The organism is Streptomyces tropicalis (assembly GCF_029269835.1).
GTDB lineage: Bacteria > Actinomycetota > Actinomycetes > Streptomycetales > Streptomycetaceae > Streptomyces > Streptomyces tropicalis.
In genome coordinates this window covers 342,354-390,235 of record NZ_JARJBB010000006.1, presented here as the reverse complement: position 1 = coordinate 390,235, position 47,882 = coordinate 342,354, and the positions used below count along the sequence as shown (strand labels likewise).

Here is a 47,882-nt window from a genome sequence, read left to right as displayed (position 1 = left end):
CTAGTGCTGTGACCGGAAAGGTTCACCGGCTCGCGACGCCCGGCACGGCACCTCGCTGCGTTGTCGCATCACCCGAGTACATCCAGTACGCGGGCGACGCTCCGCCTTGCGATGCTCCCCCACAGCCTGAACGGCGTGGGAGGTGCCCCCAGCACCGGACGCCGCGAGCATCCCGGCAAACCTTTCCGGCCACAGCACTAGGGCGGGTCCGCGAGGTCGCGACGCGGGCGGGACTTCGCGGACCCGCACGCCCAGGGCTGCTCGTCCGGATCGTGCGGGGGCGCGGGGCGGGGCCGCACGGCCGCGGACCCGGTTCGCGGCCGGCGGCGGGGGCGCGCGCGGTATGCGCGGCCGCCGTCCCGCGCAACGGGCGCGCCGGATCGACTGCGCGCGCCGCCGCGGTGCCGGACACGGCGGTGCATGGCCGGCGGGTCCCCGCGCAGGACCGCGCCGAGCACGGCAGGACGGCGGAGCAGCCCTCGCCCAGCGCCCGTTCCTCACCCATGTGGGTGAACACGTTCCGGCCGACCGCCCGGTACCCGTCACGTCCGCGCCACCCCGCCGTGCCCGCAACACCCCTGCCTGCTGGCATCCTTGGGACGGGAACCCGGCATGGGACGGCGGCGCGCGGGCCACCCGCACCGTCCTCCCCGTTCTGTACGTTTCCTCGTGACCGCCCCACCCCGACCCAGGAGCCCGGCCACGTGAGCCCCGTGAGCAGCCACGCACCGCCCGGCCCGTCGCCGCTGCACACCGTGCAGGTGCTCGGCGGGGGCAACGCCGGCAGCAGCGCGCACGTGCGGTCCCTGGCCGCGGGACTGGTCGCCCGGGGCGTGCGCGTCACCGTGTGCGCCCCCGACGAGACCGACCTCGCCTACGACTTCACCGGCATCGGCGCCGGCCACGTGCCGGTGCCCCGCAGCAGCGACCCCGCGTCCGTGGCCGCCCTGCGCGCCGCCTGCTCCGGCGCCGACCTGGTGCACGCGCACGGGCTGCACGCCTCCCTCCGGGCGGCCCTCGCGCTCAGCGGACGCAGCACCCCGCTCGTCGTCACCTGGCACGACCAGCCGCACGCCGAGGGGGCGCGGGCGCGTCTGCTGCGCCTGCTGGAGCGGCGGGTCGTCAGGGCCGCCACCGTCGTCCTCGGCACCACCTCGCACCTCGTGGACCGGGCCCGCCGCAGGGGCGCGCGCGACGCACGGCTCGCCGCGGTGTCGGTGCCCCGCCCGCGCGGCACGGACGGGCACCGGGACCCCGAGTCGTCCCGGTCCAAGGTGCGGGCCGAACTCGGTTCCACCGGGCGGCCGTTGCTCCTCGCCGTCGGCTCGCTGGACCGGCTGCGCGAGCACGGCCTGCTGCTCGACGCGGCGCACGCCTGGCGCCGCTTGGACCCCCAGCCGCTGGTCGCCGTGGCGGGGGAGGGGCCGCCGCGGGCGGCCCTCCAGCGGCGGATCGAGGACGAGGACCTGCCGGTCCGGCTCCTCGGGCGGCGCGGCGACGTGGGCCGGCTGCTCGCCGCCGCCGACCTCGCCCTGCTGCCCGGCACCGGTGAGGCCCGCTCCGTCCTCGCCCAGGAGGCGCTGCACGCGCGGGTGCCGCTGGTCGCCGCGCGCACCGGCGCCCTCGCCGAACTCGTCGGCGGGGCGGCCGAACTGGTCCCGCAGGGGGACCCGGCGGCGTTCGCCGCGGCCGTCGTGCGGCTGCTCGGCGACGCCGGGCGGCGGGAGGAACTGCGGGACGCCGGCACCCGGCAGGCCGCCACCTGGCCGACCGAGGACGAGACCGTCGCCCAGGTGCTCAGCGTGTACGACGAGCTGACGCGGCCCCAGCCCCTGGCCTGACCCCGGCGCACCCGGTCAGGGTGTGTCGCCCCGGCCCACCCGCGGCTCGGGCCACGCACCGCTCGCCTGCGGCACGTGCCGCCGGGCCCGCAGGGCCAGGCTCAACGCCAGGACCGTCTGCGGGTCGTCGAGGTCCGAGCCCAGCAACTCACCGATCCGCGCCAGGCGGTTGTAGAGGGTCTGCCGGTTCAGATGCAGTTCGCGGGCCGTCTCCGCCTTGCGTCCCGCGTGCGCCAGATACGTCTGGAGGGTGGGCAGCAGCGGCGGCCGGGAGCGGAGGTCGTGGTCGCGGACCGGTCCGATCGCGCGGTCCACGAAGGCGGCCAGGTCCGGGTGGTCCCGCAGCCGCCACAGCAGCAGGTCGATGTCGAGGCGCCGGGCGTCGTACCAGGGCCGGTCCGGCAGCCCCAGCGCGGCCGTCGCGGTCTCCGCCGCGTGCCGCAGGCCCGCCGAGGCGGCCGCCCAGCCGCCCGCCACCCCCACGACCACCACCGGCGGCTGCGCGCCCGGCCGCTGCATCCCGGCCCGCTCCGCCCCGGCCCGCAGTGCCGCCGCGACCCGGTCCGCGACGGCGGCCCGTTCCGACTCCGCGCGCAGGCCGGCCAGCAGCAGGACCCGGCCCTCCACCGGCCGGACGCCCAGCAGCACCGGCACCCCCACCGAGGCCAGCTCCTCGCCGACCGCGCGGGCCAGCACCGCCCAGCCCCCGCCGGGGGCGAGGGCGTCGCCGAGCCGCATGACCAGCGGCAGCAGCGGCCCGGCGCCGGGCTTGAAGCCGAGGACCCGGGCCTGCGCCGGGGCGTCCCCGGCACCGATCCGGCCCTCGGCGAGGTCGGTGAGGAAGTCGCCGCGCCCGCGGGCCGCCAGCTCCTCCTCCTGCCGGGCCTGCATCAGCACCACGGCCAGGATGCCCGCGGCGCGCTCGGCGGCCATCCGGTGCACCGGGCCGAGCGCCGAGCGGACCGGCGGCATCACGAGCCGGGCCCGCACCGAACCCGCCCCCGGCCCGCCGCCGGGCACGTCCACCAGGACCGAGCCCGCCGGGGGCGGCCCGCCCTTGTGCTGGCCGCGCAGCCCCTCCCAGACCTGGAGCGGGTCGGCGCCCTCGGGTCCCGAGCCGGCGGCGTAGAGCAGCCGCCCGTCCGGGGTCTCGAGGAAGACCGGGTTGCCGCCGAAGTCGGCCAGGATGCCGAGGACCTGCGGCACCCCGCCGCCGCCCAGCAGCGCCCCGGTGCAGCGCCGGTGCACCTCCTCGGCGCGCTGGAGCAGCGCGTAGTGGCCGTTGACGATCTCGGTGTGGATCTCCTCGGTGACCGTCACGAACGGCACCTCGCGGTGCAGCTGCACCAGCGGAAGCCCGGCGCCGCGGGCCGTCTCCAGCAGGGCGGCGGGCAGGCGGGAGAAGCGCGGGCCCAGCTCCACGACGAGGGCGGCGATGCCCCTCTCGGCGAGCGTGCGGACGAACGCGCGCTGGTCGGCGGGGCGGGTGCCCAGGCCGTAGCCCGTCGTCAGGAGCAGTTCGCCGCCCTTGAGGAGGGACGCGATGTTGGGGACCTCGCCGGCGTGGACCCAGCGCACGGTCCGGTCCAGCCGGTCCGCTCCGGACATGATCTCGGGCAGTCCGCTGCGGAGTGAGGGGAGCTCCAGGGCCCGCTGCACCGTGATGCCGGCGCCCTGGGTGTCGATTCTGCTGTCCGTGCGGCTGTCCATGCTGCGGACGCTACCCGGGGCGGCGTCGCGGGGACAGCTCCGTGTACCCGGCACCGACCCCGCAGGGGCGGGGGTCCAAAGCCGCCCTCCGGCCCCGTCCGTCCCGGCCCGGGGGCCGCTGCGGCGTCAGCCTCCGTAGGCCCCGCTGGCCGTCAGCCGCAGGGCGGTGTCGATCAGCGGGACGTGGCTGAAGGCCTGCGGGAAGTTGCCGACCTGGCGCTGGAGCCGGGGGTCCCACTCCTCGGCGAGCAGCCCGAGGTCGTTGCGCAGCGCGAGCAGCTTCTCGAAGAGCTTGCGGGCCTCCTCGACGCGGCCGATCATCGCCAGGTCGTCGGCCATCCAGAACGAGCACGCCAGGAAGGCGCCCTCGTCCCCGGGAAGCCCGTCGACGCCCGCGTGCTCGCCGTCGGTGGGGTAGCGCAGGATGAAGCCGTCCGAGGTGGACAGCTCGCGCTGGATCGCCTCGATCGTGCCGATCACCCGCTTGTCGTCCGGCGGCAGGAACCCCATCTGCGGGATCAGCAGCAGCGACGCGTCCAGCTCCCGGGAGCCGTAGGACTGCGTGAAGGTGTTGCGCTCCTTGTCGTAGCCCTTCTCGCAGACGTCCCGGTGGATGTCGTCGCGCAGGTCCTTCCACCGCTCCAGGGGACCGTCGGCGTCCCCGGACTCGATCAGCTTGATCGTGCGGTCCACGGCGACCCAGGCCATGACCTTGGAGTGCACGAAGTGGCGGCGGGGCCCGCGGACCTCCCAGATGCCCTCGTCCGGCTCCTGCCAGTGCTTCTCCAGGTAGCGGATCAGCTTGAGCTGGAGCAGGGCCGCGTAGTCGTTGCGGGCGAGGCCGGTCATGTGGGCCAGGTGCAGCGCCTCGGTGACCTCGCCGTAGACGTCGAGCTGGAGCTGGTGGGCGGCGCCGTTGCCGACCCGGACCGGGGCGGAGTTCTCGTAGCCGGGCAGCCAGTCCAGCTCCGCCTCGCCGAGCTCGCGCTCACCGGCGATGCCGTACATGATCTGCAGGTTCTCCGGGTCGCCCGCGACGGCCCGCAGCAGCCACTCGCGCCAGGCGCGGGCCTCCTCGCGGTAGCCGGTGCGCAGCAGCGAGGACAGGGTGATCGCCGCGTCCCGCAGCCAGGTGTAGCGGTAGTCCCAGTTGCGCACGCCGCCGATGTCCTCCGGCAGGGAGGTGGTGGGCGCGGCGACGATCCCGCCGGTCGGGGCGTACGTCAGGGCCTTCAGCGTGATGAGGGAGCGGACCACGGCCTCCCGGTAGGGGCCGTGGTACGTGCAGTGCCCGACCCAATCGCGCCAGAAGTCCTCGGTGGCCTCCAGCGACTGCTCCGGCTCGGGCAGCGGCGGGGCGTCCTTGTGCGAGGGCTGCCACGAGATGGTGAACGCGATCCGGTCACCGGGAGCGACCGTGAAGTCCGCGTACGTGGTCAGCGACCTGCCGTAGGTCTCCGCCTCGGTGTCGAACCACACCGAGTCCGGGCCCGCGACCGCGACCGAGCGCCGGTCGTAGCGGTGGACCCACGGCACGACCCGGCCGTAGGAGAAGCGCATGCGCAGCGCCGAGCGCATCGGCACCCGGCCGGTGACGCCCTCCACGATGCGGATCAGCTGCGGGGCGCCGTCGCGCGGGGGCATGAAATCGGTCACGCGGACCGTGCCGCGCGGGGTGTCCCACTCCGACTCCAGGATCAGCGAGTCGCCGCGGTAGGTGCGCCGGGCCGCGGTGGGCGGTTCCGCGCCGGCCGCGTGCGCCGGGCCGAGCCGCCAGAAGCCGTGTTCCTCGGTGCCCAGCAGACCGGCGAAGATGGCGTGCGAGTCGAAGCGCGGCAGGCACAGCCAGTCGACCGTGCCGTCCCGGCAGACCAGCGCGGCGGTCTGCATGTCTCCGATGAGTGCGTAGTCTTCGATGCGCCCGGCCACGTGCAACTCCAGTCGAACGGCCACGTCACCCCGCGTGGGGGCGGTCGCTAGTGCGGTCAAGGGGTTGTTGTACTGCGTCGTCGAGCGGTGCTGCGACGCGGTCCCTCCGTCGGTGGGACGAAGTGACAACTGTTGCTCAACGAACTGACGAGCTCTCGTTGTTCCGGTGCCGTCGGGCGGGGGTGGTGCCGTGGGGCCGGCCGGGCTCGGCAGCGAGTGTCCGAGCAGGATACGACGCACGTAGATGATGTGCGTGCCGCTCCGGGCAACGCATCTGCGCCGAACGGGTGAGCCACGGGTGAGAAACCTGTGACGGGTCCGTACCCGTGTCGGGATGTGCGCGGAGAGTGGCCGGAAGTCGCCGCTCTCCGGCGCTGATACCCTGGTAGCCCGTGGACCGGTGGGCCCGAACCCCCCGAACCGCAGCGACGGCGTCCGAGCCGGACACCCCGGGATCTCCGGGCCGGCCCGCCGCACCGCAGACCGAACCGCGACCACGGGAGCCCCCTCTTGGCCATGACGCCCAAATCCACGACGACCAAGCACATCTTCGTCACCGGGGGTGTCGCCTCCTCGCTCGGCAAGGGTCTCACCGCCTCCAGCCTGGGCATGCTGCTGAAGGCACGTGGCCTGCGGGTCGTGATGCAGAAGCTCGACCCCTACCTGAACGTCGACCCGGGCACGATGAACCCCTTCCAGCACGGTGAGGTGTTCGTCACGAACGACGGCGCCGAGACCGACCTGGACATCGGCCACTACGAGCGCTTCCTCGACCGCGACCTCGACGGCTCCGCCAACGTGACCACCGGCCAGGTGTACTCCACGGTGATCGCCAAGGAGCGCCGCGGCGAGTACCTGGGCGACACGGTGCAGGTCATCCCGCACATCACCAACGAGATCAAGCACCGCATCCGCCGCATGGCCACCGACGAGGTGGACGTCGTCATCACCGAGGTCGGCGGCACCGTCGGCGACATCGAGTCGCTGCCGTTCCTGGAGACCGTCCGCCAGGTCCGGCACGAGGTCGGCCGGGACAACGTCTTCGTCGTCCACATCTCGCTGCTGCCCTACATCGGCCCCTCCGGCGAGCTGAAGACCAAGCCGACCCAGCACTCCGTGGCCGCGCTGCGCAACATCGGCATCCAGCCGGACGCGATCGTCCTGCGCTGCGACCGTGAGGTGCCCACGGCGATCAAGCGCAAGATCTCGCTGATGTGCGACGTCGACGAGGCCGCCGTCGTGGCCTGCCCGGACGCCCGCTCCATCTACGACATCCCGAAGGTCGTGCACACCGAGGGCCTGGACGCCTACGTCGTGCGCAAGCTCGACCTGCCGTTCCGCGACGTCGACTGGACGACCTGGGACGACCTGCTGGACCGCGTCCACAACCCCGACCACGAGATCACCCTCGCGCTGGTCGGCAAGTACATCGACCTGCCCGACGCCTACCTCTCGGTCACCGAGGCGCTGCGCGCCGGCGGCTTCGCCAACAAGGCCCGCGTCAAGATCAAGTGGGTCACCTCGGACGACTGCAAGACCCCGGCCGGCGCCAAGGCGCAGCTCGGTGACGTCGACGGCATCTGCATCCCGGGCGGCTTCGGCGACCGCGGGGTGCTCGGCAAGGTCGGGGCCATCCGCTTCGCCCGCGAGAACCGGATCCCGCTGCTGGGCCTCTGCCTCGGCCTCCAGTGCATCGTGATCGAGGCCGCGCGCAACCTCGCCGACATCTCCGACGCCAACTCCACCGAGTTCGACCCGGCCACCGGCCACCCGGTGATCTCCACCATGGCCGAGCAGCTCGACATCGTCGCCGGCGAGGGCGACATGGGCGGCACCATGCGCCTCGGCATGTACCCGGCCAAGCTGGCCGAGGGCTCGATCGTGCGCGAGGTGTACGACGGCAAGGAGTACGTGGAGGAGCGCCACCGCCACCGCTACGAGGTCAACAACGCCTACCGCGCCGAGCTGGAGAAGAAGGCGGGCATCCTCTTCTCCGGCACCTCCCCGGACGGCAAGCTCGTCGAGTACGTCGAGTACCCGCGCGACGTCCACCCCTACCTGGTCGCCACGCAGGCGCACCCCGAGCTGCGCTCGCGCCCGACCCGCCCGCACCCGCTCTTCGCCGGGCTGGTGAAGGCGGCCGTGCAGCGCCAGGTCGAGGCGCTGACGAACACCGACTGACACACCGGTTGTACGGTTGCCGGGGTTGCGGATCTTCAGCGAACCGCACCCCGGTTCCCGTGGCGCCGGTCGGCGCTCACACGTGTGGAAGGACAGGGCATGACGACGATCAAGGACACTCCCGAGGAGTGGGAGATCCGGGCGACGGCGACCCCGTTCACCGGCAACAAGACCTCCGTCCGCACCGACGACGTGGTCATGCCCGACGGCTCGGTGGTCCGCCGCGACTACCAGGTCCACCCCGGTTCCGTCGCCGTCCTCGCCCTCGACGACGCCGACCGCGTCCTGCTCATCCGCCAGTACCGCCACCCGGTGCGGCAGAAGCTGTGGGAGATCCCGGCCGGGCTGCTCGACGTGCCCGGCGAGAACCCCCTGCACGCGGCCCAGCGCGAGCTGTACGAGGAGGCGCACGTCAAGGCCGAGGACTGGCGGGTCCTCACCGACGTGTACACCACCCCCGGCGGCTGCTCCGAGGCGGTGCGGATCTTCCTCGCCCGCGGGCTGTCCGAGGCGGACGGCGAGCGCTTCGAGGTCGAGCACGAGGAGATGGACCTGGAGTACGCCCGGGTGCCCGTCGACGAACTCGTCCGCGGGGTGCTCGCGGGCGAGCTGCACAACAACTGCCTCGTCGTGGGCGTCCTCGCGCTCGTCGCGGCGCGGCAGGGTGCCGGCCCGGAGGCGCTGCGCCCGGCCGGGGCGCCGTGGCCCGCGCGGCCCTTCGACGCCTGAACCCCACTGCGCCGTCCCCGGATCCGCGCCGCGGACCCGCTCGTTCCGCCCTCCGCGCCCCGCGGAGGGCGGAAGTGTGACGATCGCCTGATCCGATCGGGGGACGTCTTCGCCGTGCTCCGCCGGAGACGTCGCAGAGCGTGAACTAGGCTCTGGAAACGCCCGTACCGGAAGACCCGGCGGGCTTGCGCGTGCGGTGGGACGGGAGTGTGGCCCGTGGCGGATCAGGCGATGGACGCAGGCGGTGCGAGCCCGACCGGGAAGGACCGTCCCGTCACTCCCACGGGGCGTCAATTCCTGGGCCGCACAAGGGAGTTGAAGGAACTGCGCGCCGACATCCAGCGCGCCGGCCTGGACACCATCTCCGGCCGCAAGGCCCCCCGTGCCCGGGTGCTCCTCGTCGCCGGGCGGCCCGGATCCGGACGTACCGCACTCGCCGAGGAACTGGTGCGCCAGGTCGCGGACCGTTACCCCGACGGGGTGCTCCGGGCCCGGCTCACCGAACCGGACGGCACCCCCGTCCCCGTCGAGCGCGCCGCCCGCGACCTGCTCACCGTTCTCGGCCTGCCCACCCCGCCCGGCGCCGCCGAGGACGACCTCGCCGCCGCCTTCCGGGCCGCGCTGGCCGATCGCCGCACCCTCCTCCTGCTCGACGACGCGGCCGGTGCCGAGCAGGTCGACGCGCTGCTGCCGGACAACGCCGACTGCCTGCTGGTCGCGGTCGCCCGCGGCCCGCTCACCGGGATCGCCGACGTCCGCCCCTGCACCCTCGGCGGACTCGACACCAAGGCGTCGGTGGACCTGCTGACCCAGTGCATCGACGCGGTCCGCGTCACCGTCGACCCGCGCGCCGCCGAAAGCCTGGTCGAGCGGCTCCAGGGGCATCCCGCCGCGCTGACCCTGGCGGGCGGCTGGCTCGCCGCGCACCCCCAGGCGGCCGTGGCGGACCTGGCCAAGCAGCTCCACGCCGACCCCGACGAGGGCACCCCGCTGGAACGGGTCCTGCTGCTCGTGCACGCGGCCCTGCCCGCCACCGCCGCCCGCACGCTGCGCCTGCTCGCGCTCGCCCCGGCGGGCGACGTCGACCCGCACACCGCCTCCGCGCTCGCCGGCTGTTCCGTCGAGAGCGCCCGGGGCGTCCTCGACGACCTGGCCGGTCTGGGCCTGCTGCACGCGGTGTCCGCCGCGCCGCCGCACTACGAGGTGCCCGCCTGCCTGCACCCGCTGCTGCGGGCCCTGGCGCGGGCCCAGGACCGCCCCGCCGAGCTGCAGCTGGCCCGCGCCCGGATGCTGGAGCGCAGCGTGCGGCTGCTCCAGTCCTGCCGCGCGATCACCGAGACCGACAGCCCCGAGACCCGGGAGAAGCTGAAGGCCCTGCCCCCGGCGCTGCGCTTCGCCACCCCGCGGGACGCCGAGGACTGGCTGCGCGCCCGCCGCGGCGCCCTGCTCGCCTCCGCCCGGCTGGCCGTCGCCGACGGGGAGCTGGACACCCTGGCCCGCCGGCTGATGTCCCAGCTGGTGCGGGCGATGGTCGCCCACTTCGGCACCCGGGCCGCGGCCGGCGACCTGTACGGCATCCACGGCCTGGTCCTCGACGTGGCCGAGCGCCGAGGGCTCCCCCGGGAGAGGGCCGCCGCACTCCTGAACCTGGCCGACCTCGACGCCCGCACCGGCCGCACCGCCGAGGCGCTGGTCCGCTACCGGGCCGCCCTGGACGCCGGACGCCAGGCGGACGACCCCTACGCGACCGGCCGCGCGATGGAATCCGTAGGCAGCGCCCACCAGGAGCTGGGGGACCACGACCGGGCCGCCGACTGGTTCGGCCGGGCCCTGGCGCAGCGGCTGGCCCGCGGCGAGCACGCGGAGGCGGCCCGGCTGTACGGCCGCATCGCCACCGCGCACACCTACGCCGGCCGGTACGGCGACGCCCTGCGCCACTGGCGGGCCGCGGTCGCCGCCCACCGCAGGACCGGCGATGTCGGCGCCCACGCGCGGGCGTTGAGCGAACTGGCCCGGGTCCAGGAGTACGCGGGGCGGCCCGCGGAGTCGCTGCGGACCTGCCAGGAGGCGGTCGAGTGGGCCCGCCGCGCGGACGACGTCCGGTTGCAGGCCGCGCTCCAGCTCCGGCTCGCCGACACCCTCGACCGGCTGGGCGACCCGACGGCCGCGCGCCTGCACCGCGGGGCCGCCGAGCGCATGCTGGGAGAGCGGGACCGGGACGCCGATGACGGCGGCAGGGACGCCCATGCATCGGAACCGGACACCGGCGCCTGCGAAATCCGCGGTGCTTTCGCTGAAGATTGATGCAATGAAAGGCTAGACAGCGCGAACGCCTTCATTAGACTGGCTCTGCCGCTCGGTCTTCTGCGGTGTCCCCGGGTATGCGCGTGCATGCCGGGTTACGTCTTGTATTGCCCCACATTCCCAGAGTCAAGGACCGTGATCGACGTGAAGGTCGGTATCCCCCGCGAGGTCAAGAACAACGAGTTCCGGGTGGCCATCACCCCCGCCGGCGTGCACGAGCTGGTGCGCGGCGGCCACCAGGTCGTCGTCGAGCGGAACGCCGGTATCGGCTCCTCGATCCCCGACGAGGAGTACGTGGCCGCCGGTGCCCAGATCCTCGAGACGGCCGACGAGGTCTGGGCCTCCGCCGACCTGCTGCTGAAGGTCAAGGAGCCCATCGCGCAGGAGTACCACCGCCTGCGCAAGGACCAGATCCTCTTCACCTACCTGCACCTGGCCGCCTCCAAGGAGTGCACGGACGCCCTCCTGGAGTCCGGCACCACCGCGATCGCCTACGAGACGGTCGAGCTGCCCAGCCGCGCGCTCCCGCTGCTCGCCCCGATGTCCGAGGTGGCCGGCCGCCTCGCCCCGCAGGTCGGCGCCTACCACCTGATGGCCGCCAACGGCGGCCGCGGCGTCCTCCCCGGCGGCGTCCCCGGCGTCCCGGCGGGCAAGGCCGTCATCATCGGCGGCGGCGTCTCCGGCTGGAACGCCGCGCAGATCGCCATCGGCCTCGGCTTCCACGTGACCCTGCTCGACAGGGACATCAACAAGCTCAAGGAAGCGGACAAGATCTTCGGCACGAAGATCCAGACCGTGGTCTCCAACGCCTTCGAGCTGGAGAAGGCCTGCCTCGAGGCCGACCTCGTGGTCGGCGCCGTCCTCATCCCGGGCGCCAAGGCCCCGAAGCTGGTCACCAACGAGCTGGTGTCCCGCATGAAGGCCGGAAGTGTCCTTGTCGACATCGCGATCGACCAGGGCGGCTGCTTCGAGGACTCCCACCCGACCACGCACGCCGAGCCGACCTTCCGCGTCCACGAGTCGGTCTTCTACTGCGTCGCCAACATGCCGGGCGCGGTGCCCAACACCTCGACCTACGCGCTGACCAACGCCACGCTGCCGTACATCATCGAGCTCGCGAACCGCGGCTGGGTGGAGGCGCTGCGCCGCGACGCCGCGCTGGCCAAGGGCCTCAACACCCATGACGGCAAGGTCGTCTACCGCGAGGTCGCCGAGGCCCACGGCCTGGAGCACGTCGAGCTGGAGACCCTCCTCGGCTGATCCGCCGAGGACCCGCCGGTGACCGGCGGCCCCAAGTCCCCGGTGCGCAAAAGGCGATACGTCAACACGTTCGTCAACATCGCACACCCGGCCGGACCTTGCCCGACAAGGTCCGGCCGGGTGTGTGTATGGTCACTTCGCCGTACTCGGCCAACTCGCGGCGATCGCAACCATTCGACCGATTCACGCACCGGTGAAACCTGCGGTGCGACGGCTGTACGCCCTTGACAGAGGGTTGTTTCATTGCCGACACATCCGGCCGGGTCCGGCGGATTGTGTTGCTGCGGACCGCCGACACGCCATAGAGTCGCCAACCGTCGGCATGGTGCCACGCTGACCTGTCTAGAAGTTTCCTGGTCACCAAGGAGGTAAGACGACTTGTGAATGAGTCGACATTTTCTCCCGGGGGTGGTCAGCCAGGAACGCCTGCGACGGGCCAGAGCCCCTCGGGGCCCGAGGCTGTCGGCTCCGTCGCTGTGCGCACCTTCGCAGCCCACCGGAGTCACCGCCGGAACCCAGGGGTGACTCAGCCAGCACACCAGAGCATGGATGGCCATCACGTGAACGCCATGGCCGGCGACGGAAGTGGCGCGCCCCACAACCACTTCGCCGACTACGACGAACTGCCCGAGGGGCACTTCTACGACCCCGACGCCGAGTACGAGCCCGACCCCGAGTACGCGGCCACGCTCGCGCCCGACGCTGCCCGCCAGCGCCGCGAGCGCGTCGGCCCGACCGGACGCCCGCTGCCGTACTTCCCGATCCCCGGGCCGCTGACCGACCACGGCCCCGCGAAGATCATCGCGATGTGCAACCAGAAGGGCGGCGTCGGCAAGACGACGTCGACCATCAACCTGGGTGCCGCGCTCGCGGAGTACGGACGCCGCGTGCTGCTCGTGGACTTCGACCCGCAGGGCGCGCTGTCGGTCGGACTCGGCGTCAACCCGATGGAGCTCGACCTCACCGTCTACAACCTGCTGATGGAGCGGGGCATGTCGGCGGACGAGGTCCTGCTGAAGACCGCGGTCCCCAACATGGACCTGCTGCCCAGCAACATCGACCTGTCGGCCGCCGAGGTCCAGCTGGTCTCCGAGGTCGCGCGCGAGTCCACCCTCCAGCGGGCCCTCAAGCCGCTGATGGACGACTACGACTACATCGTGATCGACTGCCAGCCCTCGCTCGGCCTGCTGACGGTCAACGCGCTCACCGCCGCGCACAAGGTGATCGTGCCGCTGGAGTGCGAGTTCTTCGCGCTGCGCGGTGTGGCCCTGCTGACCGAGACCATCGAGAAGGTCCAGGAGCGGCTGAACCCGGAGCTGGAGCTCGACGGGATCCTCGCCACGATGTACGACTCGCGCACCGTGCACAGCCGTGAGGTGCTCGCGCGCGTCGTCGAGGCGTTCGACGACCACGTCTACCACACGGTCATCGGACGCACCGTCCGCTTCCCGGAGACCACAGTCGCCGGTGAGCCGATCACCACGTACGCCTCCAACTCCGTCGGTGCCGCCGCCTACCGCCAGCTCGCCAGGGAGGTGCTCGCCCGGTGTCACGCCGAGTGAGTCTGCCGGGGGCCGACGAACTGTTCCGAACGACAGGGGGTACGGCGCTCCAGCCGTCCACTCCGCGACGCCAGGCAGGCGGCGAGGCGCGGGTTCCCGCTCCGGCGGGTGAGAGCGACCCGGCGGCCGCCGCGGAGGACGCGCCGCACGCCGTGCCCGCCCAGGGCGGCGACGGCTCGGGCGCCGAGCACGCGGCCGCGGACGCCGCGGCCGACGCGGGGGAGTCCCGCAGCCGGGGCGGCACGGGCGGCCCGGCGCGCGCGGGGACGCAGGAAGGTTCTGCCTCCGGCGAGGCGTCCCGCAAGCGCGGGCGGGCCGCGGCCCGCCGCCCCAGCGGGCGCGAGCGGCACGACGAGAAGATCACGGTCTACGTGTCCGCCGAGGAGCTCATGGACCTCGAGCACGCCCGGCTGGTGCTGCGCGGCGAGCACGGTCTGGCCGTCGACCGCGGGCGGATCGTCCGCGAGGCCGTCGCGGTGGTCCTCGCCGACCTGGAGACCCGCGGAGACGCCAGCATCCTCGTACGACGACTGCGCGGGCGGTAGCGATAGCCTGCGGGGGCCATGACCCCGAACGACCCTCCCGCCTCCGGCCCCCCGGCCGGTCGCCGGCGCGCGCTGGGACGCGGGCCGGGCACGAGCGCGGCGACGGCCCCGCCGGCCGGCCCGGCCCCGCCCTCCGCCGGACCCGGCGGCCGGCGGCCCGCCCCGGCCGTCCCGTCCCACCCCGCGTCCCCGGAGGCGACCGCCCCGGCCCCGGCCGCCGCTGATCCGGCCCCGTCCTCCGCGTCCGCACCGGAGACCGAGCCGCGCCCCGGTGTCTCGACCCGCCCCCCGCACCGCCCCGCACCGGGCCCGGTCCCCGCGCCGGCGTCCCCGGCCACGGAGCCGCCCGCGGACGGACCCGGAGAGCCCGGGGAGCCGGACACCGCGGCGGACCCCGGTGAGCCCGCGAGAACCGGAGCCGCGGCCGGGCCGGCGGAGCGCGGAGGGCCGGGGGAGCGCCGAGAGCCGGGGGATTCCCACGGCCACGACGGGAACGACGGCCGCGGCGCCACCGAGGGCGGCGGCGACGAGGGCTCCGGCGACGAGAGCCCCGGCGGCGGCGACGACGGAGTCTTCAAGGTCCGGCTGGCGAACTTCGAGGGACCCTTCGACCTCCTCCTGCAGCTGATCTCCAAGCACCGGCTCGACGTCACCGAGGTCGCGCTGTCCAAGGTGACCGACGAGTTCATGGCGCACATCCGCGCCATGGGCCCGGACTGGGACCTGGACGAGACGACCGAGTTCCTGGTCGTGGCCGCGACCCTGCTCGATCTCAAGGCCGCCCGGCTGCTGCCCGCCGCCGAGGTCGAGGACGAGGCCGACCTGGCGCTGCTCGAGGCGCGGGACCTGCTGTTCGCGCGGCTGCTGCAGTACCGCGCCTACAAGCAGATCGCCGAGATCTTCAACGGCCGCCTCGACGAGGAGGCCCGGCGGTACCCCCGGACCGTCGGCCTGGAACCCCACCACGCGGAGCTGCTGCCCGAGGTCGTCATCAGCATCGGGCCGGAGGGCTTCGCCCGCCTCGCGGTCAAGGCGATGCAGCCGAAACCCAGGCCGCAGGTGTACGTGGACCACATCCACGCACCCCTGGTCAGCGTGCAGGAGCAGGCCGGGATCGTGGTCGCCCGGCTCCGTGAGCTCGGCGAGGCGAGCTTCCGGGTCCTGGTGGAGGACACCGGGGACACGCTCACCGTCGTCGCCCGCTTCCTGGCGCTGCTGGAGCTGTACCGGGAGAAGGCCGTGGCACTGGACCAGGAGACCGCGCTCGGCGAGCTGACCGTCCGCTGGACCGGCGGGGAGGGCGACGCGGCACCGCGGGTCACCGACGAGTTCGACCGCCCGCCGGAGCCGGCCGAGGAGGCCGGGAAGGCGGCGGGACCGGGAGGGGACGCGGAGAGCGAGGAGGAGAAGGCGTGAGCGAGGAGACCACCGAGACACCGGAGGGCCTGCGCACCGTCGCCGGCCTCGGCCTCAAGCCGGCCCTGGAGGCCGTCCTCATGGTCGTGGACCAGCCCGCGACCGAGGAGCACCTGGCGAAGATACTCCAGCGGCCCCCGCGTCAGGTCGCGGACGCCCTCCGGGAGCTGGCCGACGAGTACACCGTGCAGGGCCGCGGCTTCGAGCTGCGGCTGATCGCGGGCGGCTGGCGCTTCTACAGCCGGGCGGAGTACGCGGCCGCTGTGGAGGGGTTCGTCCTGGACGGCCAGCAGGCCCGCCTCACCCAGGCCGCGCTGGAGACCCTCGCGGTGGTCGCCTACCGGCAGCCGGTCAGCCGCAGCCGGGTCTCCGCGGTCCGCGGAGTGAACTGCGACGGGGTCATGCGCACCCTGCTCCAGCGCGGTCTGGTCGAGGAGGCGGGCACGGAACCCGAAACAGGTGCGATCCTGTACACGACGACGAACTACTTCCTGGAGCGGATGGGCCTGCGCGGTCTGGACGAGCTCCCGGAGCTCGCGCCCTTCCTCCCGGAGGCGGAGGCGATCGAGGCCGAGACCCAGGAAGGGGTGCCGTCGTTCGACCCGGACGCACCCGACGATGCGCCGGGCGCCCCGGTCCGGGGCACCTACGACGCAGACGACCAGACGGAACTTTGATGCGAAGCAGCGGCAGGAACGGCGGAAACGGCGGGCGCGGCAACCACCGCGGTGCCGGCAACAGCAGGGACGACAAGCAGGGCCAGGGCCGCCCCCGCAAGCCCCGCCCCGAGGAGCGCCGCTACGACGTGGGCCCCGGCGCCACCCAGGACGGCCCGAAGTCCGGACGCGGCGGCTCCGCCCGCGGTGGTGCGAAGGGCGGCCCGAAGCAGCCCCGGCAGGGGGCCGGCGGCGGCCGGACCGCCCCGGCGCGCTCCCGCGAGTACGAGGCGCGGGCCGAGGAACGCAACCGCGAGCGGTACGCCGGCAAGAAGGACGTCAAGCTGCCCAAGACCTTCCCAGGCGCCGAGCAGGAGGGCGAGCGGCTCCAGAAGGTGCTCGCCCGCGCCGGCTACGGCTCCCGGCGCGCCTGCGAGGAGCTGATCGAGCAGGCCAGGGTCGAGATCAACGGCGAGATCGTGCTGGAGCAGGGCCGCCGTGTCGACCCGGAGAAGGACGAGGTCAAGGTCGACGGCCTGACCGTGGCCACGCAGTCGTACCAGTTCTTCTCGCTGAACAAGCCGGCCGGCGTCGTCTCCACCATGGAGGACCCCGAGGGCCGCCAGTGCCTCGGCGACTACGTCACCAACCGCGAGACGCGGCTCTTCCACGTGGGCCGGCTGGACACCGAGACCGAGGGTGTCATCCTGCTCACCAACCACGGCGAGCTGGCGCACCGGCTGACCCACCCCAAGTACGGGGTGAAGAAGACCTACCTGGCACACATCGTCGGCCCGATCCCGCGCGACCTCGGCAAGCAGCTGAAGGACGGCATCCAGCTGGAGGACGGGTACGCCCGCGCCGACCACTTCCGGGTCGTCGAGCAGACCGGCAAGAACTACCTCGTCGAGGTCACGCTGCACGAGGGCCGCAAGCACATCGTGCGCCGCATGCTCGCCGAGGCCGGCTTCCCGGTCGACAAGCTGGTCCGCACCGCCTTCGGCCCCATCACCCTGGGCGACCAGAAGTCCGGCTGGCTGCGCCGCCTGTCCAACACCGAGGTCGGCATGCTGATGGGGGAGGTCGACCTCTAGAGCACGCCCGGCAGCTCGTCGGTCCCGCCGGTCGTGCACCGGCGGGACCTGTTCGAACCGGCCGCGCTCTGGGACGCTGGGGGCATGATCGACTCCCTCGGCCTCGACCTCGCGCCCGTCGTCGCGCAGCAGCCGGACCCGGTGCTGTTCGCCACCGTCTCAGGAGCCCATCTGTACGGCTTCCCGTCCCGCGACTCGGACGTCGACCTGCGGGGCGTGCACCTGCTGCCGGCCGCCGACCTGGTGGGGCTGCGCGAGCCGGAGGAGACCCGGTCGCGGATGTGGGACCGGGACGGTGTCGAGCTGGACCTCGTGACGCACGACCTGCGGAAGTTCGTCCGGCTGATGCTGCGCCGCAACGGCTACGTGCTGGAGCAGCTGCTGTCGCCCCTCGTCGTGCAGAGCGGGGACGCCCACCGGGAGCTCGTCTCGCTCGCCCCCGGCGTGCTGACCCGCCACCACGCCCACCACTACCGGGGGTTCGCGACCACGCAGTGGCGGCTGTTCGAGCGCAGCGGCGAACTCAAGCCGCTGCTCTACACCTTCCGCGTGCTGCTCACCGGTGTGCACCTGATGCGCAGCGGCGAGGTGCAGGCCCATCTGCCGTCCCTTCTCGGTGAGGCCGGTGCCCCCGGCTACCTGCCGGAACTCGTCGCCGCGAAGGCCGGGCAGGAGCACGGCCGGGCCGACGTCGACCATGACCGGGTGCGGGCCGACGTGGAGCGGCTGCACACCACGCTCGACGAGGCGCAGGCCGCCTCAGCGCTGCCCGACGCCCCGGCCGCCTACGACGCCCTGCACGCCTTCGTCGTCCGGATCCGCCTGGAGGGCCGAGGCGCGGCGGACCCGGTACAGGAAGTCCGCGACGCGCCGCCGGTCCGGGGACCCCGGCAGGGGTGAGCGCTCCGCGGCCGCCTCCGCCTGCGCCGCCAGCGCGGTCATCCGGGCCTCCACCTCGGGCCAGGGGACCTCGCCGCGCCGCACGGCGAGCAGGCGGTCGCGCTCGTCGCCGACGTCGACCGTCAGGCAACCCGTGCGCAGCAGGTCGCGGGCGCTGCCCAGCAGGCGCAGCAGGTGCATCGCGTGCTTCCACCGCGGGGCGCCGTGCGTCCGTACGTCGGCGTCCAGCTTGCGGCGCTGCCCGAGGGCGTAGCGGGTGAAGGTGCCGTGCACCTCGCGGGAGAGGAAAGCGTCGCGCAGCGCGAGCAGTTCGCGGCCGGTGGCGTCCGCGTGCTCCACCAGCGGCGAGTGCAGGCACTCCAGCACGTTCGGGTTGCCGCGCAGCGCCAGCTCGCAGAAGCGCTCCAGCTCCCAGGCGAACTGCTCCGGGAGCGGGCCCTCCACGTGCGTCGGCGGTTTCCCGAACCGCCAGAACAGGGCGGTGGGGGCGACGAACACACCCCGCCGGTCGGTGTCGCTGTCCTCCGTCGCCAGACCGAAGGCGCGCGACCCCATGACGCACGCGTAGATCGTGTGGTGGCGCGCCAGGTCCTCGGGCTCCATGCCCGGGAGCGTACGCGGCGGATCAGGCCAGGTGGATCGAATTTCCCTGCACCGTGATCCGCTTCGCGGGCAGCGGCCGCTCGGCCGGGCCGTGCGCCACGGAACCGTCGGCGACGTGGAAGCGGCTGCCGTGGCACGGGCAGTCGATGGTGCCGTCCGCGACCCGGTTCACCAGGCAGCCCTCATGGGTGCAGATCGCGGAGAAGGCCCTGAACTCGCCCTTCTTCGGCTGGGTGACCACCACCTTCCGCGCCGCGAAGACCGTGCCGCCGCCCTCCGGGATGTCGGCGGTCCGCGCCAGCTCCGGCCCGGCGGCGGTGCCCGCGGACGCGGACGTCTGCGCGGCGGACGGCTGCGCCGCGGACTTGCCGGGCGACTCCGGCGAGGGGGAGGACTCGGTGGAGCTGCGGTGGTCGGTGCTGCCGCAGCCCGCCGTGACGAGCGCCGCGGCGCCCGTCGCGAGAACCGTGCGCCGCGTCGAGCGGTCGGTCATGTCGTCACTCCGTAGGTCCGGAAGGCGGCCGGCCGGCCCGGGAGCCGGCCCGGCAGGGCACCAGCATCTTGGCACCGAATCCGGTCAGATCGAAGCAGAAGGGTGTGGAGTGTCACGAAAGGTGTATCCCGTGTCGGTGTCTCAGCGGGCGGGCACGGCGTCCGCGGCACCCCACCCTGGCTAGGCTGGTGATCGAAGAGCCCATACGCCGAGCAAGGAGCAACGCCGTGGCGGTACGAGCGGTCCGGGGGGCCGTCCAACTGGAACGGGACGAGGCCGGCCACATGGACGAGCAGGTCGGCGCACTGCTGAGCGCCGTCCTGGAGCGGAACGGGCTGTCCGCGGACGACCTGATCAGCATCTGGTTCACGGCCACCCCCGATCTGCACAGCGACTTCCCGGCGGCCGCCGCCCGCAAGCTCGGCATCGTCGACGTACCGCTGATCTGCGCCCAGGAGCTGGACGTCGAGGGCGCCATGCCCCGCGTCGTCCGCCTCCTCGCGCACGTCGAGACCGACCGGCCGCGCTCCGCCGTCGCCCACGTCTACCTCGGTGCCGCGGCCGCCCTGCGCAAGGACATCGCCCAGTGAGAACCGCACTCGTCATCGGAACCGGCCTGATCGGCACGTCCGCCGCCCTCGCCCTCAGCGCCCGCGGCGTCACCGTGCACCTCGCCGACCGGGACCCGCAGCAGGCCCGTACGGCGGCCGCGCTGGGGGCCGGCACGGACGAGGCGCCGGACGGCCCCGTCGACCTCGCGATCGTGGCCGCCCCGCCGGCCCATGTGGCCGGGGTGCTCGCCGACGCCATGCGCCGCGGGGCCGCCCGCGGCTACCTGGACGTCGCCAGTGTCAAGGGCGGCCCGCGCCGCGAGCTCCAGGCCCTCGGCCTGGACCTGACCGCCTACCTCGGCACCCACCCCATGTCGGGCCGGGAGCGGTCCGGTCCGCTGGCGGCGACCGCCGACCTCTTCGAGGGCCGCCCCTGGGTGCTCACGCCGACCCGGGACACCGACACCGAGGTCCTCAACCTCGCGCTGGAGCTGGTCTCGCACTGCCGGGCCGTGCCCGTCGTGATGGACGCCGACGCCCACGACCGCGCCGTGGCCCTGGTCTCCCACATGCCCCACCTGGTCTCCAGCCTGGTCGCGGCCCGCCTGGAGCACGCCGAGGACGCGGCCGTGCGGCTGTGCGGCCAGGGCATCCGCGACGTGACCCGGATCGCCGCCTCCGACCCGCGGATGTGGATGGACATCCTGTCCGCGAACCCGGGGCCGGTCGCCGACCTGCTCACCGACGTCTCCGCCGACCTCGGCGAGACCGTCCGCGCCCTGCGCTCCCTGCAGTCCGCCGACGAGGCGAAGCGCCGCGAGGGCACCGCCGGCATCGAGGACGTGCTGCGCCGCGGCAACGCCGGGCAGGTCCGGGTGCCCGGCAAGCACGGGTCCGCGCCGCGGGTCTACGACGTGGTCGCCGTCCTCATCGACGACCAGCCCGGCCAGCTGGCCCGGATCTTCGCGGACGCGGGCATGGCCGGGGTCAACATCGAGGACGTCCGCATCGAGCACGCCACCGGGCAGCAGGCCGGTCTGGTGCAGCTCATGGTGGAGCCCAGGGCGGCCCCCGTCCTCACCGCCGCCCTGCGGGAGCGGGGCTGGGCCATCCGCCAGTGAGCGGCCGGGCCGGGGGCCGGGCGGCGACCGGGGGCCGGACGCCTGTGAAAGGGCGCCCCCGGAGCCAGTAACCTTGTCCGGGGCGCCCTCGCGCCCGCCCACCCGCCCACCACCCTTCACCAGGAAGGTGCCCCGCTGTGGAAAACGGCGCCGCCCGGACCGCCCAGCCCGTGATTGTCGCCATCGACGGCCCCTCCGGCACGGGCAAGTCGAGCACGTCGAAGGCCGTCGCCGCGCAGCTCGGCCTGAGCTACCTGGACACCGGCGCCCAGTACCGGGCGATCACCTGGTGGATGGTGACCAACGGGATCGACATAGACGACCCGACGGCCGTCGCGGCCGTCGCGGGCAAGCCGGAGATCGTCTCCGGCACCGACCCGGCCCACCCGACGATCACCGTCGACGGTGTGGACGTGGCCGGACCGATCCGCACCCAGGAGGTCACCTCCCAGGTCAGCGCGGTCAGCGCGGTGCCCGAGGTGCGGACCCGTATCACCGAGCTGCAGCGCTCCCTGGCCACCTCCGCCGAGGACGGCATCGTGGTTGAGGGCCGTGACATCGGCACCACCGTGCTGCCGGACGCCGACCTGAAGATCTTCCTCACCGCCTCCCCGGAGGCGCGTGCCGCCCGGCGCAGCGGCGAGCTGAAGGGGGCCGACGTCCGGGCCACCCGCGAGGCCCTGATCAAGCGCGACGCCGCCGACTCCAGCCGCAGGACCTCCCCCCTCGCCAAGGCCGGCGACGCGGTCGAGGTGGACACCACCGACCTCACGCTCAGCCAGGTCATCGAGTGCGTCGTCACCCTCGTCGAGGAGAAGCGGGACGCCCGGTGAACCTTCCGTCGGAGCGGGGTGCCGACGTCGGCCGGCGGATCGGCGTCGGACTCATGTACGGACTGTGGCGGCCGCGCGTGCTGGGCGCCTGGCGGGTCCCCGCGACCGGTCCGGCGATCCTCGCGGTCAACCACTCCCACAACATCGACGGCCCGATGGTGATGGGCGTGGCCCCGCGGCCGGTGCACTTCCTGATCAAGAAGGAGGCGTTCGTCGGCCCGCTCGACCCCTTCCTGACCGGCATCGGCCAGCTGAAGGTGGACCGCAGCACCGCCGACCGCACCGCCATCACCCGCGCGCTCGGTGTCCTGGACCAGGGCGGCGTCCTCGGCATCTTCCCGGAGGGCACCCGGGGCGACGGCGACTTCGCCTCGCTGCGCGCAGGGCTCGCGTACTTCGCGGTCCGCAGCGGCGCCCCGATCGTGCCGGTGGCCGTGCTGGGAAGCTCCGAGCGGGGCGGACGGCTGGTCAAGGCGCTGCCGCCGCTGCGCTCGCGCGTCGACGTCGTCTTCGGCGACCCCTTCGAGGCGGGCGACGGCAGCGGCCGGCGCACCCGCAGTGCGCTGGACGGAGCCACCGAGCTCGTCCGGAAGCAGCTCGCCGCCCACCTGGAAAACGCCAGGCGCCTCACCGGGCGCCGGGCGACACTCGAGTAGTGGACCGTCCCCGACCGGGGCGCTCCACCGACCACCACGAATGAACAACGAGGTACGGACTTCATGAACGACGACATCCAGCCCGACGGCTCGGCCGCGCACGAGTACGAGCACGGGGCGCTCGGCGACGCCGAGTACGCGGAGTTCATGGAGCTCGCCGCGGACGAGGGCTTCGACCTCCACGACGTCGAGGGCGCCATCGAGGAGGCCGGACACGGCCCGCTGCCCGTGCTCGCCGTCGTCGGCCGCCCCAATGTCGGCAAGTCGACCCTGGTGAACCGGATCATCGGCCGGCGCGAGGCGGTCGTCGAGGACAAGCCCGGCGTCACCCGCGACCGCGTGACCTACGAGGCCGAGTGGGCCGGCCGCCGCTTCAAGGTCGTCGACACCGGCGGCTGGGAGCAGGACGTCCTCGGCATCGACGCCTCCGTGGCCGCGCAGGCCGAGTACGCCATCGAGGCGGCCGACGCGGTCGTCTTCGTCGTCGACGCCAAGGTCGGCGCGACCGACACCGACGAGGCCGTCGTCCGGCTGCTGCGCAAGGCCGGCAAGCCGGTCGTGCTGGCCGCCAACAAGGTCGACGGCCCGAGCGGCGAGGCCGACGCCTCCTACCTGTGGTCTCTCGGCCTCGGCGAGCCGCACCCGGTCTCCGCGCTGCACGGCCGCGGCACCGGCGACATGCTGGACCGCGTCCTGGAGGCCCTGCCCGAGGCGCCCGCGCAGACCTTCGGCGCCGCGGTCGGCGGCCCCCGCCGCATCGCCCTGATCGGCCGCCCGAACGTCGGCAAGTCCTCGCTGCTGAACAAGGTGGCAGGCGAGGAGCGCGTGGTCGTCAACGAGCTGGCGGGCACCACCCGCGACCCGGTCGACGAGCTGATCGACCTGGGCGGCACCACCTGGAAGTTCGTCGACACCGCCGGCATCCGCAAGCGGGTCCACCTCCAGCAGGGCGCCGACTACTACGCCTCGCTGCGCACCGCCGCCGCCGTCGAGAAGGCCGAGGTGGCCGTCGTCCTCATCGACGCCTCCGAGAACATCTCGGTGCAGGACCAGCGCATCATCACCATGGCCGTCGACGCGGGCCGCGCGCTCGTCATCGCCTACAACAAGTGGGACACCCTCGACGAGGAGCGCCGCTACTACCTGGAGCGGGAGATCGAGACCGAGCTCGCGCAGATCGCCTGGGCGCCCCGGGTCAACGTCTCGGCGCGCACCGGCCGGCACATGGAGAAGCTGGTCCCGGCGATCGAGACGGCGCTCGACGGCTGGGAGACGCGTGTCCCCACCGGCCGCCTGAACGCCTTCCTCGGCGAGCTGGTGGCCGCCCACCCGCACCCGATCCGGGGCGGCAAGCAGCCGCGCATCCTGTTCGGCACCCAGGCCGGCACCAAGCCGCCGCGGTTCGTGCTCTTCGCCTCCGGCTTCATCGAGGCGGGCTACCGCCGCTTCGTCGAGCGCCGGCTGCGCGAGGAGTTCGGCTTCGAGGGCACGCCGATCCACATCTCGGTGCGGGTGCGCGAGAAGCGCGGCGCGAACAAGAAGAAGTAGCGCGGCCCCAGTCGCGGCAGAGGCCGGGAGGGCGTCCCCCGCCGGGGGACGCCCTCCCGGCCTCGTGGTTCACCGGCCGCCCTGCCGACCGGGCGGCAGCGCGGCCGGCACGACCTGCGTCCCGGAGTCCTGCCGCCCGAGCGTGCCGACCCGCTGCCACTGCGCCTGCTGCTGGCCGGTGCCGTGCCGCGTGCTGTACGCCCCGGCGCCGTAGGCGCTGTAGCCGTGCGCGCCGTACGCGACCGAGCCGTGCCCCTGGCCGTACGGGAGGTTCCCGAACCCGATGAAGACCAGGTCCTCCTCGCCGCTGCGGTCGCCCGGCAGGGTCCGGTAGGACTTCACGTACTCGGCGTAGAGCGCGTCGTAGATCGGCGTGGCCGAGTAGCTGCTGATGGGGTCCGGTGCGGTCCGCGCGGACGGGATCGGATGGTACGGCTGGCGGCGGGGAACGTCGTATGCGTGCACGTAGGGCCAAACGACCCCGCGTGCAAAGGGATGCGGGGTCGAAGCACCCCAAAAGGGGCGCGGGGCTGCACATGGTGCAGCCCCGGCGCGCGGGTGCTCAGGTCCCCGCGAGCGGCAGCGCCGCCGCCACCAGCCGGCCGGAGGCCGCCGCCCTGTCCAGGGCGTCCCGGAGCAGGTCCTCGCGGGGCTGCCGCCCGATCGACCCGACCGGCGCGGCGAACACCAGCACCTGCTGGTGCTTGTTGGCCGCGGCCCGCCAGCCGTCCGTGACCTGGAGCGGCTGGTGCGCCTGCCACCAGGCCACCGCCTGGCCGCCGTTGCTCCCGGCCTGGAGCACCGCGTGCAGCTGCCCCATCGCCAGCAGCACGGACCAGCCGTGCAGCACGGGCGGCACGGCGGCGATCTCGGGCACCGGCTGGAACCCCTGCTCGACCAGCATCGGGAGGAACGCGTCACCGGGCCCCGTGGTGCCCGGGCGCGCGATGGGCCCGGTCGGCTCGACGACGAGGGCCGGGTGCAACTCCCCGGTGATCAGCACGAGTCCGCTGGTGACCCCGAGGACGGCCTGCTCCGGCACCGACGCCGGGGGCTGCGCCTCGGCGGTCCGCGAGCCGGCGTTGATGGAGCGCACGGCGCCCTGCAGCTGCTCCTCGGTGACCTGGACGACCTGCGAGGGCAGGCAGCCGGCGTGGGCGAAGGCGAGGACGGCGGTCTCGTCGCCGATGAACAGGACGGTGCTGGTGTGCTCCTGCGCGGAGTCGCCCGGGGTGCGGCAGGACGTGCAGTCGTAACTGCCCGGGGCGTTCTCTCCGGCGAGCAGCCGGTCGGCTTCTTCGTCGCCGATCTCGGCGCGAACGGCGTCACTGACGTCGAGCATGCGCGGCACGGGTGGCTCCCTCGGAATGCGGTGCGTGTCGGGACCGGGTGGCTCCCGGCCCGTGAACCGGGTGGGCCCTCGGCTCATGAAGATGACAACGGGCGATCTGTGGCGGGGGTCACGCCCTTCGGCGAACGGAATCGAACCATCCGACGCGCACGGTCACGAGGGGTGCGGAATCCGGCACTCATCGTCAACTCCATGCCAGGTCAAGGCCCTTGATGGGGTGAAGTGCCTCACAGGGCATGCCTGGCCTTGGTTGACATATCGGGAAATCAGCTAATGAAGTGGGTGTCCGAAAATCGACGATACCCGAGGTAACGGGCAACTGGCCTGGAAGGACACGGAGTTGGTTGATACCGGCTCCCCCTGCTCCCTACATTCCTTCGCCGTGTGCAACGAGCACCGCTCGGGTACGTCCGCCGGCCGCACCAACTGCAGCAGTACAGCCTCCTGTTCCGGCGGACGGGGCGGAGCGCGGCGACCGCGTCATCGCGGCACGGCGCGCCACCGCCCTGGGGGGACCCCGGGTTGTTCGAGAGGGACCTACATGTCCGATTGTGCCGATACCACGCACAGCACCGCCCGACGGAACCGGACGGCCGCCGCGCTGGCCGGGGCGGCCCTGCTCGCCCCGCTCGGGCTGCTGGCCGCGACCGGCGACGCCCACGCGGCGGACGGCGGGGTGTGGGACCGCATCGCCCAGTGCGAGAGCGGCGGAAACTGGCACATCAACACCGGCAACGGCTACTACGGCGGACTCCAGTTCGCCGCCTCGACCTGGCGCGCGTACGGCGGCTCGGCCTACGCGCCCACCGCAGACCGGGCCTCCCGGTCGGCGCAGATCGCCGTCGCCGCCAAGGTCCAGCAGGCGCAGGGCTGGCAGGCCTGGCCGGTCTGCTCGGCCCGGGCCGGAGCCTCCGGCGGCGCCCCGCAGCCGGCGGCGGACGGCACCGGGCCGTCCCACGAGCCGCGCCGGACCCCCACCGCGCACACCGCCGCCGAGGCGGCCGGACGCAGCGGCCGGGAGGCCACCCCGGCCCGCGGGCCGGCGTCCACGCCCGGCGGCACCGCGGGGCGCACAGGCCGCGACGCCTCCGGCACGTACACCGTCCGTGAGGGGGACACGCTGAGTTCCATCGCCGCCCGGCACGGGACCGGCTGGCACCGGCTCTACGCCGCCAACCGGGCCGTCGTCGGCGCCGACCCGAACCTGATCGTCCCCGGGCAGCGCCTGGTCCTCCGATCCGCCCCGTGACGACCCGGGCCCGGGGCCCCGTCCGGTCCACGGACCGGACGGGGCCCGTCCACCGTGACGCCCGCGGCCGCCCGCACGCCCTTGCGGACGGCCGCTGTCCGCAAGGCCTGGCAGACTCGCCCCATGCTGGAGACCTCGGCACGACTGCTGCGTCTGCTCTCCCTGCTCCAGGCCCACCGCGAGTGGTCCGGGGCCGAACTGGCCCGCCGGCTCGGGGTCACCCCGCGCACCGTGCGCCGCGACGTGGACCGGCTGCGCGACCTCGGCTACCCGGTCAACGCCAGCCCCGGCACCGGCGGCGGCTACCAACTGGGCGCGGGCGCCGAACTGCCCCCGCTGCTGCTGGACGACGACGAGGCGGTGGCGGTGGCCGTCGGACTGCGCACCGCCGCCGGACAGGGCATCGAGGGCATCGGCGAGACCTCGGTACGGGCCCTGGCCAAGCTGGAGCAGGTGCTGCCCGGCCGGCTGCGGCGCCGGGTCGCCGCCCTCAACGCCGTCACCGTGCCGATGCTGCGTGGCCCGGGGCCCTCCGCCGTCGACCCGGCCGTCCTGACCGAACTGGCCCAGCTGTGCCGGGACTCCGAGATCCTTCGCTTCGCCTACCGCGGCCACGACGGCGCCGGGAGCCGCCGCACCGTCGAACCGCACCGGCTGGTGTGCACCGAGCGCCGCTGGTACCTCGTCGCCTGGGACCGGGAGCGCGAGGACTGGCGGACGTTCCGCGTCGACCGCATCACCCCCAGGCCGCCGCACGGCCCACGGTTCGCCCCGCGCACCCCGCCCGCCGACGACCTCGCCGCCTACGTCTCCCGCGGCGTCTCCACCCGCGTGTACGCCCAGCACGCCGTGGTCCGGCTGCTGGTGCCGCTGGAGCGGGCCGCCGAGCGGATCTCGCCCACGGCCGGGACACTGCGGGCCGACGGGCCGGACGCCTGCGTCCTGAGCACCGGCGCCACCGGTCTGGACGCGATGGTCGTGCACGTGATGATGACCGGATTCCCCTTCGAGGTGCTGGATCCGCCGGAGCTGGTCGACGCGATCCGCAGTGCGCGGGACCGGCTCGGCGACGCGGTGGCCCGGTCGGCGGCCGGGGGCACGGCGCAGTGAGAGGGGCCCCGGCGTACTGTGCCGCGGCGGTGCAATTCCTGTGAGCCGACCGCCGCCGGGATCGGGTGGGGGCGGCGGGCGGGAGTGGCCGGGGGAAGGAGGCGGGGAAGGGGGAGCGGGCCCGGAGTAATGCGGTCCCCACCGGTTCCGGATCGGTTCTTCCCGCCCCTTTCGCCGACTCTTTTTCCGAAGGCGCTCCCGGACCGAGGTAATTGCGTTCGAATGGACGCGGAAGGGGCGCGGACCGCCCCCGCGCACGACGGAGTTCGGGCCGCCGTCGCGCAGGCGTGCTGTGACAGAAGTGTGACAGGCGGGCCCGGAGCGGCCGGCCGCACGGCGGGCGGGAGTTCGGTGCCATGGCCTAGCGTGGCGGCATGGCACCGATACCCACTCCGCCAGCGGAGCCCCAGGACAGTCCGGACGGATACGTCGGTCTCGAGGCCGAGGAGGCCGAGCGGCTCGCCCGCGAGCGCGGCTGGTCCGCCGTGCGGTCGCTGCCGCCCGGCACGGTCATCACCATGGAGTACCGCGTGGGGCGGCTCAACTTCGAGGTGGCGGACGGCCGTGTGAGGCGCGCCTGGAAGGGCTGACCGGATCCCCGCGGCCGCCGAACCCGGCCGCCACGGCGAAGGCCCCGGTTCCCGACGCGCGATGCGTCGGGAACCGGGGCCTTCGCCGCGTGCGGGTCCGGGTGCGTACCGGGCCGCGGTGCGGGGCAGCCGCGGTCAGCCGCCCGCCAGGGGGCGCGCCGCCGGAGCGGTGCCGCGCGGCACCCGGTCGGCGTGCGGCGGCCGGCGGCTGCCCGCCGGGGTGACCGGGGTCCGCTCCGAGCGGGCCGTGTGCGGGCCGGGCGCGAGGTGGGCCGGCGGACGGGAGACCCGGCCGGCGCCGACCGTCTCGCGGGCCGACTCGTCGGCGACGGGGGAGCGGGGCTTGAGAACCGTCGGGGCGCCGACGGGAGCGGCCGGTGCGGGCACCCGGATTGGGCGGCCGAGGCGCTCGCGCAGCCGGTCGCGCCGGTCCAGCAGCCACAGTTCGGCCCGGGCGATCAGCGGCTCGAACCACGGCAGCGCCAGCATGATCAGCAGTCCCGCGGCCCAGCCGAGGAGCACGTCGCTCAGCCAGTGCGTCCCCAGGTACACGGTGGTGAGCCCGACGCCGAGCGACGTCACGGCGGACAGCGCCGACAGCCAGCGGCGGGCGCGCGGGGTGGAGGCCAGGTAGGCCAGGATCCCCCAGGTCACCACCGCGTTGGCGGTGTGCCCGCTGGGAAATATGTCGCCGCCCAGGCCCATCTCGTTCGAGCCGATGACGGTGGCGTAGTGCGGTCCGAGACGTCCCATGCCGAGCTTCGCGGCGCCGACCGTGATGTTCAGCAGGAGCAGGGACGCGGCGAGCGTGAGCAGCGGGCGCAGGGTGTGCTGCCGCCAGGAGCGCCAGCCCAGCCACGCGGCGACCATCACGGCGGTGGGGCCGCGCTGGCCCAGCACCACGTAGTAGTCGAGGAACGCGTGGATCTGCGGCCACTGCTGGTACGGCCGGAAGAACATGACCTGCCAGTCCAGCCGGATCAGCCACGAGGTGGTCACCACGGCCCAGACGATGGACAGGTAGAACGCCAGGGTCGCCGAGAAGAGCACGACCCGGTGCCGGCTCATCCGCGGCACGTCGATGTGCGCCGGCCGTTGCGACTCACGGTCCAGCCTGGCGAACACCCGGTCCAGGCGGGTGAGGTCTCGTTCGGTACGCACCTAATCGACGTTACAGCGACTGTGCTCAGCTCCCTGACGAATCAAGGGCTTTGTGATGACGATGTGATGTGGGATTACTCTCAACCGGGCTTTATTCGTGCGGATTCCGCATTGCGGCGCGGTCTGCGGCCTGCAATTCCTCTGATCATTCCGGCGGCGCTTATATGGTGCTTATAAATGCGTTAACCGAACGCTCGGGTCGAATTTCCCCGCACGACCGTCCGGCAGGCCGCTCCGGTCAGGGGGGCCCGGAGCCGTTCAGCCAGAAGGCCCCGTAGACCGCCGAGACCGCCGCGGCGCCGCCCACGACCAGTGCCGCCCGGGAGGTGCGCAGCCGCGCGAGGGCCGCGGCGAGAGGGAAGAGCAGCGGGAACGCGGGCAGCAGCAGGCGCGGCTTGGAGCCGAAGTAGCTCGACGCGCACAGCGCGAGCGCGGTGACCACACCCGAGTACACCAGTACCGGCAGCGGCTGGCGCTGCCGCGCGCCGGTGACGTACAGCCAGATCACCGCGGCGACCCCGAGGACGAGGCCGAGCCCGGCGAGGGCCGACGGGAAGGAGGCGAACCTGGCGGCGACGAACCGGGCGAACGCGTACCCGCCGTCGAAGCCGTTGCGCCAGCCGGCCTGGACGTCGAGGTAGCCGAGCGGGCCGCGGCCGGTGCGGTGGCCGACCCACAGGACGTACCCGGCGGCGCCGAGAGGGGCCAGCAGCATGCCGAGGGCGCGCCGGAGGTTCTGCGCGCCGTCCCCCGTGCCCGCGCTCCGGTTTCGCACGAAGGAGGTGACGGCCGCCACCCAGACCGCGGCCACGACGGCGGCCCCCACCGGCCGGGTCAGCCCGGACAGCAGCGCCAGCGCGCCCGCGGTCACCCACCGCCCGGTCAGCACCGCGTACAGGGACCAGGCGGCCAGCGCGGTGAACAGGGACTCGCTGTACGCCATCGACTGCACGACGGCGACCGGCAGCACCCCCCACAGCAGCACCGCGCAGATCCCCGCCCGGCGGCCGAGCACGAGTTCCGCGACCACGAAGACGCCCCAGGCCGCGGCGAGCGAGGCGAGCAGGCCGACCGTGAGGCCCGCGTCCGCGTACGACAGCGGGGTCACCGCGGCGACCAGCCGCTCCAGCCAGGGCAGCAGCGGGAAGAAGGCCAGGTCGGAGTGGACGTCCCCGTTCGGCAGCCGCACCACGTGGCCGTAGCCGAGGCCCGCGATCCGGGCGTACCAGAGCGCGTCCCAGCGGGCGGTCAGCAGGGTGTGGGCGCTCCGGCCGCGCGCGGCGCTCCAGACGGCCAGCACCAGCAGGCCCAGGAGGCGGGCGGCCGCGTACCCGAGCAGCGCCGGGGCGGCCCGGCGCAGGGCCCCGGGCCGGGGCGGCGCCACGTGCGTCTCGAGATCGGTCACGGGCTCGATTATCGGCCGTCCGCGGACCCGCCCCGTCCCTCGGGCGCTCGGGGCGGGGGCGTGCGCGTGGCGCACGCCACACGAGGTCGCCGCGGAGTCTGAGAGCTGGGACACGTGGCCGTGCGGCGGACTCGCGTAGGCTGGCGAGTCACTCGCACGTCGCTGCGCGGGCCGGAGACCACCGCTCCTCTCCGGCCGAGCCGCGGGAGGTCCCCGTCCCGCAGGCCCGCCGACCGCGAGGGATCATCCGGGAGGTACGTGCATGTCCCCGACGACCGCGGCCGTCGCCGCGCCGAGCCCCCGGACGGCCGGGGCCGGTGCGAACCGCTGGGTCGTCCTGGTCGTCCTCTGCGTCAGCCTGCTGCTCGTCGCCATCGACGCCACGGTGCTGCACGTGGCCGTGCCCGCCGTGACCGAGGACCTCCGGCCCGGTGCCATCGAGCTCCTCTGGATCGTCGACACCTACCCGCTGGTCTGCGCCGCCCTGCTGATCCTGTTCGGCACACTCGGCGACCGGGTGGGCCGCCGGCGGATCCTGCTCCTGGGGTACGGGCTCTTCGGCGTCGCGTCCGCCCTGGCGGCCCTCGCGCAGAACCCGCTGACGCTGATCCTCGCGCGCGGGCTGCTCGGCGTCGGCGGCGCCATGATCATGCCCGCGACCCTGTCCCTGCTGCGGCAGGTCTTCCCCGACCGGCGCGAGCGTGCGCTGGCCATCGGGGTGTGGAGCGCGGTCGCCGCGGTCGGCGCGGCGGTCGGCCCGCTGCTCGGCGGCTTCCTGCTGGAGCACTTCTGGTGGGGGTCGGTCTTCCTCGTCAACATCCCGCTGATGCTGGTCAGCCTGCCGGTGGGCCGGCTGCTCCTGCCCGAGTCGACCGGTGAACGGGACGGCCCCTGGGACGTGGCCGGCGCGCTGATGGCGGCGGGCGGGATGTTCGGTGCGGTCCTCGGGGTGAAGCGCCTCGGCGGAGGGGAGGACGCGCTGAGCCCGCTCACCCTCGTGCCGCTGCTGGTGGGGGCCGTGCTGCTGGCGGCATTCGTGAGGCGCCAGCGACGCCGACCGCACCCGCTGGTGGATCTCGGGATGTTCGCGCGGCCCGCCTTCAGCACCTCGGTGGGGTGCATCGTGCTCGCCATGCTGGCACTGGTCGGACTCGAACTGATCGCGGCCCAGTACCTGCAGCTGGTACTCGGCCTGTCCCCGCTGCAGACCGGGCTGCGGCTGCTCCCGCTGACCTTCGCGGCGATGGCCGCCGGGCTGGCCGGGGCGCGGATGCTGCGCCGGTTCGGCCCGCGGCGCATGGTGTGCGCCGGGTTCTGCCTGACCGCGGCCGCGGTGCTGTCGCTCACGGCGATGGGCGGCCGCGACGACGCCCGGCTGCTGCTGGCCGGCTTCGTCCTGCTCGGGTTCGGCCTGGAGACGACGCTCTTCGGGGCGTACGAGTCGATGCTGAGCGAGGCCCCGGCGGCGCGTGCGGGCGGCGCGGCGGCGATCGGCGAGACCTCGTACCAGCTCGGGGCGGGCATCGGCATCGCCCTGCTCGGCACCGTGATGAACGCGGCCTACGCACCCGGCCCCGCGGCCGCGCACGGCGTCCCGGCGGGCGCCGCGCGGGAGGCGTCGCACTCACTGGGCGAGGCGTACGAGGTCTCCGACCGCATCGGCGGCCCGGCCGGTGAGGTGCTGCGGCGGGTGGCCCGCGACTCCTTCGTCCACGGTCTGCACGTGACCCTGCTGGTCAGTGCGGGACTGCTGCTGCTCGGCGCGGTGATGGCACTGCGGCTGCCGCGCGTGATGACCTGCGAGGAGGAGGCGCCGGTGGAGCTGCCCGTCCAGCGCGAGGCGGAGCGGCCCCCCGTCCCGGCCTGACCCGGCAGGGCGGCACCCCGCCTCCGCCGCCCTCCCGGCACCGCGCCTCGGCCGGGCGCCGGCGCGGGGGACGGGCTGGACGTGCGGGAGACTGCGTCGTAACGTCGGGCCGGAGTCGCGTAACTAGCGCTGCTAGTTTTCAGTTGTCGGAGGGTGTCCCATGTCCGCGTCCGCGAAGTTGCCCCCGTTCGACCCCGCCGATCCGCTCGGCGTCGACGACCTGCTGGACCCGGAGGACCTGGCCGTCCGCGACACCGTGCGTGCCTGGGCCGCCGACCGGGTGCTGCCGCACATCGCCGAGTGGTACGAGAGCGGTGAGCTGCCCGGCGTGCGGGAACTCGCCCGGGAACTCGGCTCCCTCGGCGCCCTCGGCATGTCCCTGACCGGATACGGCTGCGCCGGCGCGACCGCGGTCCAGTACGGACTGGCCTGCCTGGAGCTGGAGGCCGCCGACTCCGGCATCCGGTCGCTGGTCTCGGTGCAGGGCTCGCTCGCGATGTACGCCGTCCACCGCTTCGGTTCCGAGGAGCAGAAGCAGACCTGGCTGCCCCGCATGGCCGCGGGCGAGGTGATCGGCTGCTTCGGCCTCACCGAACCGGACCACGGCTCCGACCCCGCCTCCATGCGCACCCACGCCAAGCGCGACGGCGCCGACTGGATCCTCAACGGCCGCAAGATGTGGATCACCAACGGCTCGGTCGCGGGCGTCGCCGTGGTCTGGGCGCAGACCGAGGACGGCATCCGCGGATTCGTGGTGCCGACGGACAGCCCCGGCTTCTCCGCCCCGGAGATCCGGCACAAGTGGTCCCTGCGGGCCAGCGTCACCAGCGAGCTGGTCCTGGACGACGTACGCCTGCCGGCCGACGCGGTGCTGCCCGAGGGCGCCGGACTGCGCGGACCGCTCAGCTGCCTGTCGCACGCCCGCTACGGGATCGTCTGGGGATCGATGGGCGCGGCCCGCTCCAGCTTCGAGGCCGCCCTCGACTACGCGCGCTCGCGCGAGCAGTTCGGCCGGCCCATCGGCGGCTTCCAGCTCACCCAGGCCAAGCTCGCCGACATGGCGCTCGAACTGCACAAGGGGATCCTGCTCGCCCACCATCTCGGCCGCCGCATGGACGCCGGCCGCCTGCGTCCCGAGCAGGTCAGCTTCGGCAAGCTCAACAACGTGCGGGAGGCCATCGAGATCTGCCGCACGGCGCGCACGATCCTCGGGGCCAACGGCATCTCCCTGGAGTACCCGGTGATGCGGCACGCGACCAACCTGGAGTCGGTGCTCACCTACGAGGGCACCGTGGAGATGCACCAGCTGGTGCTGGGCAAGGCGCTCACCGGTCTCGACGCCTTCCGGTGAGGCGCGCCGGGACCCGTGCCGGAGCCCGCGCTCCCGGTCGGGGCCCCGGGTGGGGCAGGGCCGGTGTCCGGCCCTGCCTCAGCTCTGGTTGAAGAAGCCGTCCGAGCGGTGCGTCCCCGGGTCGCCGCTGACGATCTCGGTGTCGGCGGGGGAGAGCAGGAACACCCGGTTGGACACGCGGTCGATGGAGCCGCGCAGACCGAACACGAGCCCGGCGGCGAAGTCGACGACGCGCTTGGCGTCGGCGGCCTCCATCGCCGTCAGGTTCATGATGACCGGGACGCCCTCCCGGAACATCTCCCCGACGGCCCGCGCGTCCCGGAAGCTGTCCGGCGTCACGGTGCCGATCCGGCGGCCCTTCTCCTCCGCCACGTCCGAGGCGACCTTCACGCGGGGGTCGGTGACCCAGGCGTCCCCGGACTCGGTGCCCTCGGAGTAGTCGTCGTCGTAGTAGCGCTCGTCGTCGTTGTCGTCGACGAGGCCGAGCCACGCACTCGCCTTGCGTACCGATCCCATGGACGCCTCCTCTCACAGCGGTCCTTCATGCTTTCCGCATCCCTATGGTCATCCATGATGCGGACGGCGCGCCAAGTGGATAGACGCCGCGCGGGGGGTTTGTGACGGTACTGGTGCACAGCAGATCCGTCGAGAGCCCGTGTGCCCCAAGGGTCGTGGCCTACACGGCTGCTGACTGTGAGTGAAATATGATTGTCCACGGCGGATGGGTGACGCACGGGGCGTACGAGTGAACGAAGGGGCCGATACGATGCGGCAGCTCAACGTCGTACGCATTACGGGGGATCGTCGTGTTCGGAGTGGTCCGGCCCTGCCGTCATCGGCTCGGTGAGCGTCTCGGGGCCCAGTGGATGGCCCACTTGTGCGGGTTGTGCCTGGCCCTGCGGGGTGACCACGGGCAGCTCGCGCGCATCGTCACGAACTACGACGGGCTGCTCGTCTCGGTCCTGACGGAGGCTCAGGTACGTCCGGACGGGCGGGCCCGGACCGGCGCGGGTCGGCGCACCGCGGGCCCCTGCCCGCTGCGCGGCATGCGCACCGCCTCGGTCGCACAGGGTGACGGGGCGCGGCTCGCGGCCGCCGTCTCGCTCGTGCTCGCCGCCGCGAAGGTGCGCGACCATGTCGCCGACGGGGACGGACTGCTGGCCCGTCGGCCGGTGGCGCTCGCCGCCCGCCGCGTCGCCGCCGGATGGGACCGCGCGGGCGCCCGGACCGGGGCCGCCGTCGGCTTCGACACCGCCGTCCTCGTCGACGCGGTGGACCGGCAGGGCGGGATCGAGGCGCTCGCCGGGCCGGGCACGCCGATCCTCACGGTCACCGAGCCCACCGAGACCGCCACCGCCGCCGCGTTCGCGCACACCGCCCACCTCGCCGGCCGGCCGGGCAACGCCGGACCGCTCGCCGAGGCCGGACGCCTCTTCGGCCGGCTCGCCCACCTCCTGGACGCCGTCGAGGACCGGGCCGCCGACGCGGCCTCGGGCGCCTGGAACCCGCTGACCGCGACCGGCACCCCGCTCACCGAGGCACGCCGGCTCGCCGACGACGCAGTGCACGGCATCCGTCTCGCCCTGCGCGAGGCGGAGTTCACGGACGGGCAGCTCGCCCACCTGCTGCTCGTGCACGAACTGCGCCGCTCCGTGGACCGGGCCTTCGGTGCCCGGACCTGCGGGCACGTCCCCGCCGCCGCACCGGACGCGGGCGGCACCCCCGCCGCCTCCTTCGGACCGCCCCAGGGCCCGTACGCCCCGCAGGGTCCGGGAGTCCCGCACGACCCCCGCCACCCGCACGCCGGGGGCGGCAACCCCCTCGGCGGCGGGCCCCCGCGTCCCACCGGGCGCGGATTCTGGGCGGGGTGCGCGGCCGCCGTGGGGCTGTGCTGCACCTGCCGGGCCTGCTGCGCCGACGAGTTCGAGGGACCGTGGTCGGGGAAGCGGCGCGAGGGCTGGTGCTCCGGCGCCGACTGCGGCGACTGCTGCGACGCGTGCCAGTGCTGCGAGTGCTTCGAATGCTGCGAGTGCTGCGAGTGCTGCGACTGCGGGGTGTGACGGAGCGTCGGGGGCGCGGTCCGGTCCGGCGGGTGACTCCGGTGGGCGGTGCGGTGCAGCGCTGGGTGGTGCGGTATGCGCGGCCGGTGGGCGGGGCCGGTTGCCGGGGGCGGAGGGGCGCAGGAGCGTCTGTGCCGGGGCCATCCGGTCGTCGTCCGGCCGGGGGATTCCGGTGGGCCGGCGGCCCGGTGGGCCGGGTGGTGCGTGCGGGTGCGGGAGGGGGCCCGGCCCCTGCGGCGGGAGCGCGGTGCGCTGAGCACGCCCCTCGGGGCGCCTGCGCCCCCGTGTCGCCCGGTTTGCTGAACCGTCCCCGCATGGAAGGGTCCTCGCATGACCGGCGCGTCGGACCAGGGGATGCCGTGGCGCGGGCACCGCTCCGGCGCGGCGCCCGCGCCGTTCGCGCCGCCCGCCCTTCCCCGGCCGCCCGCCCTCCACCGTCCGGCCGCCGCCCACCGGCCGAGCTCTGCTCCGTGGCCGGGAGGAGCCCCTCGGCCGGCCGCCGGCCACGGCCCGGCCGGTCATCCGGACGGTCGAATTCCGGACAACCTCCCGCGCCGGACGCCCGGAGGCCACGGTGTCGTGCGCACCGCGGCCGGCACGGGCGCCCCCGCGGCCGCCGGCCGGTCCCGCTCAGGCCGGTTCCTGGGCGAACGGCAGATACCGGAGGGCGAGCGCCCCCCGCTCGGATGACCGCCCTCCGCATGCCCTGACCCGGCGTCACATCGTCCTGATCGCACACACTCCACTCGAACCGCACACAGTCGCACGGCCGAAAGGCACCCTTGCGGCGACCGGTCGTTCGGCCGAATACTCCCCCCAGCGCTTGTCAGGGTCACGGCGTGTCCGAATTCGAACTCCGTCCCTGGCTGCGCCTCACGGGCTGCGACCCCACGCCGGCCCCCGACTTCCTTTGTGGAGGAACGACAAGTGAGGATCAAGCGCACCACCCCGCGCAGCGGTATCGCGAGACGGACCCGGCTGATCGCCGTCGCCTCCGGACTCGTGGCCGCCGCAGCGATCGCGGTCCCCAACGCGAGCGCGTCCGACGCGACGACCTTCAGTGCCGCTCAGCTCAGCACGGCGAGCGACTCGGTGCTCAAGGCCGACATCCCGGGCACCGCCTGGGCCGTCGACAGCAAGACCAACCGTGTCGTCGTCACGGTGGACAATACGGTCACCCCGGCGGAGATCACCCAGATCAAGCAGCGTGCGGGGGGCAACTCCGGCGCGCTGACCATCAAGCACACACCGGGCAGGTTCAACAAGCTGATCTCCGGCGGCGACGCCATCTATGCGAGTAGCTGGCGCTGCTCGCTGGGCTTCAACGTCCAGGACTCCAGCGGGAACTACTACTTCCTGACCGCCGGTCACTGCACCGACGGCGCCGGCACGTGGTGGGCGAACTCCTCGCACTCCACCACGCTCGGCTCCACGGCCGGCTCCTCCTTCCCGGGCAACGACTACGGCATCGTCCGCTACACCAACAGCTCGGTGACCAAGTCGGGCATGGTGGGCAGCCAGGACATCACCAGTGCGGCGACGCCGTCCGTCGGCACCACCGTCTACCGTCGCGGCTCCACGACCGGCACGCACAGCGGCCGCGTCACCGCGCTCAACGCGACGGTCAACTACGGGGGCGGCGACATCGTCTCCGGCCTGATCCAGACCACGGTGTGCGCCGAGCCCGGCGACTCCGGCGGCCCGCTGTACGGCGGTACCACCGCCTACGGTCTGACCTCCGGCGGCAGCGGCGACTGCACCTCCGGCGGCACGACCTTCTTCCAGCCCGTCACCGAGGCGCTCAGCGCCTACGGGGTCCACGTCTACTGACGGAAACCCCGGATCATCCCGCGGCTGGGCCCGGCCGCGGCCGACGGCACCGGGCGAGCCCCCGCACGCAACCGGCGTGCGGGGGCTCGCTCCTGTGCGGGACCTATGCGGGACCTGTGCGGGCGGGGGGCGTGTGGGACGTCCTCGTGCCCGGTGCGCGGCCGGATCCGCACCGTCGGAATCCGGCCCGGAGCCGATCGTTCGACGGATGGTTTCAAGACAGGACTAGACCTCACAGACCGCTCATAGGTTACTCGCACGTAGTGTTTGCGGTGCGAACGGAACCCCGCCGACCTCGGACAGTCAAGGCGCAACGGGCGTACGCCGGTTGCCGTACGCCCGTCCAGAACTCGACCTTGTGTGCCCCCTGCGGGCCTCGGAATAGTGGGCCCCCAACCGCCTTCCGGCTCCCGGGGTCCCCACAATCCCGTGGGCCGATCCCCCCACAGGAGGACTGAGTTGAAGCACCGACGCATATCCAGGCGCCGAGTGGCCGTGGCCGGAGCGGGCATCGCCGCGCTGGTCGCCGCGGGCATCACCTTCCAGACTGCGAACGCGAGCGAGGCGCCGAAGACCCCCGAGGCGCAGACCCTGTCGTCGGTGGCGGCCGGAAAGCTCGCCTCCACGCTGGTCGACCGCCTCGGCTCCGACGCGGCGGGCACGTACTACGACGCCCGGGCGAAGAAGCTCGTGGTGAACGTGCTCGACGCCGCCGCGGCCAAGTCCGTCCAGCAGGCCGGCGCCAGGGCCAGAGTCGTCGAGAACTCGCTCGCGGCGCTGGACGGGGCGCGCGCCACGCTGAAGAAGGACGCGACCATCCCCGGCACCTCGTGGGCGACCGACCCGGTCTCCGACAAGGTCGTCGTCACCGCGGACCGCACCGTCTCCAGGGCCGCGTGGGGCAAGCTCTCCAAGGTCGCGCAGGGGCTCGGCGCCAAGGTCGAACTCAAGCGTTCGAAGGGTGAGTTCAAGCCCTTCGTGGCGGGCGGCGACGCCATCACGGGGTCGGGCGGCCGCTGCTCGCTCGGCTTCAACGTGGTCAAGGGCGGCCAGCCGTTCTTCCTCACCGCCGGGCACTGCACCCAGGCGATCTCGTCCTGGTCCGACTCCAGCGGCACCCAGATCGGCACGAACGCGCAGTCCAGCTTCCCGGGCAACGACTTCGGGCTGGTCAAGTACACCGGCTCCGCCGACCACCCGAGCGCGGTGGACCTGTACAACGGCTCGACGCAGGCGATCACCAAGGCCGCCGACGCCACCGTCGGCGAGAAGGTGACCCGCAGCGGCTCCACGACCCATGTGCACTCCGGCACGGTCAAGGGTCTGAACGCGACCGTGAACTACTCGGAGGGCACGGTCACCGGCCTCATCCAGACCGACGTGTGCGCCGAGCCCGGTGACAGCGGCGGCTCGCTGTTCGACGGCGACGCCGCGGTCGGCCTCACCTCCGGAGGCAGCGGCGACTGCACCAACGGCGGCGAGACCTTCTTCCAGCCGGTCACCGAGGCGCTCTCGGCCACCGGAACCCAGATCGGCTGACCCCGGGCGGCCCCGAAGGCCCCGTCCCCCGCACCGGCGGAGGGCGGGGCCTCCCGCATGCCCGGACGGCCGCACTGCTGGGGCATGTGCGCAGGTGGGACGGGCCGTCGCGGGTATCGCACAGATGTTCGGAAATTGGTCTATGGTGGGGGTGGGGGAGTTAGGAACTGATGTTCGAGGGCCGGTGAGGGTCCACACACGCGGGAGGTGCGGGTGCCGGGCTTCACGCATCTGCGCACCGTCTCCGGGTTCTCCCTGCGCTACGGCGCATCGCATCCGGAGCGGCTGGCCGAGCGCGCCGCCGAACGGGGCATGGACGCCCTCGCGCTCACCGACCGCGACACCCTCGCCGGCACGGTCCGCTTCGCCAAGGCCTGCGCTGCGGCGGGTGTCCGTCCGCTGTTCGGTGCGGAACTGGCGGTGGCCGGACCGGGGCCCCGCGGGCCGGACACGCCGGTGCGCCGGGAGCGGCGCCGGACGCCCGTGCGCGGCGGTGCCTTCGTCGACGAGTCGGCGGCCCGCGTCACCTTCCTCGCCCGGGACGGCGCCCGCGGCTGGGCCGACCTGTGCCGCCTGGTCACCGCCGCCCACGCCACCCGGCTCCCGGCCGGGACCGGACGGGAGGAGCGGGAGGGCCGGGAGGGGACGGAAGGCCGGGGAGTGCTTTCCGGTCCGCCCTCCTCGGACGCCCCGGTGCTGCCCCGGCCCGACCTCCACGCCGACGGCCTGACCGTCCTGCTCGGCCCGGACTCCGACGTGGGCCGTGCCCTGGCCGCCGGGCGCCCCGACCGGGCGGTCGCGCTGCTCGCCGCCTGGCGCGAGGTGTACGGCGACGCCCTGCGGCTGGAGGCGGTCTGGCACGGCCGCACCGGCACCGGCCCCGGCTCCCTGCGGCTCGCCGCCCGCACCGTCGGCCTCGCCGCCGAGCAGGGCGTGCGCCCGGTGCTCAGCAACGCCGTCCGGTACGCCGACCCCGGCCAGGGCCCGGTCGCCGACGTCCTCGACGCCGCCCGCCGGCTGGTCCCGATCGACCCGGCCGGGCCGCTGGACTCCGGTGAGGCCTGGCTGAAGGACGCCGGCGCCATGCTGCACACCGCCGAGCGGATCGTCGAGGCCGCCGGATTCCGCCGGGACGCCGCACACCGCCTGCTGGAGCAGACCCGGGACACCGCGGCCGCGTGCCGGGTCGACCCCGAGGACGATCTCGGCATGGGCTCCGTCCACTTCCCCGAGCCGCACCTCGTGGGCGCCGGCCGCCGCACCGCGCAGCGCGCCCTCGCCTCCCGGGCCGCGGCGGGCATGGTGCTGCGCGGCTATGCCGGCCGCCGCTCCTACTGGGAGCGGATGCACGACGAACTGGACGTCATCGCCCACCACGGCTTCGCCTCCTACTTCCTGACCGTCGCCCAGGTCGTCGACGACGTGCGGGGCATGGGCATCCGGGTCGCCGCCCGCGGCTCAGGCGCGGGCTCCCTGGTCAACCACCTCCTCGGCATCGCGCACGCCGACCCGGTCGAGCACGGGCTGCTGATGGAGCGCTTCCTGTCCAGGCGCCGTATGGTCCTGCCCGACATCGACATCGACGTGGAGTCCGCGCGCCGCCTGGAGGTGTACCGCGCGATCATCGGCCGGTTCGGCACCGAGCGGGTCGCGACGGTCGCCATGCCGGAGACGTACCGGGTCCGCCACGCCGTCCGCGACGTCGGCGCCGCCCTGTCCATGGACCCCGCCGAGATCGACCGCATCGCCAAGTCCTTCCCGCACATCCGCGCCCGCGACGCCCGTGCGGCCCTCGGTGAGCTGCCCGAACTCAGGGGGCTCGCGGGGGAGCAGGACCGGCACGGCCGCCTCTGGGACCTGGTCGAGGCCCTCGACGCCCTCCCGCGCGGGATCGCCATGCACCCCTGCGGGGTGCTCCTGTCCGACGGCTCCCTGCGCTCGCGCACCCCGGTCGTGCCGACCAGCGGCGAGGGCCTGCCCATGTCCCAGTTCGACAAGGAGGACGTGGAGGACCTCGGGCTGCTGAAGCTGGACGTCCTGGGGGTGCGGATGCAGTCGGCGATGGCGCACGCCGTCGCCGAGGTGGAGCGGACCACGGGGGAGCGGATCGACCTGGACCGGCTGCCGCCGGGAGACCCGGAGACGTACCGGCTCATCCGGTCCACCGAGACGCTCGGCTGCTTCCAGATCGAGTCCCCGGGCCAGCGGGACCTGGTCGGGCGGCTGCAGCCGGCCGACTTCCACGACCTGGTCGTGGACATCTCGCTGTTCCGGCCCGGGCCGGTCGCGGCCGACATGGTGCGGCCGTTCATCGAGGCGCGGCACGGGCGGGCGCCGGTGCGCTGCCCCCACCCGGACCTGGACGGGCCGCTGCGGGAGACCTACGGGGTCGTCGTCTTCCACGAGCAGATCATCCACATCCTGCACATCATGACCGGCTGCGGCCGGGACGAGGCCGACCGGGTGCGGCGCGGGCTGTCCGACGCCGAGTCGCAGGGGCGCATCCGGGTGTGGTTCGCCGAGCACGCGGCGGCGCGCGGCTACGACGCCGAGACGATCCGGCGGACCTGGGAGATCGTCGAGGCGTTCGGCTCCTACGGCTTCTGCAAGGCGCACGCGGTCGCCTTCGCGGTGCCGACGTACCAGTCGGCCTGGCTGAAGGCCCACCATCCGGCCGCCTTCTACGCGGGGCTGCTCACCCACGACCCGGGCATGTACCCCAAGCGGCTGCTGCTGGCGGACGCGCGGCGGCGCGGGGTGCCGATCCTGCCGCTCGACGTGAACCGGTCGGGCGTCATCCATCGTATCGAACTGGTGTCCGAGAGTCGGGAGTGGGGGCTGCGGCTGGCCCTCGCAGACGTGCACGGCATCGGCGGGGCCGAGGCGGCCCGGATCGCGGACGGGCAGCCCTACGCCTCCCTGGTCGACTTCTGGGAGCGGGCCCGCCCCAGCCGGCCCGTCGCCGGGCGGCTCGCACAGGTGGGCGCGCTGGACGCGTTCGGCGCCAACCGCCGCGACCTGCAACTGCACCTGACCGAACTGCACCGGGGCGCCCGGGGCGGGGGCGGAGGCCAGCTCCCCCTGGCGGGCGGGCGGAGCACCGCGCCCGCCGGGCTGCCCGACCTGTCCGACGCGGAGCGGCTCAGCGCCGAACTGGGCGTGCTGTCCATGGACACCTCACGCAACCTGATGGACGACCACCGCGCCTTCCTCGCCGAGCTCGGCGTGGTGCCGGCGCGACGGCTGCGCGAGGCACGGCACGGCGAGACGGTGCTCGTCGCGGGCGCCAAGGCGGCCACCCAGACCCCGCCGATCCGCTCCGGCAAGCGCGTCATCTTCAGCACGCTCGACGACGGCACCGGCCTGGTCGACCTGGCCTTCTTCGACGACTCCCACGACGTCTGCGCCCACACCGTCTTCCACTCCTGGCTGCTGCTGGTGCGCGGGGTGGTGCAGCGGCGCGGCCCGCGCAGCCTCAGCGTGGTGGGCGCCGCCGCCTGGGACCTCGCCGAACTGGCCGGGCTGCGCGCCGAGGGCGGGCTCGGCGCGGTGGCGGCGCGGCTGGCGCGGACGGACGCCGCACCCCGGGACGCGACGGAGGACGGCCGCCGCATCCGCATGTCCACCGGTTACGAGATGCACCCGTGGGCGGACCTGCGCCCCGCGGGCGAGGGCCCTACGACCGGCCGCAAGCTCTGGCACCGGAGCCCGGGGAGCGCGGGCTGACGCCCGGGTCCGGCGCCGCTGCCGTCCGGCGGCGCCGTCCGTCCGGGTCGCTCAGACCGGGCCGGACGCCCCGGCGTCCCCGGCGGCGGTGTCCGCCGGGTCGCCCTCGACCAGGGCGTGCAGGTGCTCGTCGTGCCAGCCGTCGCCGTGCAGCAGCGCGCTGCGCAGGGTCCCCTCGTAGGAGAACCCGGCCTTGACCGCCACCCGGCACGACGCCTCGTTCTCCACCGCGTGGCACAGCCGCAGCCGGTGCAGGCCGAGATCGTCCAGTGCCCACCGGACGACCCGCCGGGTGGCCTCGACGGCGACCCCGGCGCCACGCGCCGCGGCCGTCACCCAGTAGACGATCTCGGCGTCGCCGTTGTGGAGGTCGATGTCACCCCAGCCGATCAGCCCCAGGGCCTCGCCCCCGCCGGGCCGGGCCATCGCCCAGATCGCGCTCCGCTCGCCCCGCCAGCGCTCGTGCATGCGCTCGATCCGTTTCCGCCCCTCCTCCGGCGATCCCACGTGCAGCCGGTTCCAGTGCGCGATCGCCGGATCCCGGGCGGCGGCCACCAGGACCCCGGCGTCGCCGGGGTGCCACGGACGCAGCTCCAGGCCGCCGGGAAGGTCAAGAACCGGCTGTTCGGCGCGGGCCATCCGGCCCGCGGGAACGACGGGAGGCACGGGCGAACTCCTGATCATCACGGCATCGTTCCACAGCCTCCCGGGCCGTGGGGGCGCTGCCGGACGGCCGTCCGATTCCCGCCGTCGCTGGGCCGGTTGGGGCGGTGCGCGGGTGTGGGCCGCACGCATCGGGGAGGAGGAGGTGCGGGTGTTGCGGGAGGGTTTGGCGGGTCTCGCGCCGTAGGGTCCGGAACAGTCCGCCTGGTGAGGGTTCGTCAAAGAGCGTGCGACGGTGCGGTGAACAGCCGGAAGTTTTTACTGACGCGTAACTTCACACGTCGCCTACTCGTCCGTAACTTGACGAGTGAACAGCATCCTCGTGATCCGGATCACAGGGCGTAGTCCCCCACAACTCCCTTGAGCCGCAAGGAGATCACCCGATGCTGCCCTGGAAGCGCGCCCTCAGACCCCTGGCCGCCCTGGCCCTCGCCGCCGCCCTCGCCACCGTCCCCGCGGCCACCGCCACCGCCGACGACGCCCCGACCAGCGGCTGGAACGACTTCTCCTGCAAGCCCTCCGCCGCGCACCCCCGCCCTGTCGTCCTCGTCCACGGCACCCTCGGCAACTCCGTCGACAACTGGCTGGCCCTCGCGCCGTACCTGAAGAGCCGCGGGTACTGCGTCTTCTCCCTCGACTACGGCCAGTTGCCCGGCGTCCCCCTCTTCCACGGCCTCGGGCCCATCGACGCGTCCGCCCAGCAGCTGTCCGACTACGTCGACCGGGTCCTCGCCGCCACCGGCGCAGGCCGGGCCGACCTCGTCGGGCACTCGCAGGGCGGCATGATGCCCCGCTACTACCTCAAGTTCCTCGGCGGAGCCGGCAAGGTCAATGCGCTCGTCGGCCTCGCACCCGACAACCACGGCACCACCCTCAGCGGCCTGACCAAGCTGCTGCCCTACTTCCCCGGCGCCGCGGACCTGATCTCCGCGGCGACGCCCGGACTCGCCGACCAGGTCGCCGGATCCGCCTTCCTCACCAGGCTCAACGCGGGCGGCGACACCGTGCCCGGAGTCCACTACACCGTCATCGCCACCCGGTACGACGAGGTGGCCACGCCCTGGCGCAGTCAGTACCTGAGCGGCTCCGACGTGCACAACGTCCTGCTGCAGGACCTCTGCCCGCTTGACCTGTCCGAGCACGTGGCGATCGGGCTGTTCGACCGCATCGCCTTCCACGAGGTGGCCGACGCCCTCGACCCGGCCCACGCCACCGCCACCACCTGCGCGTCGGCGCTCAGCTGACGGGTGGTCGGGGCCTGCCCGGCCTGAGCCGCCGGGCAGACCCCGCGCATGAGGTACCCCGCCCTCCGCCACCGGCCCCGGCGCCCGCCGGCCTCCGCGCGCCGGGGGGCCGGGGCGAACAGGGCCAAGGGGGCGGGCACGGGGGAACTCCTCGTACGGTCCTGGGGCCGGGAAACCGGTTCCGGAGCGGCGGCTCCGGGGCCGGATCCCGTGGGGGGCGATCAGCAAGCTAGCCCCCGGGAACCGCGAATTCGCCTGCCGGAGGCGGTCGGAGGAGATCCTTATGGCGGCGTTAAGGTCGGACTAACCGGGGGCTCAGAAAGAGGGGGAGGGACACGGTGACTCACCTGCGACGGAACAGTGCGACCGTCCGTGCCGGTTCGGGGCGGTTCGTCGTCGGACGTCTTGGTTGGCTCCCCGATTGGCTCCCGGCGGGCGGCGCGCACGCGTTGCTTCGCTGAATCTGCGCAAATGGGTCCGGAGGCTCCTGCACCTCTCACGTTGGACCACCTCAGGGTCGTAGGTGTGGCTCGCCACCCTGTGCTAGATGTGCTCGGCCCGGCATCGAACGGAGATCGGTGATCATCGTTTGAGGGCTGTCAACGCCGTGGTGACACTGCAGGCCAGCGTCAGGGCCGCTCCGAACGCTGCGGCTGCCCGCGAGCAGGCGGCGGGGTAGGCGGCGCGATCTCGGCGTGCAAAAAACGCGGCAGCAACCGCGACAAGTGCAGCGAGCAACACGGCCGCGGCGCAGCCCAGAACAACAGCAGCAGAGTGGTCAGACACGATCGATCTCCTATCAGTGCGTCAATCTGTGCCGCTCAATCTCGTCAAGCTGCTGTTCGCTGTGGTCCGCGACGGTAGAACTGGTCGAAGACGAACAGGAGCGAACGACCACGGGGGATGGCATGGCCATGGATGATGAGTCGTCGCCTGAGGCGGCCCTGGCTGAACTACGTGCCCGTCTGGAGTGCGGGCTGGCGGAACGGGGCATGACGAAGACTGCCCTTGCACGGCGCTCGGGGTTGGGACGGACTGCTGTCAGCGAGGCGTTCAACACGTCCGCTCCTGCTCCCTCTGCCCGAACCGTTGGCGCGCTTGCCCGAGCACTTCACCTCGACGTGCAGGTTCTCCTGAAGCTCCGGACAACGGCTGCTGGCGTTCAACACGAGTTTTCAGGTGAGAGCGCGACCTCCCCGTCTGCGGGCATTGGGCGGCCAATCGTTGACTTTGACCCCCACGACCTTGAAGTTCATCCTGCCATCGATGTCGTGCCAGGCATGACCGGACTGGAGGGCGTGCAGGCTCGCCGGCTGCCTGGCTATGTACGCCGACACCACGATCGAGAACTGGATGACCTTGTTACGGCGGCAGCCGACGGCCAAAGCGGGATGGTCGTGCTGGTCGGGCCGTCCTCGACAGGGAAGACCCGCGCCTGTTGGGAGGCGATTCAACCTCTAGTGCCACGAGGATGGCGCCTCTGGCACCCTTTCGACCCCACACGAGCTGAAGCCGCCTTGAACGATCTCCAGCGACTGGCGCCGCGCACTGTGGTGTGGCTAAACGAAGCCCAGCATTACCTTGGTGCCGGCCAGGGGGTGGGGGAGCGTATCGCGGCTGCTCTTCGATCCCTCCTAGTTAACCGACAGGCCAGCCCCATCCTTATTTTAGGTACGTTGTGGAATAACTACGCGACTGACTACACGGCTCTTCCCGCACCGGGAAGGCCAGATGCGCACCCACAAACGAGGGAACTCTTGGCGGGACGCTTGATCTCGCTTCCCGACAGTTTTGATGCAGTGGCAATTAGAGAAGCCAGGCTCATGGCAAGCGCAGGCGACCCGCAACTGACTCAAGCGCTGAAACAAGCACAAGACGGACGCCTGACTCAATATCTAGCAGGCGCTCCCGCCTTGTCCGAGCGATACAAAATGACCGCTCCCGCCGCCCGGTCACTAATCCAGGCGGCCATGGATGGACGCCGCTTTGGCATCGGGAGCCATGTAGCGGGGAATTTCCTTGTTCATGCAATAGGAGACTATCTCGCGGATTCTGAATATGCAATCTTTGGTCCCAATTGGCTTGAGGAAGCCTTTCGGGAATCCAGTAGGCCAGTCCATGGAAATTTGGCGCCCCTGACGCTCGTTCGTCCTCGCGGCTCGTCTCCATTGCATCAGTCGCATCGAGTAAACGAGATTGGCGCCTATAAATACCGACTGGCCGACTCGCTCGAGCAGTTAGGAAGATTTGAGCGTGGCCAATTTTGCCCGCCAACCTCCTTCTGGGAGGCAGCTCATGAGCATCTAACAGATTCCATGGAGCTCGCAAATATAGCTGAAGCTGCTCATGATCGGTATCGACTTTACTGGGCTCATCGTTTAACCAGGCGAGTCGCGGAACAAGGAGATGCCTCAGCGTTGGCTGAGCTGGCTGATATATGGATGGAAGAGCATCCCGAACTGGCTGAACCCCTGTATCGACGGTCAGCTGAAATGGGAAATGCTTTCGCCATGAACGGGTTGGGATATTTTCGTGAAAGCGTCGGAGATAGAGAAGGTGCCGAGGAGTGGTATCGGAGAGCCTTCGAAGCTGGTAACGGTGAGTCCGCATGCCGTCTCGCCGAAATGTGTGAGATGTCGGGAGAGGTGGAAGCGGCGGAAAGGTTGTACCGGAAAGCCGTATATTTGGGGGACACGGAAGCTCTGGGATGTCTAGGGCGCATTATATCCAACAGGGGAGGAGATGCTGCCGAGGCCGTCTCCCTGTTGACTCGTTCGATCTGTCTCATGGTCCGTCAGGCTGCA

Annotated in this window: 36 protein-coding genes and 1 pseudogene (1 of these 37 only partly in view); 27 read left to right on the top strand and 10 right to left on the bottom strand. The window is 73.2% G+C overall.

Translation table 11 applies throughout. The annotated features are described in order from the left end of the window. Nucleotides 1-704: 704 nt before the first annotated feature. Nucleotides 705-1,841: a glycosyltransferase family 4 protein gene (locus tag P3H78_RS15595; RefSeq protein WP_276109572.1), complete on the top strand. Its 1,137-nt coding sequence runs from the start codon at nt 705-707 to the stop codon at nt 1,839-1,841. Between the two features lie 15 nt (nt 1,842-1,856). On the opposite strand, the gene P3H78_RS15590 is transcribed toward P3H78_RS15595, so the two are convergent. Beyond that, nucleotides 1,857-3,551 carry a PucR family transcriptional regulator gene (locus P3H78_RS15590; protein WP_276109571.1) on the bottom strand — a complete coding sequence of 565 codons (1,695 nt, stop codon included), beginning with the start codon at nt 3,549-3,551 and terminating at the stop codon, nt 1,857-1,859. A gap of 126 nt (nt 3,552-3,677) precedes the next feature. After that, the gene (locus P3H78_RS15585) at nt 3,678-5,480 is read right to left on the bottom strand and encodes a glycoside hydrolase family 15 protein (RefSeq protein WP_276109587.1); all 1,803 of its coding nucleotides are present in this window, start codon (nt 5,478-5,480) and stop codon (nt 3,678-3,680) included. Between the two features lie 516 nt (nt 5,481-5,996). Here P3H78_RS15585 and pyrG point away from each other — a divergent pair. The 10 genes from pyrG to P3H78_RS15535 all read left to right on the top strand — a co-directional run bounded on the left by pyrG (nt 5,997) and on the right by P3H78_RS15535 (nt 18,127). Beyond that, a complete protein-coding gene (pyrG, locus tag P3H78_RS15580; RefSeq protein ID WP_276109570.1) occupies nt 5,997-7,661 on the top strand; it encodes a CTP synthase in 1,665 nt (554 codons plus the stop codon). A 99-nt stretch (nt 7,662-7,760) separates the two neighbouring features. Further along, complete coding sequence (locus P3H78_RS15575; RefSeq protein WP_276109569.1) at nt 7,761-8,390, top strand: NUDIX domain-containing protein; 630 nt, start codon at nt 7,761-7,763, stop codon at nt 8,388-8,390. 216 nt (nt 8,391-8,606) lie between these two features. Beyond that, the gene (locus P3H78_RS15570) at nt 8,607-10,694 is read left to right on the top strand and encodes a tetratricopeptide repeat protein (protein WP_438827971.1); all 2,088 of its coding nucleotides are present in this window, start codon (nt 8,607-8,609) and stop codon (nt 10,692-10,694) included. A 135-nt stretch (nt 10,695-10,829) separates the two neighbouring features. After that, the gene (ald, locus tag P3H78_RS15565) at nt 10,830-11,954 is read left to right on the top strand and encodes an alanine dehydrogenase (protein WP_276109568.1); all 1,125 of its coding nucleotides are present in this window, start codon (nt 10,830-10,832) and stop codon (nt 11,952-11,954) included. 569 nt (nt 11,955-12,523) lie between these two features. Beyond that, the gene (locus P3H78_RS15560) at nt 12,524-13,516 is read left to right on the top strand and encodes a ParA family protein (protein ID WP_438827973.1); all 993 of its coding nucleotides are present in this window, start codon (nt 12,524-12,526) and stop codon (nt 13,514-13,516) included. After that, nucleotides 13,501-14,061 (top strand): hypothetical protein, encoded by a 561-nt coding sequence (locus P3H78_RS15555; protein WP_276109566.1) that lies wholly within the window; start codon nt 13,501-13,503, stop codon nt 14,059-14,061. Before P3H78_RS15560 ends, P3H78_RS15555 begins: the two co-directional genes overlap by 16 nt. A gap of 18 nt (nt 14,062-14,079) precedes the next feature. Continuing rightward, nucleotides 14,080-15,477 carry a segregation and condensation protein A gene (locus P3H78_RS15550; protein WP_276109565.1) on the top strand — a complete coding sequence of 466 codons (1,398 nt, stop codon included), beginning with the start codon at nt 14,080-14,082 and terminating at the stop codon, nt 15,475-15,477. After that, the gene (scpB, locus tag P3H78_RS15545) at nt 15,474-16,154 is read left to right on the top strand and encodes an SMC-Scp complex subunit ScpB (RefSeq protein WP_276109564.1); all 681 of its coding nucleotides are present in this window, start codon (nt 15,474-15,476) and stop codon (nt 16,152-16,154) included. Before P3H78_RS15550 ends, scpB begins: the two co-directional genes overlap by 4 nt. Further along, nucleotides 16,154-17,227: a pseudouridine synthase gene (locus tag P3H78_RS15540; RefSeq protein WP_276109563.1), complete on the top strand. Its 1,074-nt coding sequence runs from the start codon at nt 16,154-16,156 to the stop codon at nt 17,225-17,227. Before scpB ends, P3H78_RS15540 begins: the two co-directional genes overlap by 1 nt. A gap of 84 nt (nt 17,228-17,311) precedes the next feature. Beyond that, nucleotides 17,312-18,127: a nucleotidyltransferase domain-containing protein gene (locus P3H78_RS15535; RefSeq protein ID WP_313884405.1), complete on the top strand. Its 816-nt coding sequence runs from the start codon at nt 17,312-17,314 to the stop codon at nt 18,125-18,127. 15 nt (nt 18,128-18,142) lie between these two features. Here the strand turns inward: P3H78_RS15535 and P3H78_RS15530 are convergent. Continuing rightward, nucleotides 18,143-18,682 (bottom strand): annotated as a pseudogene (locus tag P3H78_RS15530) (nucleotidyltransferase domain-containing protein); the annotation flags it as partial. 70 nt (nt 18,683-18,752) lie between these two features. Further along, nucleotides 18,753-19,223: a Rieske (2Fe-2S) protein gene (locus P3H78_RS15525; RefSeq protein ID WP_276109561.1), complete on the bottom strand. Its 471-nt coding sequence runs from the start codon at nt 19,221-19,223 to the stop codon at nt 18,753-18,755. 227 nt (nt 19,224-19,450) lie between these two features. On the opposite strand from P3H78_RS15525, the gene aroH reads away from it, so the two are divergent. From aroH to der, 5 genes are all read left to right on the top strand, one after another. Beyond that, complete coding sequence (gene aroH, locus P3H78_RS15520) at nt 19,451-19,813, top strand: chorismate mutase (protein WP_276109560.1); 363 nt, start codon at nt 19,451-19,453, stop codon at nt 19,811-19,813. After that, the gene (locus P3H78_RS15515; protein ID WP_276109559.1) at nt 19,810-20,895 is read left to right on the top strand and encodes a prephenate dehydrogenase; all 1,086 of its coding nucleotides are present in this window, start codon (nt 19,810-19,812) and stop codon (nt 20,893-20,895) included. Before aroH ends, P3H78_RS15515 begins: the two co-directional genes overlap by 4 nt. A 137-nt stretch (nt 20,896-21,032) precedes the next feature. Continuing rightward, entirely contained in the window at nt 21,033-21,728 is a 696-nt protein-coding gene (cmk, locus tag P3H78_RS15510) for a (d)CMP kinase (RefSeq protein WP_276109558.1), read from the top strand. Next, a complete protein-coding gene (locus P3H78_RS15505) occupies nt 21,686-22,384 on the top strand; it encodes a lysophospholipid acyltransferase family protein (RefSeq protein WP_438827970.1) in 699 nt (232 codons plus the stop codon). The genes cmk and P3H78_RS15505 overlap by 43 nt, the downstream gene beginning before the upstream one ends. Nucleotides 22,385-22,447: 63 nt before the next feature. After that, on the top strand, nt 22,448-23,932 hold the full coding sequence (gene der / locus P3H78_RS15500; RefSeq protein WP_276109557.1) for a ribosome biogenesis GTPase Der: 1,485 nt from the start codon (nt 22,448-22,450) through the stop codon (nt 23,930-23,932). Between the two features lie 69 nt (nt 23,933-24,001). Here the strand turns inward: der and P3H78_RS15495 are convergent, their stop codons facing one another. Further along, complete coding sequence (locus P3H78_RS15495; protein WP_276109556.1) at nt 24,002-24,397, bottom strand: hypothetical protein; 396 nt, start codon at nt 24,395-24,397, stop codon at nt 24,002-24,004. A 97-nt stretch (nt 24,398-24,494) separates the two neighbouring features. Beyond that, nucleotides 24,495-25,283 carry a DUF8842 C-terminal domain-containing protein gene (locus tag P3H78_RS15490; protein WP_276109555.1) on the bottom strand — a complete coding sequence of 263 codons (789 nt, stop codon included), beginning with the start codon at nt 25,281-25,283 and terminating at the stop codon, nt 24,495-24,497. A gap of 541 nt (nt 25,284-25,824) precedes the next feature. Here P3H78_RS15490 and P3H78_RS15485 point away from each other — a divergent pair. The 3 genes from P3H78_RS15485 (at nt 25,825) to P3H78_RS15475 (ending at nt 28,232) form a co-directional block, all read left to right on the top strand. Continuing rightward, on the top strand, nt 25,825-26,532 hold the full coding sequence (locus P3H78_RS15485; RefSeq protein ID WP_276109554.1) for a LysM peptidoglycan-binding domain-containing protein: 708 nt from the start codon (nt 25,825-25,827) through the stop codon (nt 26,530-26,532). A gap of 123 nt (nt 26,533-26,655) precedes the next feature. Next, a complete protein-coding gene (locus P3H78_RS15480; protein WP_276109553.1) occupies nt 26,656-27,642 on the top strand; it encodes a helix-turn-helix transcriptional regulator in 987 nt (328 codons plus the stop codon). Between the two features lie 374 nt (nt 27,643-28,016). Beyond that, nucleotides 28,017-28,232 (top strand): I78 family peptidase inhibitor, encoded by a 216-nt coding sequence (locus tag P3H78_RS15475; RefSeq protein ID WP_276109552.1) that lies wholly within the window; start codon nt 28,017-28,019, stop codon nt 28,230-28,232. Nucleotides 28,233-28,367: 135 nt separating this feature from the next. Here P3H78_RS15475 and P3H78_RS15470 read toward each other — a convergent pair whose 3' ends face one another. Both P3H78_RS15470 and P3H78_RS15465 read right to left on the bottom strand, forming a co-directional pair. Then, nucleotides 28,368-29,393, bottom strand: a complete 1,026-nt coding sequence (locus P3H78_RS15470; RefSeq protein WP_276109551.1) for a phosphatase PAP2 family protein — start codon at nt 29,391-29,393, stop codon at nt 28,368-28,370. 238 nt (nt 29,394-29,631) lie between these two features. After that, on the bottom strand, nt 29,632-30,798 hold the full coding sequence (locus tag P3H78_RS15465) for a putative hexosyltransferase (RefSeq protein ID WP_276109550.1): 1,167 nt from the start codon (nt 30,796-30,798) through the stop codon (nt 29,632-29,634). A gap of 262 nt (nt 30,799-31,060) precedes the next feature. Here P3H78_RS15465 and P3H78_RS15460 point away from each other — a divergent pair, with 262 nt between their 5' ends. Next, a complete protein-coding gene (locus P3H78_RS15460) occupies nt 31,061-32,665 on the top strand; it encodes an MFS transporter (RefSeq protein WP_276109549.1) in 1,605 nt (534 codons plus the stop codon). Nucleotides 32,666-32,825: 160 nt separating this feature from the next. Beyond that, nucleotides 32,826-34,016 (top strand): acyl-CoA dehydrogenase family protein, encoded by a 1,191-nt coding sequence (locus tag P3H78_RS15455; protein WP_276109548.1) that lies wholly within the window; start codon nt 32,826-32,828, stop codon nt 34,014-34,016. A 78-nt stretch (nt 34,017-34,094) separates the two neighbouring features. On the opposite strand, the gene P3H78_RS15450 is transcribed toward P3H78_RS15455, so the two are convergent. Continuing rightward, the gene (locus tag P3H78_RS15450) at nt 34,095-34,532 is read right to left on the bottom strand and encodes a cell division protein SepF (protein ID WP_276109547.1); all 438 of its coding nucleotides are present in this window, start codon (nt 34,530-34,532) and stop codon (nt 34,095-34,097) included. Nucleotides 34,533-34,822: 290 nt separating this feature from the next. Here P3H78_RS15450 and P3H78_RS15445 point away from each other — a divergent pair, with 290 nt between their 5' ends. The 4 genes from P3H78_RS15445 to P3H78_RS15430 all read left to right on the top strand — a co-directional run bounded on the left by P3H78_RS15445 (nt 34,823) and on the right by P3H78_RS15430 (nt 43,171). After that, a complete protein-coding gene (locus P3H78_RS15445) occupies nt 34,823-36,076 on the top strand; it encodes a DUF5685 family protein (protein WP_276109546.1) in 1,254 nt (417 codons plus the stop codon). Between the two features lie 927 nt (nt 36,077-37,003). Then, nucleotides 37,004-37,906: a S1 family peptidase gene (locus P3H78_RS15440; protein ID WP_276109545.1), complete on the top strand. Its 903-nt coding sequence runs from the start codon at nt 37,004-37,006 to the stop codon at nt 37,904-37,906. Nucleotides 37,907-38,365: 459 nt separating this feature from the next. Further along, nucleotides 38,366-39,445, top strand: coding sequence for a S1 family peptidase (locus tag P3H78_RS15435; RefSeq protein ID WP_276109544.1), 1,080 nt, complete (start codon nt 38,366-38,368; stop codon nt 39,443-39,445). 213 nt (nt 39,446-39,658) lie between these two features. Then, nucleotides 39,659-43,171, top strand: a complete 3,513-nt coding sequence (locus tag P3H78_RS15430; RefSeq protein WP_276109543.1) for a DNA polymerase III subunit alpha — start codon at nt 39,659-39,661, stop codon at nt 43,169-43,171. 51 nt (nt 43,172-43,222) lie between these two features. On the opposite strand, the gene P3H78_RS15425 is transcribed toward P3H78_RS15430, so the two are convergent. Then, a complete protein-coding gene (locus P3H78_RS15425; protein WP_276109542.1) occupies nt 43,223-43,855 on the bottom strand; it encodes a GNAT family N-acetyltransferase in 633 nt (210 codons plus the stop codon). Between the two features lie 362 nt (nt 43,856-44,217). On the opposite strand from P3H78_RS15425, the gene P3H78_RS15420 reads away from it, so the two are divergent. After that, nucleotides 44,218-45,078, top strand: coding sequence for an esterase/lipase family protein (locus tag P3H78_RS15420; protein WP_276109541.1), 861 nt, complete (start codon nt 44,218-44,220; stop codon nt 45,076-45,078). 908 nt (nt 45,079-45,986) lie between these two features. Beyond that, nucleotides 45,987-47,882, top strand: partial view of a helix-turn-helix domain-containing protein gene (locus P3H78_RS15415; protein WP_276109540.1) — the 5' portion only. 666 nt of this gene lie beyond the right edge of the window; the window shows 1,896 of its 2,562 coding nt (coding positions 1-1,896); its start codon is at nt 45,987-45,989; its stop codon lies off the right edge, out of view.

What these genes read in the sequence shown, in the direction of transcription:
- der (WP_276109557.1), top strand. Translation starts at nt 22,448, where the DNA reads ATGAACGACGACATCCAGCCCGACGGCTCGGCCGCGCACGAGTACGAG.
- P3H78_RS15590 (WP_276109571.1), bottom strand. Translation starts at nt 3,551, where the DNA reads ATGGACAGCCGCACGGACAGCAGAATCGACACCCAGGGCGCCGGCATC.
- P3H78_RS15480 (WP_276109553.1), top strand. Translation starts at nt 26,656, where the DNA reads ATGCTGGAGACCTCGGCACGACTGCTGCGTCTGCTCTCCCTGCTCCAG.
- pyrG (WP_276109570.1), top strand. Translation starts at nt 5,997, where the DNA reads ATGACGCCCAAATCCACGACGACCAAGCACATCTTCGTCACCGGGGGT.
- P3H78_RS15450 (WP_276109547.1), bottom strand. Translation starts at nt 34,532, where the DNA reads ATGGGATCGGTACGCAAGGCGAGTGCGTGGCTCGGCCTCGTCGACGAC.
- P3H78_RS15460 (WP_276109549.1), top strand. Translation starts at nt 31,061, where the DNA reads ATGTCCCCGACGACCGCGGCCGTCGCCGCGCCGAGCCCCCGGACGGCC.
- P3H78_RS15420 (WP_276109541.1), top strand. Translation starts at nt 44,218, where the DNA reads ATGCTGCCCTGGAAGCGCGCCCTCAGACCCCTGGCCGCCCTGGCCCTC.
- P3H78_RS15485 (WP_276109554.1), top strand. Translation starts at nt 25,825, where the DNA reads ATGTCCGATTGTGCCGATACCACGCACAGCACCGCCCGACGGAACCGG.
- P3H78_RS15535 (WP_313884405.1), top strand. Translation starts at nt 17,312, where the DNA reads ATGATCGACTCCCTCGGCCTCGACCTCGCGCCCGTCGTCGCGCAGCAG.
- P3H78_RS15540 (WP_276109563.1), top strand. Translation starts at nt 16,154, where the DNA reads ATGCGAAGCAGCGGCAGGAACGGCGGAAACGGCGGGCGCGGCAACCAC.
- P3H78_RS15425 (WP_276109542.1), bottom strand. Translation starts at nt 43,855, where the DNA reads ATGATCAGGAGTTCGCCCGTGCCTCCCGTCGTTCCCGCGGGCCGGATG.
- P3H78_RS15575 (WP_276109569.1), top strand. Translation starts at nt 7,761, where the DNA reads ATGACGACGATCAAGGACACTCCCGAGGAGTGGGAGATCCGGGCGACG.
- P3H78_RS15525 (WP_276109561.1), bottom strand. Translation starts at nt 19,223, where the DNA reads ATGACCGACCGCTCGACGCGGCGCACGGTTCTCGCGACGGGCGCCGCG.
- P3H78_RS15560 (WP_438827973.1), top strand. Translation starts at nt 12,524, where the DNA reads ATGGCCGGCGACGGAAGTGGCGCGCCCCACAACCACTTCGCCGACTAC.
- P3H78_RS15550 (WP_276109565.1), top strand. Translation starts at nt 14,080, where the DNA reads ATGACCCCGAACGACCCTCCCGCCTCCGGCCCCCCGGCCGGTCGCCGG.
- P3H78_RS15455 (WP_276109548.1), top strand. Translation starts at nt 32,826, where the DNA reads ATGTCCGCGTCCGCGAAGTTGCCCCCGTTCGACCCCGCCGATCCGCTC.
- P3H78_RS15475 (WP_276109552.1), top strand. Translation starts at nt 28,017, where the DNA reads ATGGCACCGATACCCACTCCGCCAGCGGAGCCCCAGGACAGTCCGGAC.